This window comes from Shewanella fidelis ATCC BAA-318, assembly GCF_000518605.1.
In the GTDB taxonomy this organism is placed as follows: domain Bacteria; phylum Pseudomonadota; class Gammaproteobacteria; order Enterobacterales; family Shewanellaceae; genus Shewanella; species Shewanella fidelis.
This window is the reverse complement of record NZ_JADX01000011.1, coordinates 173,014-230,684: the sequence shown is the minus strand read 5'-3', so window position 1 is coordinate 230,684 and position 57,671 is coordinate 173,014. Positions and strand designations below refer to the sequence as shown.

The following is a 57,671-nucleotide window of genomic DNA, read 5'->3' as shown; positions in this document are numbered from 1 at the left end:
TTGTTTTAAATACAGCGCGACTTTTGGATCTAACGGCATACCACTTTCCTTCTCTATCATCGCCCCTACGCGGGGACAACTGCTTAATATTGCAATCATGAAGTGTGCCGCCTGAGGCGCTAATCGGTTTAAGCGTTATCGGGATCGCATTCCCCCTAAACCTCGAGCCCCTATGACTCGCTCAGGCGGCATTGATTAATTGAATTATGCAGGCAGAGCCTTAGGTTGCACTTCAGTCACCCCTTTCAGCCTTGGCCTATTGGCTTTTGACCTAGTTAACGGCGTGACCAATTGCATTGTTTTTGCTGAACGCTGGGCTAAAATTTGATACTCCAGCGTATTGAGTCCTTTCCAGTGCAAATCCTGTTCGGTCACCTCACGCACCACTTTTGCGGGCTGGCCCATTAGCAGCTGTTTAGCCCCGCCTTGAAAGCCTGCTTTGACAAAACTCATGGCGGCGACAATGCTATCTTCACCAATGACCGCACCATCCATGACGACGGCATTCATCCCCACTAAAGCGTTACGCTTAATCACGCAGCCATGCAAAATCGCCCCATGACCAATATGGCCATCAGCCTCGACGACCGTATCCATGTCGCAGTAACCGTGCATGATGCAACCATCTTGAAGGTTACTCCCCCGCTGCAAGATCAAGCGGCCATAGTCACCACGCAATGAAGCATTGGGACCTATATACACTCCAGCTTCAACAATGACATCACCAATCAGTACTGCAGTTGGATGCACATAAGCAGTTGGATCGACCACGGGTACTAATCCTTCAAATTCATAGCAGGGCATAAACTGTTTCACTCTTCATAAATTCACACGGCTCTCTACTTAGCTGTTAGGTCTCTAACATTAAGACCTAACTGCTAAATACTGATGTAGTTAAGCTCTACACCTTTTCTAGACAGGAGGCAAAAGCCCCCTATACAGGCTTACTTCCACTCAACGAGACCAAAGTTTAGGTAGAAGGTATCGGGCTCCTTGGCATCCGCGACTCTAAAATGGACACAATTGTCGCTCCATTTCCAGATCTGAGTTTTGACTCTGCAGCCCGGATACAAGGATTTAGTCAGCCTAGTCTTAAAATGGGTAAGACGTTCAGGCTCACCGGGAAACATCGCCTGAATAACATGACGACAAGCCACGCCAGCGGTACTGACTCCATGTAGGTTTGGCTTAGGATGGCCAAACTCCTGCGCATATTCCCAATCCACATGTTGCGGATGATCATCGCCAGACAAACGGTAGATAAGTGCTTGGTTTAATGGAATGTCTTGCTCGATTTCAAAGTCAGGTTCACGGTCAGGGATTTCGACAATGTCTTGAGGCGCCTTGGGGCCGCCAAAACCACCGTCATATAAGGCGCAATCCCAGCTTTCGTTGGTAAACAGCTTAGTGCCCGCTTCATCGAAGGTTTCACCTATGTGTTGAGCCAAACAGCCTCTTCCCTCACCGCGATCAAACAGCCCTTTCAGCAGTACCTTAGTGGTCAACTTCCCTGGGTTAATCGGCAGCGGCTGATGGATATGCAGATCGAAGCCCCAATGCAAAGAGCCGCCCCAATTAAAGCCATAATCTATCGTCTTAGTCACCTCCGCATCGACGATTTGGGTTGCAGCAAAGATTGGCAATACTTTTAATTGCTTTTCATACACATAATCGAGATCGGTTTTACCGTCGCTTCCCGCGCCACAGCCCAGTGCAAACAGCATCACATCTCTAGCAGTATACTCATTAACGAATGGGCCATAGGTTTGCCCTTGCATCTCTAATTTCAACGCCATCTGTAAATCCTTCCATTACCGACAAACAATTAAAATAAAACCCGATATCTCATAGAAACATCAGGCTTTATCGAGCGTAAACAGCTTGAAACCTATCTACCTTTCCACACCGGATCGCGCTTTTCAGAGAAGGCTAATGGGCCCTCTAATGCGTCTTCAGAATGCAGAACTGATGGGTAATTCTTCAGGTCACCAGCACGAATATGGCGATAGCCCTCTTCCACTGAAAGCTCACTCGTTTCACGGTAGATCTCTTTGATCGCTGCAATCGCTAGTGGCGCACCTTGGGCAATCTGTTGTGCCAATTCACGGGCGCTCTCCATTAATTGCTCACTTTCAACCACACGATTTACCACGCCCCAGCGCAGTGCTTCTTCAGCGCCCATACCACGACCAGTCATCATCAATTCATTGACGATTGCAGGTGGTAACAATTTAGGAAGACGCAACATACCGCCACTATCAGGTACGATACCTAGCTTGGCTTCTGGCAGCGCAAAGCTGGCATTTTCAGAACAGACAATCATGTCGGCCGATAACGCTAGCTCAAATCCACCACCAAATGCGTAACCATTTACAGCTGCAATCACTGGCTTATCAAGATCAAAAATTTCGGTTAAGCCTGCAAATCCGCCAGGACCGAAATCCGCATCAGGAGCTTCGCCTTCTGCAGCCGCTTTTAAGTCCCAGCCTGCAGAGAAGAAGCGCTCACCGGCCCCCGTGATAATAGCCACTCGTAACTCAGGATCTTCACGGAACGCTAAGAAAACCTCACCCATTTCAAAACTTGTTTTTGCGTCAATTGCATTGGCCTTTGGTCTATCAAGAGTAATTTCTAAAATAGCGCCATTGCGGGTAACGTGTAATGATTCACTCATGCTAATACTCCAATATAGAGCCACTTCAGACTCATTTATTTAAAAGCTAATTAAGTTAACTTCACATCAGAAGTTTTTTTTGTACTTTGCAGGTACAGGTTCTTGGAAAAGATTTTTTTATTTCGATAAAAGATGGAACTTTAAATTTCGCCATATTTTCAGCACAGTACTGCAAAATTTGCTCGACACTTAAAGACACACCCTCATTAAATATGACAAATGCTTTAACTGCCTCATCGCGAATTAAATCTGGCACGCCAATAACGGCAGCATCGAGAATATAAGGATGGGACATTAAAACTTTTTCAATTTCGGAGCTGGAAATATTTTCACCGGAGCGCTTTATCATGTTTGTCTTTCTATCAACAAAGTAAAATAAACCACTTTCATCGACATAGGCTTTGTCACCGGTATAGAGCCAACCATCGGCACTTAACACTTCTTCAGTCGATTTTTGGTCTTGATAGTAGCCCTTCATGATCGTGCGACCGGGTACACCTTTCACCCAAAGATCGCCCACCACATTTGCAGCCAGTTCTTGGCCATTTTCATCGACAATTTTCGCTTCATAACCTAGGCCGGGGCGGCCTATTGACGGCCAGTGACGTTCCTCTGCTGGGCTATCACCAATCAGCCCCACTAAGGTTTCTGTCATGCCATATGAGTTAAACAATTGCACATTAAAGCGGGTTTCAAAATCCAACTTCTCTTGATCTGAAATATGCAAAAAAAACAGCATGTCACGCAGACAATGATCACGCTCAGTTGCCACTTTAGGCTGCAGCATTAAGGTGCGAACTATCATAGGCATACTGTGAGTAATCGTCGCTTTGTAATCACAGATCTGTTGCCAGAACTTACGTGCGCTGTATTTCTCTAGCATCACCAACTTAGCGCCAACGGTAAATGCTGCCATGGCGGCATTACATTGAAAGTCGATGTGAAAACTTGGCATCATGCTTAAGTAGGTATCATCGCTTCTCAGGCAGGTTTGCCACGCCGTGTAATAGCCTGCAAACTGCAAATTACAATGGGTGATCTCCACACCTTTTGGCCGCGATGTTGTGCCTGAGGTAAATAATATTTCGGCCACATCGTCACTACTAACGGTGACCTGTTTGACTAACTCAGCCGCTTGCTGACTCACAAGAATATCGAAGTTCATCGATTCCGATATCTCAGGGTTAATCGTTCTTGTAACCAAAATATTATTTATTGAGTTACCTACTTGCTGTTTCATCCTGCTATAAATAGCGAGAAACTCTTCTTCAATAACGACGGCTTTAACATCACACTTATTTATAATGAATAGGCTCTCATCAAATAAGTATTGGTTATTAATAGGCACAATAACTGCACCTATTTTGGCTAAACCAAACCAACAGAAAATAAACTGCGGACTGTTATATAACTGCACCGCAACTTTATCGCCTTTATTTATACCTAGACTCAAAAATAAGTTAGCGGTTCTATTAATTTCGTCGTTCAGTTGACTATAGGTAAACTCTTGGACATCGCCGGCAGCATCCTCATAAACCAACGCTGTGTTATTATTAAATTTACGAGCACGCTCATCCCACATGCATCTTAATGTTTTGCTTCCAACGATATCCATTCTTCTTGCCTCACTTACACTCAGATACTTTTGCTAAGCCTTTCTCGCTTAAGCTCTGTATTTGTTCTGCCGTGTAACCGATATCTTCCAAGATTGCAGCTGTGTCCATGCCATGCTTTGGCATACCACGCCAGATCTTGCCTGGATTGTTCTTAAACTTAGGCATCACGTTTGGACCTCTGTAGGTCTTACCGTCAATGTTCTTCCATTCAGTAATCGACTCACGCGCAATATACTGAGGATTGCTATCAAGCTCTGGGATGGTTAACACTTTTGCACAAGCGACATTTAGCTCGGCAAACCTTGCCAACACATCTTCGATGCTCTTATGTGCTAGGTATTCATCTAAGGCATCTTCAACCTGATAGCCGAATGGACACTCAATACGGTGAATTAACTGTGTACCAGCAGGGATCTCTTCGCCACCATACAGATGCATAATATTCATATCCTTGAACATCTCTTCGATCTGCATACCACCCACAAGCTCCATTACGATATAACCATCTTCACACTTATATAGACCGCAACCTGCGTAGTAAGGATCTTTACCTTTAGTCATACGTGGGCAAATTTCGCCGCCATTGAAGTGATCCATCATGAAATATTGACCCATACGCAACATCACTTCATACATAGCCACGTCGATACTTTCACCAACTCCGGTTTCACGTACACGATATAGTGCTGCGAGTGCAGAAGTGGTTGCCGTCATACCTGAGAAGTAGTCTGCTGTGTATGGAAAGGCTGGCATTGGCTGATCGATGTCGCCATTCTGAATTAGGTAACCACTGAATGCTTGAGCAATCGTGTTGTAGGCAGGTAAGTTGGTGTATTCATCTGTGCCATACTGACCAAAGCCAGATAAGTGAGCGATGACTAACTTCTTATTACGTTCCCAAAGCACTTCATCAGTGATCCCGCGACGAGCGAATGCAGGCCCTTTACTCGCTTCGATAAAAATGTCAGTAGTTTCCATTAACTTAAGGAATGCATCACGACCTTCATCCTTAAAAATATTAAGTGACAATGCATGAAGATTACGACGTGATAACTCTGGGTAGTTTGGCTGTACACGGATGGTATCCGCATAAGCAACGTTTTCGATCCAAATCACCTCAGCGCCCCATTCCGCAAGCATTTGTGCTGCAAATGGACCAGCAATTTCAATACCAGAAAACACCACTCTCAAACCAGAAAGAGGACCAAACGTAGGTGTGGACAATTTATTTGACATGATACCCATCTCTCTAAATATTCGAACAAAAATTCATCACGACAACAGCGTCGAGAAGATAGTCATAATTGGGATTTACCAAGCACTACAGTGATTAACGGCAACCCGCTGGGATTTAAGAAGCAGTGTCGATCTGCTTAAAATTAAAAAGAGGCTCTCAAATCCCAAGCTAGGTGCCGGCCAGACTAAGTACTCACTTACTCAGTACCTAGCCTGTTACCTATGCAATGTTTAGCGGTAACGCTTTAACACTTCACGACCTAAGGTCAGGATCTGCATTTCATCAGAACCACCTGAGACACGGTCTACTCGGATATCACGCCACATACGGCTGATACGGTGCTCACCCGCAATCGCATAACCACCTAGCACTTGCATCGCAGAATCAATGACTTCAAAACCTGCATTCGCGCAGTAGAACTTACACATTGCAGAGTCACCTGAAGTCATTGTGCCGTTATCACACTTCCAAGCCGCCTCATAAACCATGTTCTTCATGCTGTTAAGCTTGATAGCCATGTGTGCGAACTTGTCTTGGATTAACTGGAAGCGACCAATCGTTTCACCAAACTGAACACGTTGGTTAGCGTACTTAGCCGCATCTTCAAATGCGCAATACGCTGCACCATAGTTAGTTAAGGCCACAAGGAAACGCTCAGAGTCAAACTCCTCTTTAACGCGCATGAAACCGTTACCTTCAATACCAAACATGTCTGACTCCTCTAGCTCAAACTCGTCAAACTGAAGCTCACAGCAGCTATCCATTTTCAAGCCTAGCTTTGGTAACTTGCTCATCTTGATGCCTGGCTTAGACATATCGACAAACCACTCAGTGAAGATTGGTTTTTCAGAGTCAGCATCTTTAGCCATAACCACGATGTAAGGTGCACCTGCAGCACTGGTGATAAAACACTTACTACCAGTCAAATACACTTTGCCATCACGGCGCTTATAAGTGGTTAGCAAGCTACCCACATCAGAACCCGCACTAGGCTCAGTGATCGCTGAGTTCCACATTTGCTTACCTGTACCACGAAGTGCCATGATCTTATCGATCTGCTCTGGGCTACCGTGTCTTAGCATCGTAGTGATACCTGGTAATTGATATAGCACGTATGTTGGTGCGCCTAAGCGACCTAACTCTTCCCAAATCACGGCTAGCGTCACCATGCCTTCGTTGAATCCACCGTGCTCTTCAGGCAATAACAAGCTGTCGATGCCCATCTCGGCTAGCTCTTTAACGAAGCGCTCTGGGTACTGGCTATTCTCATCACACTCTGCGAAATAGCTTTCCCAGTTTTCTTTAGCCATTAAGTCACGGATACCAGCTACAAAAAGCTCTTGTTCGTCGGTTAATTTAAAATCCATTATTTTTTCCTCTCAATTTCAACTGTGGATCCCAGATGTGGCTAAGCCTTTGCTGCTTCAGGTTTCCAGTTATTTTTACGAGCATCTTTTAAGAAAGAGACGATGATCATGATATTGACGATAATCAGTGGAGCACCACCGGCAATAATTGCCGTTTGCAGCGGCTTCAAACCTCCAAGTGATAACAAAACAATACCGATAACCCCCACAAGCACAGACCAGCCGACACGAACCCAAACTGGTGGCTCGTTATCAGCGTCAGCACCTTTACAGGTAGACATAGCTAAGGTGTATGAACAGGCATTAACTAAAGTTACAGTGGCAAGGAAACATAGAATGAAGAAGCCCCACATTGTGATCGTGCTGAAAGGTAAAGCGGCCCATGTTTCGATAATCGCTCTCGCCGCACCATACTGTTCGATCAGCTGTGGCATATTGACAAGATTTTCGTTCATCAAACTCATAGTGTTACTACCTAGAATGGTCCATAGGAACCAGGTAGAAGCGGTTAAACCAGCCACCATCGTCAAACAAAGTTCACGCACAGTGCGGCCACGGGAGATTTTAGCTAAGAAGATACACATTTGAATGCCGTACACTACCCACCAAGCCCAGTAGAACACGGTCCAATCTTGTGGGAAGCTTCCTTCACTTACTGATGCTGTATAGAACAGCATACGAGGAAGTAGCTCGAGCATTACACCAATAGAATCAGTAAAATAATTGATAGTGAAGCTAGTTGCGCCGATTAGGAATACCCAAACCAGCATGATGATGCTCAAGTAACTACGTAAGTCACTAGCAATTTTGACACCTTTAGTTAGACCAAAAGCAACACAGATAGCGTTAAAAATAATCCATGCAGAGATGATAATAGTATCAACTTCTGGGGTACGCGGAATGCCGAATAGCCATTGAATACACTCAGTGACTAACGGAGTAGCCAAACCTAAACTGGTACCCATAGCAAGAATTAGCGCAACGACATAAACATTATCGATAAAGATACCGATGAAACCTTTATGGTGCTTACCTAACACAGGCTCTAAGGTGCCGCTTGGGCGAACCACGTCCATCTTCTTAACGAAAAGGAAGTAACCAAGTGCCACAGTAAAGAAGCCATAACCCATCCAAGGAAGTGGCCCCCAGTGGAATAAACTATATGCAAGCCCTAACTCTTTAGCTTGTACAGATAAGGGGGCAAGATCGAATGGCGGGTAAGTCACGTAGTAATAAACTTCTAGAGATCCCCAAAACAATACTGCTGCCGAGGTACAAGAGGCAAACATCAAAAAGATCCAACTTCCTGTGCTAAACTCGGGCTTTTCCTGACCTAAACGGTTGTTAGAATATGGCCCCCATGTCAACCAAGCCCAACCTGCTCCCATGAAAATCATATACCATTCAAATGCCCATCCCCATGTATGGGTCAAGTAATGAAATACTTCTTGAATTGCAACATTCGCCGCATCTAAGTCTCTTACTGTAAAGTAAGAAAGCAATACAACGGCGATTAATGAAGGAAAAAAGATAATCGGGTCAATAGTGACCTTTTTCTTTCCTGCTTTGGCATCTACATCCATCGTTTTATTGTTCATATTAATACTTCTCCCTCTCTATTCGAAGAGGATAATAGTTAAAGTTTTAAACTGAGTATTTATCGAATTACTTTATTACCTAGAAATAAAAGTCAAAAACAAATATAACCAAGCATTTAAACCAATCACCAAACAACAATTTTAATTACTTACAAGAACTAGAAACTTATAAACAATTAATAAAATTAAATTAGCCCGTTGATTTGCGTAAGAATCATGCCAGCCAGAATTTAGCTATACAGTGATCGTTATCACGTTCACTTGAAATAGAAATTTAACCACTTAAAAACGACAAAAAGTGAGTAATAAAAATAGAATTTAACTTATGAATAAAACTTGAAAAAATCTTATCAACCGATGCTGATACGCCCCTTCCAAAAACAACAACGAAACAATTTAAACATTACAAAACAACAAGATACAACCAAAAGAGGTTAAATGCAAAAGGCTAAATTAGAGCGCTGCAAAACAACAAAAACGTTTCTGAACAAGCTAAAAAAAGACTAAAAACTATAATTCTAATAAGCATATTAGAATTACTTAACTAGTATATTTAAGCTCTACTAATGAGATTATTAGAACTAGTAAACACACCATTAGCATATCTAATACCCACATTAAAAAATCTAAAAAAACGATTTCAAAAAGTATATTAGTGAAACTAATAGAGTTGTTAGAAAGACTAACTTCGGTCCACCTATAAGTGTGACGAACATAACATTAGCTTATTAATTTATCGCCATATAATTGGCTCAACTTAGAATGGTTACCAAGAGGATTCTTTAATATCCCCTTATGAAAGCTTAATTTAATGCTTATAAGCATTGTTAATTAAAACCCATTTTAACAGAACCCAAACTAATAATTAGTTATGACATTAATATTCTTATATTAGGTTTTTAAATACTTCGTATTTTAACGGGAGAAATAATGAAAATTATTACGTGTTATAAGTTAGTACCTGAAGAGCAAGATATCTCAATCGCCGCTAATGGTAGCTTAGATACCAATAAAGCCTCACTTAAAATTAACCCATTCGATCTCTGTGCAGTAGAAGCAGGTGTCCAACTTAAAAGCCTTTTAGGTGACAGTAATATCACTGCGATGAGCATTGGCGGTAAGGCCTTAGAAAACCCTAAATCACGAAAGGATATTCTTTCCCGTGGTCCAGATGACTTAACCGTTGTAGTAGATGAAAAATTTGAGCATCTGCTACCACATCAAACAGCACGTGTATTGATGGCAGCTGCACAAAAAAGTGGTTTTGATTTAATAATCTGTGGTGATGGTTCTGGAGATTTATATGCTCAGCAGGTTGGCTTACAGTTAGGTGAACTACTAGGTATCGCCAATATTAATGCAGTTAGTAAAATTATCGCGGCAGAGCAAGACAAGATCACTGTTGAGCGCTCGTTAGATGATGAAGTAGAAGTATTAGAAATTTCACTACCAGCCGTAATTTCTGTATCTGCAGATATTAATGAACCCACAATCCCATCAATGAAAACAATTCTAGCTGCAGCCAAAAAACCAGTTACTAGCTTAGGTGCCACAGACTTAGAACTAACAGAGTTTCCAGCATTAGTTGAGCTCACCTCAGTTATCGCACCAAAACAAAAAGCTCGCCAAAATTTCATCATAGATGGCGATGATGAGCAGCAGTTAACCGAATTCGCAGAACACTTACGTAAAGCACTTAACTAATTAAGGATAAATGATGAGCAAACTATCTAATATTTGGGTATTTAGCGATATCGCTTCCCGTTTACCTGAAATGATCGCAGCAGGTGCTGCACTAGGTGAAAAAGTATCTGCCTTTATCATTGGCACAGAATCAGAAATTACAGCCGCTTACACACTAGGCGCAACCAACGTGTATTACTTAGGTGAAAAAGACAGTCAAAAAATTACTGAAGACTATAGCCACACAATAGCACAAGTTATTGCAGCAAATAGCGAAAATAGTTTAGTTCTATTAGCTCCAACCAAACGTGGTAAAGCCCTTGCCAGTAAACTAGGTGTGCAATTACAAGCTGGTGTTGTTAACGATGTTACCGAAATCAACGTCGAAAACGGTGTACATGCTAAGCATATGGCCTACGGCGGGTTAGCTATAGCTGAAGAAAAAATCAACAGCCAAATAGCAATTATGACGTTGAGCAGTGGCCTATATGAAGCATTACCTGTTGATCCTAGCAGCACAGGTGAAGCAGTTAATGTCACCTTTGTAGAGCCAACAACAAGCATTACATGTGTTGAGCGCCGAGCTAAACAAGGTGAAAGTGTTGACTTAGGCAAAGCTAAGCGCGTTATCGGTGTAGGTAGTGGTATTGGTAGTCAAGAAAATCTTCAAGTCGCTAATGAGTTAGCTGCACTAATGGGGGCAGAGTTAGGTTGCTCTCGTCCAATAGCTGAAACTGAAAAGTGGATGGAACGCGAGCGCTACATCGGTGTATCGGGTGTAATGTTAAAGCCAGAAGTTTACTTAGCATTGGGTATTTCAGGTCAAATCCAACATATGGTTGGTGCCCTAGGTTCTCAGACAATTTTAGCCGTTAACAAAGATAAGAATGCGCCAATCTTCCAATATGCGGATTACGGTATTGTTGGTGATATCAACAAAGTCATGCCAGCGCTTATTAGCGCTTTAAAAGCTTAACTGAAAACTATTTATATCGTTATTTCAATCGCCTCCCTTTTCAAATAAGAGAGAGGCGACTAGCCAAATATATGTAGAGAGTGACGAGTATGTCAGAAGAATCATTTGACGCGATCATCGTAGGAGCTGGGCTTGCAGGCAGTGTTGCTGCATATGTTCTTGCGAAAGAAGGCGCAGACGTTCTAGTTATTGAACGTGGCAACTATGCTGGTAGCAAGAATATGACTGGAGGCCGTTTATATAGCCACAGTTTAGAAAGAATCATCCCTGGTTTTGCTAAAGAAGCGCCAATAGAAAGAAAGGTAACTAAAGAAAAAGTTACTTTTCTAACCGACGATACAGGCGTCACTCTCGACTACCACAACGGTCGAGAACAAACTGCAATTGAAGAGTCTTACACCCTATTAAGAGGCGACTTTGATCAATGGTTAATGGGCAAAGCTGAAGAAGTAGGCGCTCAATTTATCAGTGGCATTCGGGTTGATGAAATTTTAGTTCAAGACGGCAAAGTCATCGGCGTAAAAGCTGATGGTGATGAGCTAACAGCAAAGTCAGTGATTTTAGCTGAAGGCGTTAATCCGGTTCTTGGAGAACAACTAGGAATGGTAAAACGTGTTAAATCTGATGCTATGGCAGTTGGAGCAAAAGAGTTAATCGAACTACCAGAACAAGTTATTCGAGATCGTTTTAATCTTAATGAAGATGAAGGTTGTGCTTGGCTATTTGCAGGCTCTCCCGCCAACGGCTTAATGGGAGGAGGCTTCATTTATACTAACAAAAGCTCAGTTTCATTAGGTATCGTCTGTGGTTTACATGACATTGGCAGTTCAAATAAAACTGTACCGCAAATGCTTGAAGACTTTAAAAACCACGCCATGATCAAACCCCTTATCGAAGGTGGCAAGTTAATTGAATATTCAGGTCATGTAGTACCAGAAGCCGGTATTCATATGGTGCCGAAACTGGTTGATGATGGCGTATTAATTACTGGGGATGCTGCAGGTTTTTGTTTGAATATCGGTTACACCGTCCGCGGTATGGATCTAGCTATCGCCTCGGGTGAAGCAGCAGCAAAAGCTGTACTAGCTGCTCGCGACAAAAATGATTTCAGTGCCCAAGGTTTATCTTCCTATCAAACATTATTAGAAGATAGCTTCATCATGAAAGATCTCAATTTGTACAAAGAATTGCCTAAATTCATGGAAAACCCACGTATTTTTAATCAATACCCTAAGATGGTTGCTGACATCATGCAAAGTATGTTCACCGTGGACGGAAGTCCATCTCAGCCTATTAGAAAAACACTCATGAAGCACTGTAAAGAAGTCGGCTACATGAATCTAATTAAAGATGGATTTAAAGGAGTCACTTCAATATGAATAAAGTAGTTAATGTCGATGTAAAACTTGGAGCCAATAAGTTTCATGTGGATGAGGGGCATGCGCACATTATTCTAAAAGATAATCCAGATCTAAATGAATATCGAAAGCTTGTTAATGCATGTCCTGCTGGGCTTTATAAATTAGAAGATGATGGAACGATAAGGTTCGATTCAGCCGGATGTTTAGAATGTGGAACATGTAAATTTCTCTGCGGTGAAACCATTTTAGAAAAATGGGAGTATCCTAGAGGCACATTCGGTGTGGAATATCGATACGGATAAAAAACGTAATTAAAAAAATATACTCCAGGGTTGGAAAAATATTTTCACAACCCTTTTAGTCGTATTTTAAAATAATATTATTGTTGCCACTTCACAAATACAAAACCTTTATTAGAAAATATAAAAAAACACCATCCAAGTCACCTTTTTAATAATTTTACCGAGTACTATTTAATTCTAGATTACAAAATATACAAAACGGAGTTAACACCTCCCAATAATAAATAATAAATATTTAATAATATATTTGGTGGTAATTATCATGAAACCAAGAACCAACTTCGATGATATGGAGTTTACTCCGTTACACAAGAAAATAATGCTTTGGGGTAGTGGTGGACCTTTTTTAGATGGTTATGTATTAGTAATAATTGGACTAGCACTTCAACAATTAACCCCTGCCCTTGAGTTAGATGCACAATGGATCGGATTAGTTGGAGCCGCTACGCTAGCCGGACTCTTTATCGGCACAGCACTATTCGGTTATGTAGCAGATATATTCGGCAGAAAATTGATGTTCATGATAGATATCATTGCTATCGCAGTGCTCTCTTTTGCAACCATGTTCATCTCTTCACCAATTGAACTTGTCGTTATGCGTTTTTTAATCGGTATTGTCATTGGTGCGGATTATCCAATTGCAACATCAATGGTTGCCGAATTCTCGCCAACTAAAAAACGGGCCTATACAATGGGCTTTATTGCTGCAATGTGGTACGTCGGAGCTACAGCAGCAAACATGGTTGGCTACCTATTATATGATGTAGAAGATGGCTGGCGCTGGATGTTTGGCAGTGCATTAATTCCTTGTCTAGTCATCCTTCTTGGCAGGTTTCACCTTCCTGAATCACCAAGGTGGTTGCTCAAGAAAGGCCGAATAAAAGAATGCAAAGACACAATGGAAAAGTACTTTGGTCCTAATGTTGATATAGCGCATGAATCGGCAGAACAAACTAAATATAGCAAGCTTTTTGAGCCCGTTTATTTAAAACGAATTCTGTTCATTGGCTTTATTTGGACTTGCCAAGTTATTCCAATGTTTGCCATCTATACCTTTGGGCCGCAAATTATCGAGCTCTTAGGTTTTACTGACGGCAAGGATGCAGCCCTTGGCAATATAGTGATCAGTCTATTCTTCATGGCTGGCTGTATTCCAGCTATGTACTGGCTCAATTCTATTGGCCGCAGGCCCCTGCTCATTGGCAGTTTTGGCATCATGACTGCGTCTCTAGCACTCCTAGGGATAGTACCAGAGCCTAGCATTTGGTTAATTATTGGCGCTTTTGCTACATATGCCTTCTTTTCTGGCGGCCCAGGAATATTGCAATGGTTATATCCAAATGAACTATTTCCAACAGAGATCCGAGCATCAGCTGTCGGTGCAGTAATGTCATTCAGTCGAATTGGCACCATTATTTCAACCTATGCATTACCGATTTTCATGGCTAACTATGGTATTTCTCCAACATTATTAGTCGGTGCTGCGATTTCATTATTTGGTTTAGTTATCTCCGTATTTATGGCTCCAGAAACTAAAGGTTTAACTTTAGAGACAACAAGCTCAGCAGCCTTCAAAAGTAAAGGTATTGCAACGAACAACTAATAAATATTAAAAGGGGGGGGGTCAACCTCCCCCAAAAGCCAACTCCAAACTATTTATTAATTTTTATCTAAAGATCATCTTTAAAATTTAAGGAGTTAATATTTGAGCAAGCTAGTTTCAAATCCATGAAGTATTTTTAAAAAATAAAATATAAATAACTTACCTATATAAAAACGGGGATAAAATCATGAACACAAATAAAAAGTTCTACCTTTCATTAGTTGCAAGTGCACTAACATTAAGCACTTTTAATACCCTTGCTGCGGAGCAAGAGGATGGTATTAATATCCACGGTGGTGTACGTGTAAATTATGCGTATAAAGATTATAGCGAAAGCTCAAAAGATAAAGCTGGAGATTTTACCTTTGATATGGCGTCTTTGAGATTTGATGCAAAGCACGGAAATTGGGGATTAAAGTCTGACTACCGTTTTACAGCTGATACTAACTATATCAAATTTGGTTATGGTTATTACAACTTCAATCCAGATTGGCAGTTACAATTTGGTATAAACAAGGTGCCATTTGGCAACCTAGGATATATTTCAAATAGTTATTGGTTTGGATTGCCGTACTACTTAGGTTTCGAAGATGATCACGATATAGGTATAAAAGCTGTTTACGAACACAATGGCTGGCAAACTGATATGGCATTCTATAAAGGTGCTGAATATGGTCCTACAGAAAACAAACGTTATGCTGCAGACCTATACAGCGGAACAATTAACGGAACTGAATACCATAACGAAGAGACAAATCAAGTTAACTTGCGCCAAACCTATAAAATGGAACATCAGGGTGGCTCAACCACCTTTGGTGCTTCTATTGAAGCGGGACAGATTTACAACTCAAAAACTGGTAACAACGGCGACAGATATGCCTTTGCTGCACATTTAGATAGTACTTTCAATGGATGGAACCTACAGTTACAAGCAATGCAATATGAGTTCGATGCAGCCGATAGCGCAGATAGCAATAAAATTGGCGTGTCTGTGGTCAGCTGGCAATTTGAAGTGGCATCTAAAGGTCAAGTGTATAGTGCAAACATAGCCAAGACCCTTCCTACAGATTGGGGCAGTATCAAGTTTTATAATGACTTTGGCTTAATGACTCCTGATGTAGATGATGATAGCTACGATAATAGTATGCAAAATGTTTTAGGCGCAGCGATCAGTGCTGGTCCTACATACACACAAATTGACTTTATCATGGGTAAGAATATGACTTTCTCAACGGCTAACAACGACCATATAGGTCTACCGGAAGTTGGCGACGATTGGGATAAACGCTTCAATGTTAGCGTAGCTTATTATTTTTAATAACACCTCACCAATTTGTGGCGCTCATACTCCTACATGTCACCCATAAGAAGTTGATTTAGCAACGTAACTACAGCCTTCACCTAGTGAAGGCTTTTTTACCTATTTCAACCAGCACTATAATGTTGGCACTTTCAAGCTTATGACAGTTTTGTAAACTCAAAAAGACTTCCTTTCTGATTACGCTAAACAAGTACAATTCATTAGATTTCTCTAATTATATACCTAGGCATCGCTTAACTAAACATAAAGCTTTTAGAAAAATTAATTGATATAAAAATATCTGTTAGGTAAGCATATATAGTCAACGAAAGCCGTGTTTGTCTTCAAAATACAAAACACCCGATGAAGCTCATCGAGCATTTTAAACAGAAAAAAGTGCCAACCAATTTCAGGACTTGTCAAGGCTAACCAGATTTACAGTGACACAAGAATCGCTTCAGCAGTGCTCACTTCAAATGATTTTGGCGCTTCAATATTCAAAGTTGTCACGACACCATCATCCACGACCATTGCATAGCGTTGTGAACGCACGCCACCAAATGCTGCGGTATCCATCTCCAATCCTAACGCTTTGGTAAAGCTAGCATCACCATCAGCAAGCATCATCAATTCAGAAGCATTTTGCGCTTCACCCCATGCCTTCATTACAAATGCGTCATTCACTGACACACAAGCAATAAAATCAACACCTTTGGCTTTTAGCTGATCAGCAAATACCACGAAGCCGGGTAAGTGCGATTCAGAGCAAGTCGGAGTAAACGCACCCGGTACAGCGAATAAAACGCCTTTCTTTCCAGCAAATAACTCTGCGACATCATGGTTAACCATACCGTCTTTAGTCAATTGAGCGAGTGAGCCCTCAGGTAGTTTTTGGCCTTGCTTTATCATGAGCGTAATTCCTTTAGTTATAACTAGCATTTAACTCATCCTAGTTGAATTTATAGCAAACAAACACTGATAAAAAGCAAGGTTATATGTTGATATAGTATCGATGACTTATAAATAGCAGCACGAATGCTATTGCTATTTATTATCTATTATTTGGCTATCTAACTATATTATTAATATCAGGCAGGACTACTTGTTATATTTATATATTATCACCAACCTCTTTATTACCAGCGACTACATTACCAATGATTGAAACGACATCATCTCTTTGATATTGACAGTTAACATATTCAGTAAAAGATTTGAAAATGAACTCAATTAAGTAATTAGTCTCCTGAGAACCATAACGTGTCTTACTAATATATAAACGATAATTACACTCTATTTCATCGATTTCAGCAGGGCCTTTTAGAAGCGTTAACCCTGATAAGTCTTTTGGTAAAGAAACAGCTGAAGTATAAGTAATTGCATTACTATTGTGTAATGCACTAAAAATACTACTCACATATCCCATTCTGCCGACAAAATTCGGTTGCAGGTTATGCTGTTTAAGCACGCGTTCAATAAGTGAATTACCATTGTTATTCCAGCCAGCAAGATCATTCAAAATAACCGGATACATGGCGAGATCTTCTAAAGTAACCTTACCCTGAGCACATAATGGGTGCCCTTCTCTAACAACACATAATCTATGGCAAGGAGCAACTTCGACATCATATATCCCCTTGGTACCATTAGGCATAATATGAATACCAAAGTGAATTGCGCCTTTATCAAGATCTTTCATCGCATTTAAATACCAAGGTCTGGCACACAATGCCACCTTAGGTAAGGTTTTTTGCAGATCATTAAATAACTTAGCAAACCAACCACAGGCTGTATCATCAGCAACTAATGACAACTCTCGCTCAATCTGAGAAGGGGCAAAATCATTACCATGGATCAGTTCTTCTTCTACGCGATTGATAAGATCTCGAGCAAAGTGCCCTACTTGTAAACATCGCTCTGTTGGTTTTAACCCCTTTCCAGTACGCACAAACATATCATCTGCAAATATGCTGCGTAACCGCCGTAAGTGGTAACTTATCGTTGACTGGCTCATACCGAGTTCATCAGAAGCAACACATGCGTTACCGTGCTTAATTAGACTTACAATTAATTGCAAGTGAGCGATAGAAAGATCCTTTACACTTTCATTGCTATTCATCTAACTTCCTTGAGAACACATTAAGACAATTAATATTAATCGTTAGCATACAAGCGCAGAACCTTGGCTTGCGTTATCTCATAAGTTGTTCACATATATTGGAAAACTGGGATATAGAAAGAAGCTAACCTAGTTTTCTATATCCCATGATGTTAAAAGTTATAACCCGCTTCAAAAAGCAATTCGCCACCGCCGTTTAATGCTCCACCCCAACTTTTACGGTGTTTGTATAAAGTGCTGACAAAGAATTGAGAGTTAAAACGATAGTCGATACCAATAATTGCTTGATGGCCGTAAGAATCAAAACCAAATACCTCACGGTGCTCATCGCTTCTATCAAACTGCGCTTCATAATAGGCCTTGGCGAACCATTCAGAAGTCAAAGGATAGCCAAGCATAATCGTTGTCGCGCCACCAGATGCGCCATTAAAGGACTTACCTGTTGGTGAAAAACTGCCATATGCATACTGCATGCCTAACCCAATCGTCCCTTTTAGCTTCCCAAGCGAGACATCATAAGAACCACCTAAGTAAAAGTTTTGTTCCATCCAAGGTTTATTGGCACAAGTAAATGATTGCCCCCAAATATTGAATGGAGAGTCACCAAGGTTATAGTCCAGTTTTAACCAAGCTTTTGTCGTTGCACCGGCATCTACTCCCTGCTGATTTTCGGCGCTATCCAGTGGGTTCTCAAAACGTAGCCATCCTGTCATGCTGCCCCAATCAGCTATAGTGGTATGGCCCAAAATTAAATGGGCTTGGTCGTATAAATTTGGATTCTTATCCTCGGCATCGAGTAGGTACTCGTAACCAACAATAATATTATTCTGCTGAAAAAGTACTTCTGCATTGGCGGAGCCAATACTAGCGCTACCTAACATCACTAACGCCGCAATTGTTGAAAGTTTCATTGCTATTCCCCTAAAAATAGCGGGCCCATAAGGGCCCGAAATGTTTTCTATTACTGACCAAACTGGCTAGTTGGGTTAACAATAATTGCGCGGTAATGTGGTGAGTTTGGTTTATCTGACAGAACGTCAATCTCAACCTTCACTTTTTTATCGTCGTAACCAATTTCATTGATTCGACCAATCGTGCGCTCACCTGGCGTGTATAGGTGCACAGAGCCACCAAAACCAAACATAGTATTTTTATCTTCCATGTACTCTACGTTTGAAGTAATTGGGCTATACCAGTCATAGCCACGGTCTTTACCGTATTCCCATGTCTGCTGCACCGTCATATTTTTATCGTCGATCTTATACTCTACAAAGCGACTGTATTTCATTGATGGTAACGCTGGCTGCTCATGGCCACGTCCGTCACCATTATCTAAAACAGTTAAGTTACCAGTAGTGTTGTTTAGCCATGCAGTATGTTGGGTGTAAGTGAAATCAAAATCACCTTCACAGACGCCTTTTTCTGTACACTTAATTGCCTTACCATTTTTATCTACTGGCTTTAATAACTTCTTAGCTAATTGTTCATTCCAACCTTCAGATGGTGCAAGGATCCATTTAACTTCTTTATCTCGAGTAACCTTAACTACACCCTGATGACGTAGCGACAGAATAATAGAATCATCTTTTGGATCATATTCGATCGAGTTGATATGCGCCCAGTTTCGACCCGCTGCAATACCTGGAATGTCGCCATAAGGTGCGTTAATTTCCATTTCAGCAGTTTGTCCCATCTGGTCAATATCGACGTTCAAACATACTGCGCCCATGTCTAGGGCTTCTAGTAATGCATCACGATATGGATCTAGAATTTCGTTAAGATTCCATACATCAACCAAGTTACCTTGCTGGTCAATCTGTAGAATGTGGTCACGCACTGTATGTACGATATCACCTTGAGGGTTTTTATAGTTGGCCTTAGCGGCACGAACTAAGGAGTGACCATTAGGCATAATATTGTGCTCATGTGACGCATCAATATAGCCACGTGGTAAACGGCGCTGCTCAAAGTTGCCTAATAAATCAAACGTACCGTACTGTTGACCTTGAACGAAAGTGATCCGTCCTTCGCCATTATCATGTAGGCCCATTAAATAGCCGCGCTTGTTAGCATCAATACCCACGCCATCATAGACCGCGTCTTGATCTAACCACCAACGGATATCACCATTAGTATCTACAACGTAAGTCATAGGCGCGTTGTCAAAAGTAATTGACCCCATAGCAGGCGTTGACTCAAAAATACCTGCATCTTTACCCTTTTGCCCAGACCAATGTAAATCTGAACCTTGCTGGTTATAAGTATGGCTATTAACTAAATAAAGGCGGTTTTCAAAACCTTTGGCGACCTTTTTAACTTGTACCTCTTGCATAACGGTAACGTTACGGTTATCCATATATTCGTTGGTTATCGGGCCAGTTAAAACCTTATAGTCTTCTTTAATATTTTTGCCGTCTAATTTATATTTAACCGTCACTTCGTTGTTATAGTCAGCATATAAACCAAATAAAGGAATACCATCATGGGTATTTACTGTTTGCTGGCCAACAGGGTAACTAATATCGATGCCCTTTTTTCCCTTACCATGTACTGTAACCGTCACATCTGTTGGACGTTTACTGCCTAAATCCAATACTGCTGTTAATGGTGAATTACCATATGGGTTAACTAGAACAGCCCCTAATTGACCAGCCGCTGGAGCCGGTTTAAAGCCTGCAGCTTGTGAGTCAAACGCAACTGTTGATTGAAATAACGCAGCCATTACTGCAGCAGCTAAAATATGACGTTTCATCGCATCTCCAAATATATTTTATTTATTAAATTAATTAACGGGAACGAAAAAACAATAAACAACCAAAACCAATTTAATTGAGAATAAAATCACACTATTTATTTCAAATAACTATTCAATTAAAACAACGCAAACTAAAACATGAAAAACAAACCTTTTTGCAAAAAGTAAAAATCAGATATTTGATTATTAAAACACACACAACAAATTAAAAAGCATGATTTAGATATTTTAAATAACACCAATCTGAATATTTAAAATCGACAGAATAAACACAACCAACTTAAAAGTATCAAAACCATAATCAACGCCTAAAAATAAAGTGAGACAATGATCACGACTTCATTTTGATTTTTATAAATAGAATGCGCCATCAAAACAAAACACCCATTGGCATAAATCAATTACAAATAAATTATTTAGTCATCATTTAAAAATACTTATATTTTGGAGTTATCATGAAGAAGTCACTTATTGCTATCGCTGCTAGTTTATTTCTATCTTTTGGTGCAAATGCCGCTACAGAAGGAGTGGAATATCAAGTATTACCAGAAGCTGCACAATTTAACGCGCCAAACCAAGTGGTAAAGATCTACTCGATCAACTGCCCATTCTGCTACAAGTATGAAAAAGCGGGGATCCCAAACGAAAAACTATTACCTGCCGGTAGTTCGATAGACCAATACCACATCACCAGCAAACCACCGTTTGGTGTTGAAAAATCAACAGCATTAGCTATCGCCAAAGAAATCAAAGGCGACAAAGTTTTTAAGCAATTAAAAGACAAATACTACGACCAGTACCATGTTAAAAAAGTAAAGTTTAAAGACGCTGATTCGACTATCGCCTTCACGTTAGACACCTTAGGCATGAGCCGTGCTGAATTTGACAAATATGCTCAAGATCCAAAAGTAAAACAGCTTATGACCAAGTGGGATCAGGGTGTTGAAATTGCAAAAATTCAAGGTGTTCCAGCTATTACTGTTAACGGTAAATACCTAATCAACACTAAGTCAATCCGCTCTATGGATATGCTTAAAGAACTGATTGCTGAATTATCAGCTAAGTAAGGGATAATTATGTCAATTAAAAACTATTGGAGTCAGTTTAAAGCCGCTCCCGCTGACAACTTGATGACCATGCAGAATCAACGACCGATTTGGGTCGTTATGGTGGGAGCTGCTGCATTCCTTATTTTATCGGCAATTCTCTACTTCCAACTATTTCTGGCAATGGATCCTTGTGAGCTTTGTGTCTACATTCGATTCAGCCAATGCTGTATCGTTATTGCGGGTTTAATTATCTTAATCGATCCCAAAAATAACATACTTAAGTTCTTAGGCATCTTATTGGCATGGTACGCAATAATCCAAGGTTGGATGTGGTCATATGAATTAATGAAAATCCACGATGCGGCACACATGGTTGTAGATGAAACAATGGACTTCTTTGCTGCAGCTGGTGACGCAGCTGGCTCAGCTTGCTCAACAGACCCACGTTTCCCGCTAAATTTACCACTTGATGAATGGCTACCTTTTGAATTTGCTCCAACAGGTGGTTGTGGTGAAGACGACTGGACGCTGCTAGGTATGAATATGGCACACTACTGCATGATCGCTTACACCGTATTCATGGTCTGCTTAGCACCACTCACTTTTGGCTGGGTACGTTCATTAATCAAAAAGTAATGACTGTTTACTAAGTCGATATTGAAACAGGAAGTTAACTGCAACAGCTTAACTTCCTGTTTGTTTCTCACTCCACATCCACCTCACTGACTCTCACCGACTCAGCTCACATACTGCCTACCATAGTAAGTGCACAAAATGCTATTATTGGCATTAGCTAAACTTTATCGTTAACTCAACAAAACCCATTGCGAGTTAACGATTTAATCAATATAGTTGCGCACTTTTTAAGTCTCAGTTTAAGGTCGGATAATCATGTCATTGCCAAAAGATGAACTCCCTATCGATAACAGCCAACATCTAAGCGATTCAGAATATGAAGCGCCTGAGTTAGCCATGGTCGAAGTGAGCCAATCGGTTGAGCAGTTGACAAATGCTGAGGGTGAGGAACAGGCTGAACTATTCGACGAGATGCTCGAAGAAGCAGAGCCTGGCACCGTCGCGCTATTACTTGAATCTTTACCATTAGACGAGCGTTACGAACGCTGGTCGCAAGTTGATATCGATGAGCGAATTGCGGTACTAGATTTAATGCGCGCCGACCCGCGTAACGGCATTCTAAACGAGATGCCGGAAGCGGAACTTGATCAACTATTCTCGCAAATTTCGCCAGAAGACTTAATTGAGTGGAGTGACACTTTACCTGAAGCGATGACAGATCGTGCGCTGTCACAAATGGGTGAACGTCAACGTCAGCACTATGATCGTTACGATCAATACTCTGAAAATGAGATTGGCCGTTATGCCGAGCATCAATTTTTAGCACTGAATCTAAACTCTAGCGTATCGCAAGCCCAACGTTTCTTCCGTCGAATCAAGCTCGACTGTAATGATCATGTGTTTTTACTTGATGATGACGACAAGTACATAGGCAGCGTGCGTCGCCACGATGTGTTTCGTGCCGCACCAGAAAGCACCTTAGAAAGTTTGCTATGGGAAGACAGTCGTTCAATTTTAGCCGATGCAAGCCTAATCGAAGCCGCAGAGGCGATTGAACACAGTAATGAATTAGAAATTGCTGTTGTCGATGCTAACGGCATTATGATTGGCCGTATGACCCTACGTACTGCCACAGCCTTGGTACGGGAACACTACGAGTCACAATTAATGGCAACTGCAGGTATGGACGAGGACGACGATTTGTTCGCACCTATTACCGTAGGTGCTCGTCGCCGCGCAGTATGGCTAGGGATTAACTTACTGACAGCCTTTTTAGCCTCTGCAACCATAGGTTTGTTTGAAAACGTACTAGAAAAGGTGGTCGCACTGGCGGTATTAATGCCAATCGTTGCCTCAATGGGTGGCATTGCCGGTAGTCAGTCATTAACCTTGATGATCCGCGGTATGGCCATGGGACAGATCTCATCGGGTAACGTAATATCCTTACTTAAAAACGAGCTAGGCATAGGTATATTAAATGGCGTGCTGTGGGCTATCGTAATTGGTTTGATTGCTGGATGGTGGTTTAGCGATCCGATTATCGGCACAGTTATCGGCGCAGCTATTTTGATTAATATGGCTGTTGCGGCAATAGCCGGGGTGATGGTGCCGATGATTTTACAAAAAATGAATCAAGACGCAGCGCTATCAGGCTCAGTCATTCTTACCACTGTTACTGATGTTGTCGGCTTCTTCTGCTTCTTGGGCCTAGCCTCAATTTTGTATTTATACTAACAGTTGTATTTTCCGAGCATAAAAACCACAAAGCCTAGCTAAAAAGCCAGGCTTTTTAATTACTTACGCAAGCTAGGCTTGCAGCGCCTTCTCAATCAAAAGATCCACATAAGCTTTATGCGCTTTCGTCTGCTCATTCGCTTCCCAAGGTGTACTGCGTTCAACAATAGCTTGAAGTTGATATAAAGCAGCAGACTTATGAATATGCGAGTACGCCGACTCAAGCCCTATACCTGCAATATTTATTAATCTGTTCACATACTCAATCTGCAGATTTTGGCTCGTTGACTTAAGCGCTTGTGAATCGACGAAAATAGTAGAAGTCAGCTCGCTCAAATAAGTATTAAGGTCATATTTATTGCCATATAACTCGGTATCTGAGATACGTTGTAATACATTCTTATGAAGTAAATGATTCAATACTGACGATTGCATATTTAGCACCATTTGATGCGCTTTTGGGTCTTCATTTATTCCGCTGCTATCCCAGCCTCGACGTTGATGCTGCATATAACCATAAAGTGGCTCTATAGACATAAGAGCCTGCTCAGAGAACACATACTTAGCAAGTGCATTCATTGCTTGTTGCTGTTTTTCAACTGTGACAGGTGTATAAGGTGCACGAGTATTATCGCCAACAAAACTACGTTCCACATTCACCCCGCCGATTTGGCGTGAGATAATCACAGCCTGCTTTTTATAGTCACCGTAAAGGGCATTAACTGAAGTTAATAGCTGTTGATGGGACTCACCTTTGACTAATGCAGTTTTCTTGAGCTCTCCTAGGTTATGATTAATCAATGCCATTCGCTCCACTGCATAGGCAACCGGGTTAGAAGTCATATCTCCAGTCATACTCATTGGATCAATATGCGTTCCTGAACGCCTCATATCATCAGCATCATTGGCAAATGCTAATCCCTTGTCTCCGGATCGACTCAGTATTTTATCTAGTCGCTTTCTTTCTGCAGATTTATCTTTCAATCCTACTGAATAGCCATATTCAATTGCCCAGAAATCATAAGGGCCAAGTTCCGTCTGAAAATAATCTCCCTGTTCAACGCCAATAGGAGCTAAGTTGATCGGCGCATATTCCATGATTGAGCCCGTAAGTACACCTTGAGTAATTGATTTATTATGCACTTCCCGTTCATCCCATAGGCTTGATGCTTTCATGTTATGACTTAAGCCCAATGTATGCCCGATTTCATGCATAACCAGCATTTGCAATCCTTGTTCCAGCACTGCCTCTTGGGTCATATCTTCTAACGCAATAGACTGGGCTAATAGCTGTCCAAGCTGTAATTGATGTCCCAAACTACAGTTAAGATTAGACTGCTGTGCGCTTAAATCATTTGCATCATCTTGTAGGCTGTTAGCCCCTCCTTGACTATACATTTGCTGCTGCGCCCACGTGTTTCGCATAAATCGATATTCTAAAATCAGATCAGCTCCTAATATTTCGCCAGTAAAAGGATTTGATACAGCATCACCATAACCGTTGCTTAATGGTTCAGGAGATGACACCCAGCGTAATACATTGTAATTAATATCTCCTGCATCCCAATTTGCATCATCAGGCTGGACCCTCACTTGAATAGCATTTTTAAAACCGATTTTTTCAAACGCTTTATTCCAAGTTAATACTCCGTGTTTAATCGTATCGCGCCACTCATGGGGAGTCGTATTCTCAATCCACCACGTTATAGGCACTACCGGTTCAGATAGCGTCGCTGATGGATCTTTTTTCTGTAGATCCCAACGTACAATTACATCCTCATAGGGCGCCCAATCAGCCGAAGTTTTATTGTCGAATTGATGTTGAAAATATCCCACTCGAGCATCATCAAGGCGTGGTTCAAAATCAGTATTTGGCAGCTCAAAAAATGAATGTTGTATTGTTATCGAAGCAACTCGAGGATCTGTCAGAGCTTTTGAGCCTACCCCCCAAGGGTTATCATTATTAAAGGCATACTCAACAGTCACATCAATATTGTTATCGTAACCACGATTATTAACGATACGGGATTTTGTAATATCTAATTGCCCAAGCTTAAACTGCTTTGTATTTTCTTGAGCATCGGCAATAGGCCACGGTGATACTCGATGTAACGACTCACTTAAAAACAAATCATCAGCATTGACCAATAACTTGCCACTTTGCTCGCTTTGAATTTTCAAACTCGCAATCACTGGCTCACTAAGATTAGCCTCGCTAGAGCGCCGTAATGGACTACTTTCATCAAACACAAATCGGGAAGATTTAGCTATGATGTCGATACGATCGAAATAGCGTCTAAATTCAAGTAACTTTTCATCTCGCTTAAGACCTCTAAATTGCCAAATATCAGCTAAACCATCAATGGTATGAGCCGTATACAAAATAGGCTTATTCAATTGAGACTCTTTAACTAGCATAAATGTCTCACCTGTTTTTCTATCTTGATAGAAGTCAAAAAAGCCTTTGGACTCAGACTTATCAGCTAAGATCTGTTGCAAACTTTGCTGGCTCTCATCAACTTCAGCTATTGCTGAATAAACACATGTCATTGATAACACTACAGCTAAAGAAAGGCTGGATATTTTCATTTTCGTTCCTTTTTATTGATTATCATTATTTTTAATAAATATTATTTTCCCCTAAATTCAGGGTGCACAAGGTCCCTCTCCTTGAAGAAGAGTTTGAAATTTTTATAAAGTTAGATTTTTATTAATTAGCAGAAAGTGCTAATTATTGGCGACAGAAAACGATGCACTAAGCTAATAAACAAAAGCCAATATGTAACCTCAATGATTCATCTGTTAAAACAATTCGAACCACAAGTTGTACATTCGTTCCATTACATGACAAAAAATGAGAGCTATCGCACTTTATTGCTAAAGGGAGCTGACTGGGAAAATAAAATATAGAAGGTGAATAAGGGGATAACTGAATTAAACATTAGCGAAAAGCGATAAGGAGAAATGCCTAAACTTCATCAGCTATGACAATAACTTCTATGATGTGAGATTTAATTCACCTAGAACACCAACTGTTTGTCCATAACAGTCATTACGCAACTGATGGCTGACACTCCTGCGCTACCAATCTCAGCGGTACCCCCAGTTTAACTAGATGATTGAGGATATACCTGCCGCTCCAAGCACAACCACTTAGTGAAATGAGATTATTATCCACGCCAATCAGCTTTATATCACCATCAATGTATAAAACTGGAGGGCCAACATCGTCCTCTCCAGCCTGAACATCAGCGTGACTAATATAAGCAATTTCGGCGCATGATATGTTTCTTGAATCATGACCATTTATGCCGGGAGTTAATAACCAAAGCTGCTTTTTGGTAACACAAACCGCCTTAAACGTGCCAAATCTTACTTCGCTACAAAAAGTAAAAATGAACGCCAAACATGGCATTGCTAAAAAAACAAACATAATACACATCATAAAAACCACACCAAAGTCAGACATACCTTCAGTGCGAATCACAATATCACCAAATTTATTGCGATAACGGCCTACGGGAAACATAAATTTAAATAGATCAGGCAGCCAAAAAACGTATGCATATAAACCTGCGAGGCTCAATGGAAATACCTTTAATCCATCACGCCACGATTTTTTAGTCAGCGTGTAGCCAGGCGTTATGGATAGATACTGACTTAGCTGTTCAACCACAGCCTTTGCATCATCACCTTCGAATGGGTCCTCTTCAAGAGATATAGTGCCAACAAACTCAAGTTGCCGTTGTTTAACGTCGCTTTGTGCCAGATCCTCATCAACTGGCTGGGATATTATTTCAGCAGACGGATTAAGCAGATAAATATCAAACCTTTTTAGTAACAGACAGTTAGACTGCTTATTTTCGAGCAGTAAATACTGCTCAGCTAAGGGTAAAACAAGCTCATCTTGGCGCTGCAAGCGTTTGTACACCAACACAGATAAGCCAACTTGATAAGCCACAATTACCAGCATTAACGTGCTGATATTTGCCAAAGCATAGATATTGCTAGCTGCAGCGAGCAAGACGAAACAAGCAAATACCCATTTATCAAAGCCAGATATTTGCGCAGACTTTGATATCCGTAGCGCATCATCTTTAAGATAAATCTGTTGGCGTAACTTAGGCTTAAAAACAAAACTGATCGTGACATAAATCGTTGCTATAGCGGTTAGTACCAGTGAAATAGCCTGAGCATCATAAAAACACGCACCGAGTAACAAGATTAAACCAATCACTAACGAAGCTTTCTGGAACATGCTTCGCGTAAAGGGGGTGAGGACTTTGTCTTGAATACTGGTTGCTGGGTTCACTGTCTCTCCAATACTTATGCTATTGGCACTATGGTATCGATTAACCGACTCAAAAAGGCAGGTTCATCTTGGAAAAAGCTATTTTTCTTATGCTCTATCAGTGTCACCTGCGGCAATTTGGCGGTTAAAATCAGATTCATCAATTCTCGTTCTGGCGGATATTGATAAAAAAGCTTGCCCGTTACATAAGCATTATCTCGCTGCCATTCAGCGAACGATGTTGAAAATCCAGCCCCTGTTGGCACTCGAATTTGTGCAAATACCTCAGGGTCGACATAGCGAGCAAAGTTATAAAGGCCGTGTAATTCAAGTGCAAAACATTTTTCAAGTGCGCCATATACTCGGCTGCGGGCAAAGCCAAGACTAGCTTGCTGCAATGCCTCACTCGCCCGATTACTGTCACCTTGCATCAGCGCCACGAGAAAATTGATAACCGCAGCATCCAACACTGGCAGCTTCTTTTTCAAAAACTTTGCCGCTAAAGCTAATGCTTCTGTTTGCTTAGCACTATCTTGATAATACAGTGAAGTAATGAGGTTCAGCGCCGGGGCGTTGTAGTAGGGATACTTGCAAAATGGTAAGTCTGCTGGTGCAAATGACTGAATAATTTTGAAATCATTACAAGCAAAGGCCGCCACTATATCGTCATAAAAACTGCTGTGATCTGTGCCACCAGCAGTGATGGCACTCGATAATAGTCTTTGCCTTGTGGACTGAAAGATAACGTCATTGAGCATCTGACAATCCTGAGTGTTGAACGCTTGATAAAAACCAAATAATTCAACGGATGGCCCTTCTATACGTAAACATGTAGACAAAGCCTTTGGCAAAGTAGACTTATCTGACAAGCGCTTAGCTGAGTAATCTTGTTTACATTCGCTAGTATGGCTTTGCTGCAACTCCTCCCATGAACGGATGTAAGGATAAGTCTCAGAAAAACGTTGCAGGCGCTCTTCGGCGAGTTTGTTATAAAGAGTTAGATACTTTTGGGCGTTATCCATAATGATCTCAAGCAAGCAGAAACTTATGTGGATGCTGTGGCAAAATCAGCAGGGATAAAAGCGATGCCGCTAATACCGGCTCGTTCTAGAGCGAGTTTGACTCGCTCATTGACATAATAAACCAATTTGTAATTCGACAGAGTGAAGCAGTCATGAGTGATTGCGCTACGTGAAAACTTGTGTTTATCAAGCTTCTCAGCCGACACCTTAGCATAGCCACCAATCACCTCTTTAAAACGTTTGGCATTAGATGCCACAGGGTCAAGTAGATCATAATCTGCTATGCAATTCATAAATGCAAAACTGTGGTCAACCGTGTCTGCGTGCACCTCAACAGGCACAAACTGTAAACCACTAAACTGATTTTCTAAGAAGATTTGTTGCACTTGTTCGCTAGCCAACAAACCAATACCCAATTTTAAAAAATCAGACATTGCTCGGCCGGTATAAAAAGTATCAAGGCCAACAATTGGCGGCGTCTCAAATGATTTAGGCTCGGTGTGATAAAAATTAAGCTGCTGAGGCTGTTGTTCTGTGAAGCTCGCTTCGTCGGGTTCAAATACTGCGGATAGCAAATAATAATTCATAGACAGATATACTCAGCAACAACTACTGAACGAATGGTCTCTGATAATATTATATAAATCAATAGCATTTACTCAGAAAGCTGACAGTAGATTTACCATGGCAATACTGTTCTAAAACGACAAATTTTAAATAACAAAAAGCCACTTAATTTAATAAGTGGCTTATCAACAATAATGCGTACTTGTTTTATTAAGCTGTCATCGCAGCTTTTACGTAAACATCGAAACGGTTTTTCTTAGTGGCAATCACCATGCTTGGTTTAACTCCATCTAAGTCATCAGCATAATCAGGGCGCTTAACCACAACCCGCTTAGTGGCTAAAGCCATTGCAGGTGCGAGTAGACCATCAGCATCAAGATCTGCGCCTACTAACGATTGGAATACCCGCATCTCTTTTTTCACTAATGCAGACTTTTCACGGTGAGGATACATAGGATCTAAATACACCACATCCACTGCGATATTAGATGCTGCTGCGGCATCGGCCAACGAGTCAATGCTTGAGCCATGGAACAAGCTCATACGCTCGCGCATCCAACCACCAATTTCTGCATCTTCATAAGCACGGCGCAAGCCATCTTCTAATAGTGCAGCCACAATAGGATGACGTTCAACCATCAATACCTTACAACCAAGACTTGCCAGTACAAACGCATCACGGCCAAGCCCTGCCGTACCATCAACCACAGTCGGGCTTACGCCCTGTTTCAAACCGACAGCTTTAGCAATTGATTGACCTCGGCCACCACCAAATTTACGCCTATGAGCAACGGCACCGCTAACAAAGTCAACCGAAATACCTTTTAGCTTAGGTTCATCACGCTTGATAAGCGTCAGTACATTGTCTTCAAATATTAATTCAAATTCTGCATTGGTATCATAAACAAGCCCCCAGCGTTCGCAGGCGGATTCGATTGTTGGGTAATGACGGTTATAGAAAATGCTGGTCACAATTAAGCTCTAGTTAGAAATACTGACACGCAGATGATACCACTGCACATGGCGAAACCCTATCTACCACTTTAGCCTCAAACGAAGATTTCAGGGCTATTTTGCTTAAAATTGCACCTCAAAAATCCTCAAAAGCGCTCAAATCAACTGAAAATCACCTAAAAACCTTCAAGATAACTATAAATAGGTAGCTGTTCACATCCTAGCCGATCGGCTTAAGGCACACTTTTTGCGCCGTTGATAAATCAACAGGCTCTAAAAAGAATTAAGCAGGATAAAATGATGATGAACCCACAAACCTTTAATAAGAATCTGTGCTATGCCACGCTACTTGCTGCATGCTCAATCGGTATGACAGCCTGTTCCGGCGATGATGGTAAAGACGGTGAAGATGGCAAGCCTGGTGGAAACACCACTACCCAAGCCGAAGTACTCACGCTAACGCTGACCGACACTTCAATCACAGACAACATTCTGAGTATCGACTTTACCGCTGAAAACGAACTGGCGATCCCTGTAATCAAGATCGCCGCAATCAAAGTCAATGCTGCACAATTGCTGCCACAAATTGAAGGCGAGCGCTCACAATGGCAAAAACTGGCGAGTGAAACCTGTTCGCCAGCCAAGGGCTGCGCCGGCACTTTAGTTGATAATATGGATGGTAGTTACCGCTACACCATGCATGCGCCGTTAACCATGGGCGATATCAGCCACAATAGCGACTTCACTCAACGCGTGCTGTTTAGCGTATTAGCAACAGACAACCTACCAGCCACAGAAGTGATCACTGACTTCAACGTTGATGGTAGTGAAGTCACCGACAATCGCAGCATCATTGATGGTAGCTCATGCTTAAGCTGTCACGACGATATTGCGTCTATTAAGCATGGTGGTGCTAACATTGAAAACTGTGCTAGTTGCCACACTAGCAATAACATGGACAACCCAGAGATGGTTTGGCCGGTACTCGCTCACACCGCTCATATTGGTATTACGCCGCAAGCTTTGGGTAACTGTACTAGCTGTCACTCAAAAGAAGTGAGTGAAACTGAGCTACAAGCCAGCAACTGGAACTTAGTGCCAACACGTGAGACCTGTTCAAGCTGTCACGATATGACGACTAACCCAGTTTATGATCATAGCACTCAACCAGATAACGGTAACTGCTTAACCTGTCACTCGCCTGAAAACACTTATGATGTACACATGAGTAAATCAGAAAAAGCGGTTGAGGAAGATCAGCGTAATATCGTTAATATCAGCCTTGAAGAGGCCAAGTTAGTAGAACAAAATGGCCAACATTTCGCAGAGATCAGCTTTGCACTACTTGACCGTCAAGGTGAGCGTATTAGCGTTGCCAATAACAACCCTGCCGATGCTGACTGGATTAAAAACCTACAGTTATACGTAAACTGGGGAACCTCGGTCGACTTCACCACGAGCCGTGGTTACAGCATCTTTGTTAAGAGTAATAAGAAAGACATTACTCAAGACGGCAGTGGTAACACACCTGCAGGTGAGCGTGAACGTACACCGCTACATAGCTCACAAGACAATGTATTTACTTATCTAATGGGCCCTATCGTCACTCAAGATGCCATTTCTGGTGACTTAATTGATGACGCAGGCTTTATCACTAACCGCTTTATTTACTGTTTTGATGACGCACAAAATCTAGTGAGCTGTGATCAAGCAGGCCACACTAAGAACGCAGAAGCCAACAAGCGCTGGTTCTTCGATAAACATGGCCTCACTGATGCACCAGAAGCTAAGCGTCCAGTGATTGTCAGCAATAAAACCTGTGGTACTTGTCATGGTTATGATGAGTTTAACGATAACTCAGAGTTAGCTTGTCGCAACTGTCATAGCCGCAACACTGAGATCAACAAAGAGCTAGCTGATACGACTTGTTTCTCAGGCCATGATCATGACGAGCTAGGCGAACATATTCGTCCGTTCGCAGAGCGCGCCATGGTAGCTAAAGGTAAGCCAGGCTTCTTAAGCTCTACAGCCGATATCGTTGATCCTTGTTTGGCATGTCACAACCCGAACACACCGCCGACTCAGGCCATTCGTGAAATGCACACAAAACCAAGTGATTGGGATTATGTTGAGCAGTTAACAGTAAGCCACCCAGACCATAAAGTTTGGATGCACTCACTGCATACGAATCAACGTGCGACTCAAGATCGTGCCAATGGCGTACGTAACATTGAGTTCCCAGCAGATAAAGCTAACTGTTACCGCTGCCACGAGGGCGATACCTTTGGTGTTGACCGTCTAACAGCTGTGGGACGCCCATTAGCACTTGATTTGGACTACAACCCAGACTCACGTGCCCACCCTGCTACTGATATCACAGTTGACGCTTACACCTCACCGGTTTCAGCAACCTGCTACGCATGTCATGCTAAGCAAGAAGACGCTAACGGTAAGATGGTGATTAACAAAGCCGTACGTGCCCATATGGAGCAAAATGGTGGTCGTTTTGGTGTGTCAGCAAATGAGCTACAGGTTGAAGCTTGCGGCGTTTGTCACTCTATCGACAACCTAAAAGAGGTGCATAACCTATAAGGTTAAAGCCTAAAACAATTGATGTCCCTGCAAAAGATATCAAGCAGCCCAATGCTTAGCATTGGGCTGCAGCTTTTGTGGTTTTCACAGACTTATATGCATTAATTGATTTTCTCAATCAACTACAGGCTTGCGCTAGCTGGCAAGCAAGCGGCAAATCCTGAACTGGATCAAACTTTGTAGGCAAAAATTTCCTCAGCAATAAGCCTAAGAATATACTCAATTAGATATCTGTTTTATTAGAGAATAACCGTGCAACTAACGTCAACGCTAAGCTTAAACGTGGTTCAGCAACACCTTTTTGATGCTGAAGACTCGTCACGTATCGAACTCAGCTTCGCCGAGACCGCCGTGCTGCAATTGATGCTCAAGCACCAAGGTACGCTTATTACTCGAGAAGCCTTACTAGAGGCTGGCTGGCACGACCGAGTCGTATCAGCATCATCCTTACAACAGTGCATCAGCGTACTGCGCAAAAAACTGGCCAATTATCCTGAGGTAGAACTCAAAACCATTCCTCGCCACGGTTATGTGCTGCATCTAGAAAGCAAACACAATCAACCTAATTACTTTAAAAAACCAAAGGCCGCCTTGTTATTTACATTGGCAGTTATCGCATCGCTGCTCTTGCTGAGTTTCGCCTATATTAACCATAATCAAGCACCCTATAACGAAAGCTTAGTCACAAGCAGCCTTAGTAATGTTAGCGGCAATATTCGAGTGTTTACCCCAGCTGCTCAAGCTGAGCTTAGCACCGCTACCAATAAGCGCCTTAAAAACCAAATTAGTGATGAGCCAAACTGGCAAGCCCCATTCTCCAGCTTTAGCAGCTTTGCATTACTAACCGACAAGATGGACAGCTTTGCTATTTGCCCCAACTACCAACAAGGACAGTGCAGCGGCAAACAGCTAATTAATATCACTAGCGAAACCCAACATGGCAGTCAATTAGCGTTATCTGACTTTCTCACCACCAAAATCAGGATGGAGCAGAAAACCTATAACAAGCTAGATTTACCAGAACTAAAAGCGCATCAAGGCGACTTAAAAGAGCAGATTTATCATGGCGATCTGTACTTTGCGATTGATGATCACCGCCTCGTTCGCAGTGATATGCGAATTTCATTGGTTGATCTTGCACCTGATAACGGTATTTTCTACTTCGCCGCCTGTATTACCGATGAAGACTGTTACACCACACCTATTCGCTATGAAATCCGCGGTCAGTTCAAACGCACCACAGAAAAGTGGCAACAACGCACTGTAGAGCGCTTTGACGTCGAGGTGAGTAAAACCACTCTATCATCACCTAATGCCCTATCTGATACCGCGCAAATTATCTACCTTGCGCTGAGAAAGCAGCATTTAACCCAAGAACAGCTGAGTTTCTATCGAGTCTATCAAGACGATGGTACCGCTATTTGGCAACTGCCACTGGTTAACGACAACATAATGTGGATGCAGCGACAAACCCTAAAACTATAAGTTGGACAGCTAACCCCATATTTGGCGCTGCAATCTAAGCCATTTTAGCTGCAACGCTGCACTTCAACAGCGTTTGGGTATATAATCAGCGTTCTTCCCATCTTTGGTTTTAAACGCAATGTTAAGTTATCGTCACGGCTACCACGCTGGCAATTATGCCGACGTCCTCAAGCACGCAGTTTTACTACAAGTGCTTAAACTCATGCACAAAAAAGATAAGCCAATGGCTTATATCGACACCCATGCCGGTGCTGGCGGTTATGCATTAACTGATGAGTTTTCTAAAAAAACCGGTGAATACTTAGATGGTGTGGCGAAGCTGTGGGACAGAACCGATCTTCCTGAATCACTCGTGCAGTACATTGAAGATGTAAAACACTTCAACCAAGGCAAACAAGAGCTTGAGTTTTATCCGGGTTCACCTGCCTTTGTGGATATGAACATGCGTGAAAAAGACCGCATGGTATTGCATGAGTTACACGGCACTGATTATTTAACCCTTGAAGAACAATACACAGGCGATCGCTCTGTGCGTGTAATCAAAGGTGATGGTCTAAAAGGCTTAATTGCTGCCGTGCCTCCACTTGAGCGTCGTGGGGTGATTTTGATCGACCCAAGTTACGAGATAAAAACCGACTACCAAGATGTCGCCAAAGCCATAATCAAAGCCCACAAGCGTTTTGCTACTGGCGTATACATGCTGTGGTATCCGGTGGTTGACCGTGAGCAAACCGAAGGCATGCTTAAGCTGCTTGCTGAAAGTGGCATTAAAAACCAATTACGTATCGAGCAAGCTATCAAGCCGGATAGTAATGAATTTGGTATGACGGCAGCGGGTTTATGGATCATTAACCCACCTTGGCAACTAGACACTAGCGCCAAAGAGATGCTGGATTATTTAGAGCGTCGCCTAGGCCAAAGTGGTGGCAAAACGGTAGTTAAACAGGAAGTGCCGGAGTAAAAGATAGGTCCTAGGAAAGCAAAGAAAGGTCCTAGGTTCTAGGTTCTAGGGAAAGCAAAAGATGTAGAGCCGTTATCTTTACGCTTTTCCTAGCAGCCAACTTGTTGGCGACCTAGTAGGTGCGTAGCACCGTCCTATCAGTGAGCCTGCGAACGTCCTAGAAACGAGCTTGCGAGTGCCCTATCTCTTAGCTTTGCCTAGCAGCCAACTTGTTGGCGACCTAGTAGGTGCGTAGCACCGTCCTAGTAGTGAACCTGTGAACGTCCTAGAAACGAGCCTGCGAGTGCCCTATCTTTTAGCTTTTCCTAGCAGCCAACTTGTTGGCGACCTAGTAGGTGCGTAGCACCGTCCTAGCAGTGAGCCTGCGAACGTCCTAGAAACGAGCTTGCGAGTGCCCTGTCTTTTAGCTTTTCCTAGCAGCCAACTTGTTGGCGACCTAGTAGGTGCGTAGCACCGTCCTAGCAGTGAGCCTGCGAACGTCCTAGAAACGAGCTTGCGAGTGCCCTGTCTTTGCCCTATTGCAACACAGAATGTAGCTCATCAAATAACCAGTGCATCACTGGGCCGATTTGATTATCACGGCGGTTTACTACGCCCATTTCCACCAACAGCGGCTCAGTAATATATTCCGTCGATAGCACACAAAGATCGTCAATATACCAATCTGATTTAGCCACATGTTCAGGTACTAATGCCCAACCCACGCCTTGGAGTACGAGAGCAACTATGTAGTAATAACTATCTATATACCAATAGTTTGCCGACAAAGGTGGCGTTTGTGACTGGCCAGTAATATCGCAAATGGCTAACTGCCGATATTGCATCAACTGCTCTAAGGTCGGCGCAGGTGTTGCCGCCAGCGCATGGCTAGGCGCAACCACTAAGCTCTGCTTAAATTGCCCAATCGACATAAAGTCGAGCGAGTCAGGTAACGTATTAGCGGTGTGGAACATAATGCCAATATCAGCTCGTCCAGCATCAACCCAAGCTGCAATGTCTTCTTGTGAGCCATTAATAATCGTCAGTTTTAATAAAGGGAATTGCACTGAGCAACGCTGAAATAACGCCTCAAATGCGGTAACCGGAACCGCTTCATCCATGGCGACAGTCAGACTAATTTCCTCGCCAGCGGTCACGCTCATTGCTCGAGCGTTTAAGCGCTGGCACTGGGTAATAACCGACTGTGCCTCAATAAACATCTCTTCCCCCAGTTTGGTCAAAACCGGTAATTTTGCACTGCGATCAAATAGTTCAAAGCCTAAGTCCGCTTCTAAATTACTCACTGCAGTACTGATCCGCGACTGCGCCTTGCCCATCTTACGTGCCGCAGCAGAAAACGAACCTAGCTTAACCGAATAAACAAAGGCGTTTAACTCATCTAGTGTCCAGCTCATTATCAGTTTCTTGCTCCAGCAACCTATATTAAAAACAGATAGTAACTAACTTTATTCAATCTCAAATACAGAGTAACTTGGCAAACTTTATTGTTCAACCTTGATATACCTATGCTAGATCCAAACATCGAAACCACTCAAAATCAGTCAATCAGCCGCACATTCTGGCGTTATACCTTGCCAGCAATTGCAGCCATGCTAGTTAACGGCCTATACCAAATCGTTGACGGGATTTTTATTGGTCATTACATAGGTTTTGAGGGACTAGCAGCAATCAATATGGCTTGGCCAGTGATCTACTTCATGGTGGGTTTTGGCATCATGGTCGGCATGGGTAGCGGCAGCTTGTTGTCGATCCAGCGCGGCAAAGGTGACACCCGCGCAGCAGCAACTATTTTAACCAGTAGCTTAGTGTTAATGCTGCTATTAGCTGTAATTTCTACCACGATTTTGTCGCTATTTAGCAGCGACTTTCTCATGGCGCAAGGCGGAGCTGGCGCCACCTTAGTGATGGCACAAGATTATATTGGCGTATTTACATGGGGAGCCGCCATTACGGTTATAGCCTCGGCCGTTCCGTTACTGATCAGAAATGACGAAAGCCCTAATATGGCCACTGGTTTAATGGTACTAGGCGCATTGATTAATATTCTGCTCGACTACTTACTGATTGGCGTTTTTGAATTTGGTTTACTCGGCGCAGCCATTGCCACTATTAGCGCCCAAGCTGTTGTTTGTATTCTTGGTTTTACTTACTTCTGCTCTAAGTTAAGCAGCATTAATTGGTCGGCAAAATTCAGCTGGTTTAATGGCAGTTTTGCTAAGCAAATAATCCTACTTGGCTCATCTAGCTTGTTTATGTATCTATATACTAGCTTTGTATTCGCGCTACATAATCGCCTTTTCACTGAATACGGTACGCCACTTACGGTAGGCGCCTTTGCGATTGTCGGCTATTTAATGGTGCTGTATTACCTCGTTGCTGAAGGTATCGCCGAAGGTATGCAGCCGCCTGTGAGCTACTACTATGGCGCGGAACAGCATGAAAACATCAATAAAATGCTTAAGCTATCAGTTAAAGTCACCTTAATTGCTGGCACTAGCTGGGTATTACTGCTGAACCTATTACCTGAAACTATGGTGGGCTTATTTAACAATGATGACCCATTGTTAATCGCTACCGCCATCGAAGGCATTAAAATGCACTTATTTGCCATGCCGTTAGATGGATTTATTGCACTTTCATCTATCTATTTTATGGCCACCAACCAAGGTGTAAAAGCCTTAGTTATAGCTTGCGGCAACATGCTTATCCAACTGCCATTCTTAATGATTTTACCTAAGTTTTTAGGCGTGAATGGCGTATGGATGGCTATGCCACTTTCGAATATTGCACTTTGTTTAGTTGTGGTGCCTATGGTGTGGTTTGATATTCGATCACGCGCCAAAAAAGCAAATCAAACGCAAGCTGAATCGAACAAGCTGCGAGTTAAACAAACTGCTATCCCCGCATAAACCAAACTGAACTGTTAAGCGCTTAGCTACTGCGATAGCGCTTTAACAGGATCTGCACTCGCTCAACATAAGCCTGAGTTTCAGAGAAAGGTGGTACTCCCTTATATTGCTCGACTCTCGACGCCCCAGCATTGTAGGCCGCACATGCCAAGGCAATATCACCATCAAAACGTTTCAATAACTGTGCTAAATAACGACTACCTGCGGAAATGTTTTGTTGCGGGTGAAACACATCATTCACTCCTAGCTCTTTTGCCGTTTCAGGCATTAATTGCATCAACCCTTGAGCGCCCGCCTTAGATACTGCAGCGACTTTAAACGCTGACTCAGCATGAATGACTGCACGAATAAGCGCGGGTTCAAGCTGGTAGGTACTCGCAGCTAAGGCTATTTGTTCTTTATATAGTGAGGTAAACAACGGAATAGATTGCCAGTTAATCGTAGATTCTGGTTGGCAGGCGTAGCAGTCAAACAATAACACCTGATAATGACCTTGCTGCGGCGCATAATCGCTAAACACTAAACTGCCAGCTTGGTTGCGATAGTGGTATACCTTTTCGCCTTGCTCTTTAGGGGGCTTATCACTGGAAACTGCTGACTGAGAACGCACAACCGAACGCTGCAATTCTCCTTTATCAGCAGGCTTCGCCGCAAAATGAGGCTTACTCGTCTGACTCGCTACATTAGTAGATATAAGCAGTAAACTGAGTAACAAGTAATGCTTAATCATAAGCCAGTTGACTGCTCAAGTTGCAAGATATCGACAATAGCAAACAGCTGTTTCATCTCTTTATTTATCTGGCTAAACTCATATTCAAAGGTTGCTGCTTTAAATATTGATGCCATTTCAAAACGATCCTCTTTAGTGCCAAGCATGATCAGCAACTTATTACGATAAAATGCACACTGAATTTTATTGCCAAAGCTGGCAGACAACTCCTGTAAACGCTCCATAAAGCTCACGGTAAGCAAGTAACGCGCCTCTATTTGGTCAGTGGTAAACACATCAAACTGCTTTTCAAAAATAGGATCTTCCAGCTTTACTCTATCTAACCCCTTAAATGAATCCGATAGAAAATTCACTAAGCCACCTCGAGTTTTTACCACCACAGTATGACCTCGAAACGCTTTGTGACTACTTAACTCTATGATTAACCCTTTAAAAACACTAACAGTATCGGTCGACTTATCGCGCCTTACTTGCTTGGTCAGATGCAGTTCATTTAAGGCGATATCAACACCGTTATAGCTGCCCTGTACATAATCAGAAAAGCTTGCATCTTCATAGTAAGGCAACAATTTAGATGCCTTTAGCATCGACAAGCTCATTTTATGATCTGCGCTAAAAATAAAATCATCACCAAAATATTTAAAAATTAGCGGATAAATTTTTAGTTTTACATCTTGTTTGTAGCGCTTAACGGGATTGTATAACCACCATAAAAAAGGCAGTGCCAAAACCACAAGCCCTATTAAATAAACCATCAGAGGCTCAGATAGCCGTAAGTAAGGCATAAACATAAAAGCCAAACCTACAGTCGCAATATAAATAATACTACTGAGATACAAACGTTGACGGCAAGCCTTTAAGCTTGCGACTCTCGCGTTTTCAAACTTACTGGTTAGCGGTTGTAGGTGCTGTTGATAATATTGCTTAAATTGCGCGATTTCATTAGGGGCAGCCACAAGGTTATGACTATGACGAATAGCTTTAATTGGTGCACCAAACAAAAACGTTATCAGATTCATCCTGTGCCTGATCCCAAATAAGTAAGACTAAAACCCAGTGATATAAACTACCTGCTATTACTTTAGGTAATCAGCCGCATCGATTGAGGCTTTTGCGGTTTCATCTGCCTCATAAAATGGCATCACTTTAACTTTGGCCATTGATGCGATAATCGAACCTGGGAAGATCTCCACAGCAGTATTTAACTCAGACACTGCCGAGTTATAAAAACGACGCGCTGCAGATAGCTGGGCTTCAACCTCGTTATACGTTTGCATCGCCTGCAACATAGTGTTGTCTGACTTGAGCTCTGGATAGTTTTCAACGCTAACCATAAGTTGTGACATTTTTTGATTAAGCTTTTCAGAAACGTGCAGATGTTGCTTAACTGACTCGGGATCAACGTCATCGTAGCCTTTAGTTGCTAACGTTCTAAGCTCGGTAATTTCGCTAAGTAAAGCTTGCTCATGATCCATATATTTCTGAGCAATCTTAAGAATATTAGGTACAAGGTTTGAACGTTTTTTTAGTTGAACATCAATACCAGACAAGGCTTCGCGGCCAGTGTTACGTTTTTTAATTAAGCTCACATACCAAAGGTAGCCAATAATCGCTACTAAGGCTAATGTCAAAAATATCCCTTCCATTTACGCGTCCTATTATTGTTTTTGTCATGAAAAGCGTATCATTTTTGCCAGCAAAACCGCCGCAATGCAGAAATCAATTTCATTGTTGTTGCCATACTGTTACCTATTTACGTAACTAAATCCAGTTTATGTAATGGTTTCACCTTCAAACAAACACGTCATTTTTTAAGCACGCTTACAAAAAAGAATGGTCAAACAGGCTCTAAGACGATGTTCAAACGCACTTAATCCTCTCTTTTAAGCATTTTTTTAATTTAGCTAAACGAAAATAGAGAGCAATGCGTAAAATTTAACTTACAAATACAGTAATTTATTGAAAAATATAGATTATAGATAAAAACAAAACAGTGTTTTTTTGAGCAACTATTTAGTCATCATAGGCATTTATAGTCCATAACCATCATTTAAATGTAAATTTTCATCTACTTTAAATTAACTTTGACTTTACTTGGTTATTTATCTCTATTTCGCATTATTTTTAACATAAGCCTAAGAGTAATGAGGCTACATAGGATCGTGAGTTTATTCAGTATCAGTACAGCTTGAGTTAGCTATAGTTATCCCACTCCTAACGGACAAGCTATCCATTATCCCCTTCGGACTCATTCATGTGAGTCCTTTTTTTTATCTTAAATATAAGCAACTTATTATATTTAACCCCCAAGGAAACCAAACAAGCCCTGCGCTGCTTTTCCTCAACTAATCATTCAGCCTGAGTACAGCTTGCACTAGTTATAGTAATTGCAATCCCAACGGAAATTGTTAATCAATCCCCTTTAGACTCATCCTATATGAGTCTTTTTTTTGCCCCCTGTTTTACCTCGAAAATACCCGATGAATCGCCGCAAAACCTTACCCTACCTAACTGGCTATGCTTTTGTTATCCCTATACTAAATAACAGATTTTAAGGTTTAATTAATTTTATTTATCCATCATGCCACATTGGTGCAACAATAAATGCTCATTAGTAGCTACTCGTGCTACACATCAGTAGAATAATAAAAATAATAATTAATATTGAAGGAAGACCCTATGAGCTCCAATAATGGCGATAGCTTACCTTTGCCTAATGATGTCCCCTCGGACCCAAATAACCAACCTAGTGGTTGGTTTGTACGCTTCCTAAACGTCGTTGAAAGACTCGGAAATTTACTGCCTCACCCTATTACGCTATTTGCGATGTTTTGTGCCGCTGTTGTCGTTATCAGCGGTATTGCCGGTTATTTTGAATTAACTGTGGTCGACCCTCGCCCTGAAGGTGCTTCGGGCCGCAGCGCTGATGGCTTAATCCATGTAGTTAGCCTGATGAATGCTGAAGGTCTGCGAATGATTGTCTCCAACTTGGTGACTAACTTTACCGGCTTTACCCCATTAGGCACTGTGCTCGTTGCTCTTTTAGGTGTCGGTATCGCCGACCGCTCAGGGCTTTTATCCGCAGCAATGCGCTTGCTGGTTATGGGCGCTTCTAAGCGTTTAGTTACCTTAACCTTAGTGTTTGCCGGTATTGTCTCCAATACTGCATCAGAATTAGGTTATGTGGTACTTATCCCAATGGCTGCGATGATATTCCACTCTTTAGGCCGACACCCGCTTGCTGGCCTTGCAGCCGCTTTTGCCGGTGTATCTGGTGGATACAGTGCAAACTTGCTCTTAGGCACAGTCGATCCACTGCTATCAGGGATCACCGAAGCCGCAGCACAGATGATTGATCCTGATTACATCGTTGGCCCAGAAGTAAACTGGTACTTCATGTTTGTTTCTACGTTCTTGATTACTTTTTTAGGCGCCTTTGTCACTGAGAAAATTGTTGAGCCTAAGCTAGGAAAATATGACAGCAGTGAAGCTGCAATTGATCTTAGCGAACAAAAAATGGATACGGTTACAGCGCTAGAAAAGAAAGGCTTAAAGATTGCCGGTCTAGCTGTACTAGTGATGTCAGCCATACTGGCTCTCACTATTATTCCTGAAGGCGCACCACTTAGAAACCAAGAAACTGGCTTAGTGGCTGGCTCACCTTTCTTAAAAGGTATCGTAGCCTTTATCTTTATCTGCTTTGCGATCCCCGGCTTAGTTTATGGCCGCGTTGTTGGCACAATGAAGCGCGATATCGATGTAATTAATGCGATGTCTAGCAGTATGAGCAGCATGGGCATGTATATCGTACTGGTGTTCTTTGCCTCGCAGTTTGTCGCTTTCTTTAAATGGACTAACTTAGGTGCGGTATTGGCAGTGTCTGGTGCCGACGCACTCAATGCGGTTGGCTTAACTGGGCCGTTGGTATTCGTGCTGTTTATTATGATGTGTGGCTTTATCAACTTAATGTTAGGCAGTGCTTCTGCCCAGTGGGCCGTAACAGCGCCTATCTTTGTGCCTATGTTGATGCTAGTTGGTTACGCACCAGAAACTATTCAGGCGGCTTACCGAATTGGTGACTCAGTGACTAACCTGATCACCCCAATGATGAGCTACTTCGGACTCATTTTAGCGGTGGCATCGCAATATAAGAAGAATCTCGGTATCGGTACGCTAGTTGCCACTATGCTGCCATATTCAATCGTATTCTTTATCGGTTGGACCTGCTTCTTCTTCATCTGGGTATTTGTTTTTGGTTTACCTGTAGGCCCAGGGGCGGCAACCTACTACACGCCATAACCATTCGACTTTACTCAACTCAATATCGGAGACCTAGCTATTCGTAGCTAGGTCTTTTTTATCCCTCTCATACCTGTATCACCAAAGCGTGCTACCGATCACTATTGCGATTTAATAGGCGATCCTATTAAGGTTCAATTAATTTTACTTATCCATGATGCCTGCAGCTTCGAATAACTCGAAGTCGCATCTTAGCGCCAATCAAACGCTATTCCTGCCGTAGATATACCCAAAGCAATACCAAAATAATTAAAAAATAATAACAACATCTTGTAAGGAAAAACCATGAGCAGTAATAACGGAGATCACCTGCCGCAGTCAGGTGGTGCCTCTCTCGATCCTCAAGTCAGCGGTTGGTTTGTTCGTTTCCTCAATATCGTAGAAAAATTAGGAAACTTGCTGCCACATCCCATTACTCTTTTTGCCATTTTTTGTGCTGCTGTTGTCGTCATCAGCGGTATTGCCGGATATTTTGAATTAAGCGTCGTTGACCCTAGACCAGAGGGCGCAGCTGGACGTAGTAGCGATGGTATGATCCATGTCGTCAGCCTAATGAATGCTGAAGGTTTACGGATGATTGTCTCTAACTTAGTGACTAACTTTACCGGCTTTACCCCATTAGGCACTGTGCTTGTAGCCTTGCTAGGTGTTGGGATTGCTGAACGTTCAGGGCTATTATCAGCTGCAATGCGCTCACTGGTCATGGGTACATCAAAGCGTTTAGTAACGCTTACTATCGTATTCGCAGGTATCGTTTCCAATACCGCAGCGGAGCTTGGTTACGTAGTACTGATCCCAATGGCGGCGATGATTTTCCACTCACTAGGGCGACATCCTTTGGCGGGCTTAGCCGCTGCGTTTGCCGGGGTATCTGGTGGTTACAGTGCAAACCTGTTGTTAGGAACCGTCGATCCATTACTTTCAGGTATCACCGAAGCTGCTGCGCGCATGATAGATCCAGAGTATACCGTTGGTCCTGAGGCCAACTGGTACTTTATGTTTGCTTCTACTTTCATCATTACTTTTTTAGGTGCTTTTGTTACCGAAAAAATCGTTGAACCTAAGCTCGGGCAATATGATCCGAGTCAGGCAGCCAATGATCTCGGCGAAGCCAAAATGGAGCAAGTTAGCGCTATTGAAAAACGTGGCCTAAAAGCAGCGGGGATCGCCATAGTAATCATGTCGCTGTTGTTGGCATTGACTGTGGTACCTGAAGGTGCACCGCTCAGAGATCCAAAAACCGGATTAGTGTCTGGTTCACCGTTTTTAAAGGGCATTGTCGCCTTTATCTTTATCTGCTTCGCGATTCCGGGCTTAGTCTATGGCCGAATTGTTGGCACCATGAAACGTGATATCGACGTGATCAATGCTATGTCTCACAGTATGAGTAGCATGGGTATGTATATCGTGTTGGTATTTTTTGCCTCACAATTTGTGGCTTTCTTTACTTGGACTAACTTAGGCTCAGTATTTGCGGTTGCCGGCGCTGATGCACTACAAGCTATCGGCCTTACAGGCCCTCTTGTATTTGTCGTCTTTATTGCCATGTGTGGCTTTATTAACTTAATGCTAGGCAGTGCTTCTGCCCAGTGGGCAGTGACGGCACCGGTATTTGTCCCGATGTTAATGTTAGTGGGTTATGCACCTGAAACTATTCAGGCTGCATACCGAATTGGTGACTCGGTAACTAACCTTATCACCCCAATGATGAGTTACTTCGGCTTAATTTTAGCGGTAGCATCGCAATACAATAAAAACCTAGGTATTGGCACCTTAATCGCCACCATGTTGCCATACACGATTGTGTTCTTTATTGGTTGGACTAGCTTCTTCTTTATCTGGGTGTTTGGCTTTGGCTTACCTGTTGGCCCTGGTGCAGCAACCTATTACACGCCTTAACTCTTTTATTTACCAACAAAAGGCTTAGTAAATTGCTAAGCCTTTTTCCTGAATGCTTTTAGCCATACCTCACACTCATCCTAGGCGTTAGGGTCTATAATGAGCCAATCCTTATCGAATAAGATAATAGCTATAAAGCCATTATCTGTAGAGAAAGACCTCGCTATGAAACTATTTATCGCTTCCGATCTGCACGGCTCTGTTACAGCCACCCAAGCCATGTTAGCTCGCTTTGAAGCATCTAACGCTGATCACCTTATTCTGCTGGGCGACTTACTCAACCACGGCCCACGCAATGCCATTCCTGACGGTTATAACCCTGTCGAGACAGCTGAAGCCCTTAACGCTTATAGCAAGCAGATTATTGCAGTGCGTGGTAACTGCGATAGCGAAGTAGACCAAACACTGCTGCAGTTTCCTATTACTGCTAGTTACGCCCATGTATTGCTGCCACAGATGCGGTTATTTCTAACCCATGGTCATATTTATAACCCACAACAACTGCCACCACTACAAAGCAGCGATGCTCTGGTATTTGGTCACAGCCATATTCCTGTTGCTGAATATCGTGACGATATTTTGCTGTTTAACCCCGGCTCAACCACTATTCCACGTAATAATGGTCGCGCTTCATATGGCTTAATCACAGCAATTGAATGTCAGGTACGCGCATTAGACAATGATGAGCTATTACTCAGTTGCTCGATACGCCATACGATATAGGTTTAGGAAAGTTTAAAAATAGAGGCTAGGTTTTAGGTCCTAGGTCCTAGATCCTAGGACCTAGGTTCTAGTAGTTACGAGGCACCGTCCTATCCTTTAACAACAAAAAGCCCAGCATTTGCTGGGCTTTTTAATGTTTAGCACATTAGCGACTAAATTACTTATTCGCTTTTGCAGCTTTGGCTTCTGCCTTTGCAGCTTTCGCTGCATCTCGTTCGCGTTTACTGAACATACGTTCAACGATGACGAAGAAGATTGGGATAAAGAAGATCCCCATAAAGGTCGAGCTCATCATGCCACCAAGTACCGCAGTACCGATAGCGTTCTGGCTACCCGAACCTACACCACTACTGATAGCAAGTGGAACCACACCTAGACCGAATGCTAATGACGTCATAAGAATTGGACGTAAACGCACTCGAACCGCGTGTAGAGTTGCTTCAACAAGACCAGCCCCTTTCTCATAGAACTCTTTAGCGAATTCCACAATCAAGATAGCGTTCTTAGTCGCCAGACCCACTGTGGTTAGTAGACCTACTTGGAAGAACACGTCGTTTGGTAAACCACGACCATTCATCGCAATAAGTGCACCAATGATACCTAGCGGTACCACTAAGATAACCGCAAATGGCACTGACCAGCTCTCATAAAGCGCTGCTAGAACCAAGAATACCACTACGATTGACAAGGCATACAGCATAGGTGCTTGGTTACCAGATAGACGTTCTTCATAAGAAAGACCGTTCCACTCGATACCAAACCCTGGTGGTAATTTCTTAACCATAGCTTCGATGTCTTCCATCGCCGCACCGGTACTGTATCCAGGCGCAGTACCACCTTGAATATTCATTGCTGGTAATCCGCCGAAACGTTCTAGACGTGGCGAACCGTATTCCCAACTACCAGTAGCAAAGGCTGAGAATGGCACCATTTCGCCTTTGTCGTTACGCACATACCAAGAATCAAGATCTTCTGGTTGCATACGGTATTCAGCTTCACCTTGTACATAAACTTTCTTCACACGACCACGGTCGATAAAGTCGTTTACATAGCTGCCACCCCAAGCCGTACCAAGTACGCTATTAACTGCTTCAATATCAATGCCTAAGGCACGTAGTTTCGCGTGGTCGATATGAACTTGATACATTGGCGCATCTTCCTGACCATTAGGGCGTACGCCCACAAGGTTTGGATTTTGTGCAGCCATACCCAGTAACATGTTGCGCGCTTCAACTAGCTTGTCATGACCTTGGCCATTTTTATCCTGCAAGTAGAAGTCGAAACCGTTAGCTGTACCTAATTCGATAACAGCTGGCGGAACGAAAGCAAACACGAACGCTTCTTTCATTTGCATAAACATGCCCATGGCACGATTAGCAACTGACTGTACGTCTTGGCCAGGTTCGCTTCGTTCAGCCCAGTCTTTTAGACCAACGAAAGCAATACCCATGTTTTGACCATTACCCGCGAAACTAAAGCCCGATACGCTAAATACTGACTTAACGTTAGCAGCTTCATCGTTTAGGTAAAAATCAGTCACACGCTCAAGTACTTGTTTAGTTTCTTGCTGCGTCGAGTTAACCGGCAAAATAGCCTGAGTAAACAAGATACCTTGGTCTTCGTCTGGTAAGAATGCCGTTGGCATACGCATGAAGATCCAACCCACAGCAACCGTAATCGCTAGGTACACCATCATAGTGCGACCAGTACGCTTAATCATTGCTGCCACGCTAGCTTCGTAACGTGATGTTAGAGCGTCAAACTTACGGTTAAACCAACCAAAGAAACCGGTTTTTGCATGACTTTCGCCTTTTGCAATCGGCTTTAACATGGTCGCACAAAGTGCTGGTGTTAGAATAATCGCCACCATTACAGATAGCGCCATCGCTGACACAATCGTAATCGAGAACTGACGGTAAATAACACCGGTTGAACCAGACATAAATGCCATAGGAACAAATACCGCAGAAAGCGTTAAACCAATACCTACTAGCGCACCAGTGATTTGGTCCATCGACTTCTTGGTTGCCTCAACAGGGCTGAGGCCTTCCTCTTGCATAACACGTTCAACGTTCTCTACTACAACAATCGCGTCATCCACCAGAAGACCAATTGCCAGTACCATAGCAAACATGGTTAGCGTGTTAATTGAGAAGCCAGCTGCGGCCAAAATAGCAAATGTACCCAATAGCACCACAGGCACGGCAATCGTTGGAATTAACGTTGCGCGGAAGTTCTGTAAGAACAGGTACATGATCAAGAATACGAGAACAACAGCTTCAAGCAGTGTATGCACAACACCTTCAATTGATTTCTCAACGAACGGAGTAGTGTCGTATGGATAAACGACTTTCATGCCATCAGGGAAAAACGGCATTAGCTCTTCAATTTTAGCGCGTACGCCTTCAGCCGTAGCCAAAGCGTTTGCACCTGTCGCTAATTGAATACCAATACCCGCTGCAGGTTTGCCGTTGTAGAACGACTCAACTGCGTAGCTTTCAGCACCTAGCTGCACTCGAGCAACATCTTCTAGGAAAACTTTTGCACCAGAAGTGTCGGCTTTAATGATGATCTTTTTAAATTGTTCAGCTGTTTGTAGTCGGCTTTGTGCCGATACCGTTGCGTTTAGCTCTTGGCCTGCAAGCGATGGAGCACCACCTAACTGACCCGCCGACACCTGCGCATTTTGCTCACGAATCGAAGCAATAATGTCTTGGGTTGTCAGGTTATATTGTGTCAGTTTTAATGGATCTAGCCATATACGCATCGCATATTGCGCACCAAACAACTCAATAGTACCCACGCCAGGAACACGACTTAACGGATCCTGAATATTAGAGCCTACGTAATCGGCAATATCGTTTTTATCAAGTGAGCCATCTTCAGATACGAAGCCAGCAACCATCAAGAAACCTGCACTCGACTTACTAACGTTAACACCTTGCGCCTGAACTTCTTGCGGTAACAGTGGCATTGCAAGCTGTAACTTGTTCTGCACCTGTACCTGTGCGATGTCCGGGTCGGCTTCAGCATTAAAAGTTAAGGTAATTTGTGCATTACCAAAGCTATCACTGGTCGATGAAATGTAACGTAAGTGGTCAAGACCTGTCATACGTTGCTCAATAACCTGGGTTACTGAGTCTTCCATCGTCTTAGCCGAAGCACCAGGATAAACAGCACTGATCACCACAGAAGGCGGTGCAATACTTGGGTATTGAGATACTGGTAAGCCCACAATTGAGAGCACACCGGCCAGCATCACAATAATAGCGATCACCCATGCAAAAATAGGGCGATCGATAAAGAAACGTGCCATAACTCTGCCCTATTTCTGTTGTGTTTCTGGTTTCTTGTCAGCGACCAAAGGACCCGCCTTTACTGGTGCGCCTGGACGAATTTTTTGTAGGCCTTCAACAATTAGCTGATCGCCAACTTTTAAGCCATCAATAATGCGCCATTGGTTATCAATCACTTCTGCGGTTGTCACAATACGCGCTGCAACCTTGCCATCTTCAATCACCATAGCTACCGCTTCACCTTTAGTGTTACGAGTAATGGCTTTTTGTGGCACTAAAATCGCTTGTGGGTCAGTACCAGTATTGAGTACAGCACGTACGTACATACCAGGCAGTAACGTGCCATCAGGGTTAGGGAATTCTGCACGAATAATCACCGAACCTGTATTTTCATTTACTGTCACTTCAGCAAATTGCAGCACACCTGTATGACCATATGGCGTACCATCTTCAAGGATCAATTCAACATTAGCGTTATCAGCCGCTTCTAGTTGACCACGCTTAAGTTGCGTCTTAAGACGTAACATTTGCGCACTTGATTGAGCGATATCGATATTGATTGGATCTAGCTGTTGAATTGTCGCTAATGTTTGGCTTTGATTAGCAGTAACCAATGCGCCCGGAGTGACATCAGACTTACCAATACGGCCAGAGATAGGCGCAGTAACTTTAGTGTACTCAAGGTTGATTGATGCAGTGTTGATTGCCGCTTTTGCAACTGTCACGCGCGCCATTGCTTCTTTGTAAGCAGCATCAGCTTCATCATAATCTTGTTGACTAATAGAGTTCAGTTTTACTAGTTTGGCAAAACGTAACGCTTTGGCTTTCGCTGATACCAAGGCTGCTTCAGCACTGGTTAAATCAGCTTTAGCACTAACAAGTGCTGCTTCGTAAGTTGAAGGTTCAATCTGATAAAGCGACTGACCTTGCTCAACATTGCCACCTTCTGTAAAGCCACGAGTCATGATGATACCGCTAACCTGTGGGCGTACTTCGGCTTCTAGATATGCCTTACTACGACCTGGTAGCTCTACCAAAATTGACTGTGGTTTAGCAGCAATCGTTATCGCGCCAACTTCCATTGGTCCACGTTGCTGTGGTGCCTGTTCAGCTTTCTGCTCACAGCCACTTATCCATAACGCCACACTTAAAACAGAGGCAATTTTCACTATTTGCCGCATGAGAACTCCTAATAAAAGCCATCTACTCGGTAATCTTTTTTTTGAAAGCAGAAAGTGCCGTCAAACCCACCTTTGGAAGCATATTTTTTTGTCGAATATTTAACGCACCTTTATCTCACAATGGGCGCACGCCAACAAGAAAAATGCCTGTAAAAATTGTAAGCTAATGAAAATTTACGCACAAAATCAGTTATATATGTTTAAAAAATGTTAACACAGCCGGTTTCATTCAAAACATGTTAGCCTTGAGTTTATGCGCAACCTATTAAGATATAGCCTATTAACATTGACTTAGCATTACTTTAAAACCCGCTAAAAATGTTAATTACTATGGGGAGAAGCCATCTACCCCATGGGTTAAATCCTGTTATCACCCACACTACAAGCAAGTATTCGACTGATATCCGCAAGACTCCGGCCTGACTCTTGTTGCCAGTGATTAAACACATCTTGCACTTGCTGCAAACCTGCTTTCGAACTAAAACCATAATCAACGAGACCGTGCGCTTTGAGATAACCTTGCACGTCATTGGTTAATAAAAAGGTGTCTTTACCCATCGAACGTAAAAAGTAAGGGCCTGTATTACCACCAAGTCGGGTACCTTTACGTTTGAGTTCACCCCATAGTCCAGTGATATTGGCACTTGGCCAGTCGGCAATAAACTTAGCTAGACTGCCATGTTCACCAGCAATGTCATTTACCATATGGGCGTTATCATAAATCGCCATGGTTTTTTTCATATGGCGGATAAGCTTTGGATCACTGGCGCGATCCTGTAGCTGCTCAGGCGACAGCATCAGCACTTTGAATGGCTCGAAGCCAAAAAATGCCTTTTCATATTCAGGCCATTTCGCTTCAACAATCCGCCAAACAAAGCCGCTTTGAAAAACCTTTTTACTGATCTCTGAAAGTAATTGCGCATCGGTATACTGCAACAACTCTTTATCTGTTAGTCCCGTCGGTAGCAGGCTCTCTAATCCTTCAACTCCACCTTTACGTTGCGCCGCTCTAGCGTAAATCGCGTTAAATTTTTCAATTTGATTCATTGTATGTCTCGTTATTTAAACCATCTTTATTAGCGCTAAGCGATTGAAGCTAAGACTGATTACCCATTTAAATAATGTAAAGCCTCTAACACCGACAGTTGCTGGCATTGAGAGACCTCATGTTAGCGACTAGAGTTAGTATTAACTAATCAATTTACGAACCGATGTAAACTATGGATCTGTATTACCAACCACTGCTGCGGCAATCGCAAAAAGCCTTAATTGCTCTATACGAAAAGCAAGCAAGCTTCTACCCCCATGAGATAGATCTCAGCAACGCATTTAATCGACGCAACTTACAGCAGATCTCCAAGTCACTGCGTTTACCGTTATTACAAATACAAACCGGTGAATCGTTTGATGATGCCACGATTATTATTGAGTACTTAGATAGCTATATTAGTTCGGGCACGCAACTCATCCCTATCGACAAAACTCAAGCCTTGTATGTCAGGATATACGATAGACTCAGCGATAACGTATTAGATAAAGCGATTGACGCTTGGCTAGCATCGCAGTCCCAAGCAAATCAGTTACAAACAAAGCAACTGGAAAAAAACCTAGTTAACATTTTGACCGAGTTTGACCAGCGCTTGGCTGATAATCATTGGCTATGCGGTGACAGCTTTACCCTAGCTGACTGCGCCTTTATCCCCTGCCTCAAAGCACTGGAAAATAAACTGCATTTATTGGACTACCAGCACATTGGCCGCTACTGGATCCAATCGAAATTGAGAGGCTCGGTCAGCCAAGTCCTAGAAGAAATAGAGCTGACCTTAGTCACCAGCCAAAGCGAGCAACTCGCAATAACCTGAGTTAACTTGCAGATCTTAACGTCACCGGCTCGTTTGTTGATGGCGGCATATTTTGCTGTTTCTTCAATTGTAAAAACGCTTTCCACTTCACCACTTCTGCAGGTAATTCGGGGGCGGCTTGCTCAAAGCCCACCTCAGCTAGCATAGTCGGTATAGGGACTTGTTTGCGCTTACACACAAATACTCCTCGCACATGGGCAATACAGTGCAGACCACGGTCACTCACAAAGCGCTGCTCAATATAAAAATACTTTTCGTCCCAGCCCACCAACTTAGTTTCAATATCAAACTTAGCAAATGGCTTAATATCGCGAATATAAGTAAATTCAGCAGCATTGACGATAGGCATCCAACCTAGCTTAATAAAACGTTTCAAAAAGCCCATTTCCGCCATCATATAGGTACGGGCAAGATCCATAAAAGCTGGGTAGCGCGAGTTCGTTAAATGAAAGTTGATATCGCAATCACTAGGCAATGCACGATAGGTAATTTTACTTGTACCTAAAAAATCAATCTTATTGCAGTGACGAATACGCCACAGAAACAGCCACACCAACCTAAAGTACAGATTCATTGATAATACTACCTAGCGTCCTTGAAGAGATGCGAAAGGCTAACAAAGGTCATACCAGATCACAAGTGAGAAACAGATCCACCACAAAAGCCCTCTATTAGCTAAATAAAAAAGGCGCCTAAAGCGCCTTTTCAATATGGACTAACAGCATGTGTTAACCGGTAATGCCACTGTGTCGCAGTAGCGCATCAGTTTGCGGTTCACGACCACGGAAACGTTTGAACAGCTCCATCGGCTCTTCACTGCCACCCATTTCTAAGATGTTTTCTAAGAAACGCTGACCGGTTTCACGATTGAAAATGCCTTGCTCTTCAAACAGTGAGAACGCATCTGCAGATAATACCTCTGCCCACTTATAGCTGTAGTAGCCCGCAGCGTAGCCACCAGCAAAAATATGCGCAAAGCTGTGTTGGAAGCGATTAAAGTCAGCAGCTTTAATTACCGCAACTTGTGCTCGTACTTCATCTAGTTTTTGCTGAATTTCAGCGCCTTTAGCTGGGTCGTACTCTAAATGCATTCTGAAGTCGAATAGCGAAAACTCAAGTTGGCGCAGCATCATCATGCCTGACTGGAAGTTTTTCGCGGCTAGCATTTTATCTAGCATAGCTTTTGGTAACGGCTCGCCTGTTTCGTAATGACCAGAGATCTCCGCTAGTGCTTCTTCTTCGTAACACCAATTTTCCATAAACTGACTTGGTAACTCTACCGCATCCCATGGCACACCACTGATACCTGATACGCCGCCCACATCAATTTTAGTCAGCATGTGATGAATACCATGGCCAAACTCATGGAACAGAGTCGTCACTTCATCGTGAGTAAACAGTGCAGGCTTACCCGCTACTGGTGCGTTAAAGTTGCAAGTGAGATAAGCAACTGGATCTTGCATACCGTTTGCTGTCATCCGACGTGCACGGCAATCATCCATCCATGCGCCGCCGCGCTTACCTTCGCGCGCATATAAATCTAAGTAGAAACTCCCACGGTGCTCATTGTTGGCATCAGTGATATCAAAGAAGCGGACATCTTTGTGGTAAGTATCGAAGTCTTTGCGCTCAGTGACTGTTAAACCAAATAAGCGAGATACGGTATAAAATAGCCCTGATAACACTTTGTCTTCAGGGAAGTACGGACGCAAAATCTCTTGTGAGATCTCATATCTGTGATGCTTTAGTTTTTCGGCATAAAAACTCAAGTCCCAAGCCTCAAGTTCAGTCACACCACACTCTTTGGCTGCAAACTCAGTTAGCTCAGCAAGCTCAGTTTCACCTTGTGACTTAGAACGTGCTGCCAGCTCATTTAAGAAATCAAGTACTTGTGCTGGAGACTCGGCCATTTTAGTAGCCAATGATTTATCAGCATAGCTAGCAAACCCAAGCAGATTAGCCAACTCGTGGCGCACCGCAAGGATCTCATCCATTAATGGACCATTATCAAATTCACCAGCATTTGGACCTTGGTCTGATGCACGAGTAACGAATGCACGGTAACACTCCTCTCGCAGCTGGCGGTTTTCACTGTACGTCATCACAGGTAAATATGATGGGAAATCCAGTGTAAATAGCCATCCCTCTAGCTCTTTAGCCTCTGCCATCGCTTTGGCTGCCGCTACCGCAGACTCAGGCAAGCCCGCGAGCTCTGCCTCATCAGTAATTAATTTGGTCCACGCCTGCGTAGCGTCTAATAGCTGATTTGAAAAGTTACTGGTTAGCTCTGACATGCGCTTAACTAACTCGCCATAGCGTAGTTTGTCACTGTCACTTAACCCAATACCAGACAACTCAAAATCACGCAGACTATTTTCAATCAATTTTTTCTTGGCTTGAGAGTAGTTGGCGAACTCTGCAGACTCAGCAAGCGATTTATAGGCCTGATACAAGCCTTGGTGCTGACCAACAAACGTGCCGTATTCAGATAGCAGCGGTAAACACGCATCATGAGCTTGGCGCCACTCTTCGCTGCTAACGACTGAGTTCATGTGAGAAATTGGCGACCAGATCTTACCGAGCGCATCATCAACTTCTTCTAATGGTGCAACGAGGTTGTCCCAAGTAAATTCACCTTGATGCTTAAGCACCTCTTCGATTTTGGCGCGACAATTAGCGATACCTTGCTCAACAGCAGGCTGAATGTGTTCAGGTTGAATACTTGAAAAAGGGGGAAGCTTGTTGCTGTTTAACAAAGGATTGCTCATCGATGGTTCCTTAACATTCTATGTTGTTAGATAAAGAGATAGGGGCTAATTCGGCTTTATTCAATACGCGAGTGTAAATTCTTTACAATCAAAGCCCAGTTAGCAGCTCAAGCGCACCATTTCTATGATGGTAATCAAACTTTTTTAGTACAAACTTTATACAGCACGAGTATTGCAAAGCGTGTCGCAAACAAGAGTCGTTCTTATTTACATTTCTTTACTAAAAACTAGTATTACAAATGTAAATTTCCTTTCGCCAAAATCTCGAGCTAAACATGAATCACACTAGCCAATGTAGCGCCCTCATCGCGTTACTCTTAAGCACCTCAGCTTTTGCTGATGATGTGCCAAATATCGATGATTCTCATAACACTAAAGTTATTGAATCGCTCCCCGCAGACAATCACGATCAGTTGCAAACCCTTGTCGATCTGGGATGGGACTCTAAATATATTTCAGAAGGCCGTAATAACTTAGATAAAGGCGGCATCTATTGGGCTACCGCAGCCATCCAAAAGAATAATGTTAACCTGTATGCCACTGTGGGGCGTGGCGACAGTCAACATTATACTGAGTGGAACTTCGGTATCGAGTACGGTTTTAATCTAACGGAAAATCTAAGCGGCAGCGTGGGTTATCAGCGCCTTGAGTTTTATGGCGATGATCGCGCTCATGATAACGAACTATTTAGCAGCTTAGAGTACAGCGCAGTTGATTGGCTAGTGCCATCACTGAGTTACACATACTCTACTGAAGCCAATGGCTACTTTGTTGAGGTCAGTGTACACAGTAACTGGGAGCTAAACTCAGGCTTAACAGTTAGTCCTTATATTACGCAAGCATTTGACTTTAAATACGCCACAGAAGAACACGATGGCGCTAATCACTTTCAATTTGGTGTTGAAGCAGAGTATTTGTTGCCAAATAACTTAGTGTTGTCAGGCCACATAAGCCACACCATCGCCCAAGAAGATATCAAACTTGAAGCCCGCAACAACGGCGTTACCGACAATCTAGACCAAACATTTGCCGGTATTCACCTTAGCTGGAGCTTTTAATCGACTATAATTAATGGTCGACTACGGTGATCTTAAGCTAACGCTGATGAAAATATGAAGTAGTATCAAATACAACAGATAACACGGATTGTTATCTGCCACAGGAGGAACAAGGAATGTTGCATCCTAATTTTTGCCTAACCATCTGTCTCGCTCTCGTTTTAACCAGTCCTTATGGTTTTAGCAAAGAGCCACCCCAAGATACGTTACCGCTAGGTAGCATACTCGACGATAAAGGCCAGCCCTTAAGCCACAGTAACAAACCACATACCGATCTGCAGTTTTCATCCCCAAAAACCACGCGCTATCGCTCGTCAACTCAATTAAAAAGCAACAGTAAAAAACTGAAAGCTAAAAGCCGCAAGCAACAGCTTGCCAGCCGCAGCAGTGTTGCTAATAACCCCAGTTGCCGCTGGCTGCACAACCGTATGACCTCGTTAGAGCGCCAATTGCAGCAAGGTGTGAATGTGCGCAACTTGCACTATCAACAAGAACTAACAGTAAGACAAGGTGAATGGGAGTGCATGAAATGTGGCGCTGAAGGGCCAGCCCAAGCAGACCATGCAAATTGCCAATATCGACGTTAATGCTATCTGTGGTGCAAATTCCGCTATGCAGCATAAAGTGGCTTTATTAACTGCTAACCTGCATATCAGGGTTGAAGCTTGGTGATTTTATCCCCATCTATAAAACAGTGTTATCAAGCGCGATAGCCCGAAAAATACTCATTATTGATTGGGCTGGATGGATGAAAAAATTCCCTCTACAATGGCTTGTTCTTGAACTGGCTAAAGCCAAAACGTTATTTCGCCTTGGGCTGTTCGTCTTTTTACAGCAACCAACGTCTTAACCATAATTATCGCAATAAAGGCAGCCTTACTTTCAGCCTTGTTGCACAGTTCGTAACTTATTGGAGATACACATGGCTCAACATTTTGATTATATCTGTCTTGGCGCGGGTAGCGGCGGTATTGCATCAGCTAACAGAGCTGCCATGCGTGGTGCAAAAGTGTTACTCATTGAAGCAAAAGAGCTAGGTGGAACATGTGTCAACGTTGGCTGTGTGCCAAAAAAGGTCATGTGGTATGGCGCACAAGTCGCTGAAGCCATGCACCTATATGCCA

46 protein-coding genes (2 of these 46 only partly in view) are annotated in these 57,671 nt (G+C 42.6%); 20 read left to right on the top strand and 26 right to left on the bottom strand.

Annotated elements, in window-relative coordinates; translation table 11 throughout:
- The 8 genes from L884_RS0107010 to caiT form a co-directional block, all read right to left on the bottom strand.
- On the bottom strand, window positions 1-99 hold the start of the coding sequence (locus L884_RS0107010) for an alpha/beta hydrolase (RefSeq protein WP_245603084.1). It extends 903 nt beyond the left edge of the window; the window shows 99 of its 1,002 coding nt (coding positions 1-99); it begins with the start codon at window positions 97-99; its stop codon lies off the left edge, out of view.
- A gap of 105 nt (window positions 100-204) precedes the next feature.
- Entirely contained in the window at window positions 205-804 is a 600-nt protein-coding gene (gene caiE / locus L884_RS0107005) for a carnitine operon protein CaiE (protein ID WP_028766824.1), read from the bottom strand.
- Window positions 805-944: 140 nt separating this feature from the next.
- Window positions 945-1,796, bottom strand: coding sequence for a MaoC/PaaZ C-terminal domain-containing protein (locus L884_RS0107000; protein ID WP_028766823.1), 852 nt, complete (start codon window positions 1,794-1,796; stop codon window positions 945-947).
- A 92-nt stretch (window positions 1,797-1,888) separates the two neighbouring features.
- Window positions 1,889-2,674 carry a crotonobetainyl-CoA hydratase gene (caiD, locus tag L884_RS0106995; protein WP_028766822.1) on the bottom strand — a complete coding sequence of 262 codons (786 nt, stop codon included), beginning with the start codon at window positions 2,672-2,674 and terminating at the stop codon, window positions 1,889-1,891.
- Between the two features lie 61 nt (window positions 2,675-2,735).
- Window positions 2,736-4,289, bottom strand: coding sequence for a crotonobetaine/carnitine-CoA ligase (gene caiC / locus L884_RS0106990; protein ID WP_028766821.1), 1,554 nt, complete (start codon window positions 4,287-4,289; stop codon window positions 2,736-2,738).
- A 10-nt stretch (window positions 4,290-4,299) separates the two neighbouring features.
- Entirely contained in the window at window positions 4,300-5,526 is a 1,227-nt protein-coding gene (gene caiB / locus L884_RS0106985) for an L-carnitine CoA-transferase (RefSeq protein ID WP_037410533.1), read from the bottom strand.
- Between the two features lie 231 nt (window positions 5,527-5,757).
- Window positions 5,758-6,894: a crotonobetainyl-CoA dehydrogenase gene (gene caiA / locus L884_RS0106980; protein WP_028766819.1), complete on the bottom strand. Its 1,137-nt coding sequence runs from the start codon at window positions 6,892-6,894 to the stop codon at window positions 5,758-5,760.
- Between the two features lie 41 nt (window positions 6,895-6,935).
- Entirely contained in the window at window positions 6,936-8,492 is a 1,557-nt protein-coding gene (gene caiT / locus L884_RS0106975) for an L-carnitine/gamma-butyrobetaine antiporter (RefSeq protein WP_051435562.1), read from the bottom strand.
- Window positions 8,493-9,422: 930 nt separating this feature from the next.
- Here caiT and L884_RS0106970 point away from each other — a divergent pair.
- The 6 genes from L884_RS0106970 (at window position 9,423) to L884_RS0106945 (ending at window position 15,735) form a co-directional block, all read left to right on the top strand.
- Window positions 9,423-10,196 carry an electron transfer flavoprotein FixA gene (locus tag L884_RS0106970; RefSeq protein WP_028766817.1) on the top strand — a complete coding sequence of 258 codons (774 nt, stop codon included), beginning with the start codon at window positions 9,423-9,425 and terminating at the stop codon, window positions 10,194-10,196.
- A gap of 13 nt (window positions 10,197-10,209) precedes the next feature.
- A complete protein-coding gene (locus L884_RS0106965) occupies window positions 10,210-11,151 on the top strand; it encodes an FAD-binding protein (RefSeq protein ID WP_028766816.1) in 942 nt (313 codons plus the stop codon).
- 89 nt (window positions 11,152-11,240) lie between these two features.
- Complete coding sequence (fixC, locus tag L884_RS0106960) at window positions 11,241-12,530, top strand: FAD-dependent oxidoreductase FixC (RefSeq protein WP_028766815.1); 1,290 nt, start codon at window positions 11,241-11,243, stop codon at window positions 12,528-12,530.
- Complete coding sequence (locus tag L884_RS0106955; protein WP_028766814.1) at window positions 12,527-12,814, top strand: ferredoxin family protein; 288 nt, start codon at window positions 12,527-12,529, stop codon at window positions 12,812-12,814. Before fixC ends, L884_RS0106955 begins: the two co-directional genes overlap by 4 nt.
- 262 nt (window positions 12,815-13,076) lie before the next feature.
- The gene (locus L884_RS0106950) at window positions 13,077-14,417 is read left to right on the top strand and encodes an MFS transporter (RefSeq protein WP_028766813.1); all 1,341 of its coding nucleotides are present in this window, start codon (window positions 13,077-13,079) and stop codon (window positions 14,415-14,417) included.
- 184 nt (window positions 14,418-14,601) lie between these two features.
- A complete protein-coding gene (locus L884_RS0106945; protein WP_028766812.1) occupies window positions 14,602-15,735 on the top strand; it encodes a hypothetical protein in 1,134 nt (377 codons plus the stop codon).
- Window positions 15,736-16,152: 417 nt separating this feature from the next.
- On the opposite strand, the gene L884_RS0106940 is transcribed toward L884_RS0106945, so the two are convergent.
- The 4 genes from L884_RS0106940 to L884_RS0106925 form a co-directional block, all read right to left on the bottom strand.
- Window positions 16,153-16,626 (bottom strand): peroxiredoxin, encoded by a 474-nt coding sequence (locus L884_RS0106940; protein WP_028766811.1) that lies wholly within the window; start codon window positions 16,624-16,626, stop codon window positions 16,153-16,155.
- A gap of 202 nt (window positions 16,627-16,828) precedes the next feature.
- On the bottom strand, window positions 16,829-17,836 hold the full coding sequence (locus L884_RS21840; protein ID WP_051435561.1) for a LysR family transcriptional regulator: 1,008 nt from the start codon (window positions 17,834-17,836) through the stop codon (window positions 16,829-16,831).
- 152 nt (window positions 17,837-17,988) lie between these two features.
- Window positions 17,989-18,747 carry an outer membrane protein OmpK gene (locus tag L884_RS0106930; protein ID WP_028766810.1) on the bottom strand — a complete coding sequence of 253 codons (759 nt, stop codon included), beginning with the start codon at window positions 18,745-18,747 and terminating at the stop codon, window positions 17,989-17,991.
- Window positions 18,748-18,797: 50 nt separating this feature from the next.
- On the bottom strand, window positions 18,798-20,588 hold the full coding sequence (locus L884_RS0106925) for an aryl-sulfate sulfotransferase (RefSeq protein WP_028766809.1): 1,791 nt from the start codon (window positions 20,586-20,588) through the stop codon (window positions 18,798-18,800).
- A gap of 458 nt (window positions 20,589-21,046) precedes the next feature.
- Between L884_RS0106925 and L884_RS0106920 the strand changes: the two genes are divergently transcribed.
- From L884_RS0106920 to L884_RS0106910, 3 genes are all read left to right on the top strand, one after another.
- Window positions 21,047-21,658 carry a thiol:disulfide interchange protein DsbA/DsbL gene (locus tag L884_RS0106920; protein WP_028766808.1) on the top strand — a complete coding sequence of 204 codons (612 nt, stop codon included), beginning with the start codon at window positions 21,047-21,049 and terminating at the stop codon, window positions 21,656-21,658.
- A 9-nt stretch (window positions 21,659-21,667) separates the two neighbouring features.
- The gene (locus L884_RS0106915; protein ID WP_028766807.1) at window positions 21,668-22,276 is read left to right on the top strand and encodes a disulfide bond formation protein B; all 609 of its coding nucleotides are present in this window, start codon (window positions 21,668-21,670) and stop codon (window positions 22,274-22,276) included.
- Between the two features lie 255 nt (window positions 22,277-22,531).
- A complete protein-coding gene (locus L884_RS0106910) occupies window positions 22,532-23,950 on the top strand; it encodes a magnesium transporter (RefSeq protein WP_037410508.1) in 1,419 nt (472 codons plus the stop codon).
- 72 nt (window positions 23,951-24,022) lie between these two features.
- On the opposite strand, the gene L884_RS0106905 is transcribed toward L884_RS0106910, so the two are convergent.
- The 5 genes from L884_RS0106905 to L884_RS0106885 form a co-directional block, all read right to left on the bottom strand.
- Complete coding sequence (locus tag L884_RS0106905) at window positions 24,023-26,539, bottom strand: zinc-dependent metalloprotease (protein WP_028766805.1); 2,517 nt, start codon at window positions 26,537-26,539, stop codon at window positions 24,023-24,025.
- Window positions 26,540-27,002: 463 nt separating this feature from the next.
- A complete protein-coding gene (locus tag L884_RS0106900; RefSeq protein WP_028766804.1) occupies window positions 27,003-28,262 on the bottom strand; it encodes a hypothetical protein in 1,260 nt (419 codons plus the stop codon).
- 14 nt (window positions 28,263-28,276) lie between these two features.
- Entirely contained in the window at window positions 28,277-29,263 is a 987-nt protein-coding gene (locus L884_RS0106895; RefSeq protein WP_028766803.1) for a hypothetical protein, read from the bottom strand.
- 23 nt (window positions 29,264-29,286) lie between these two features.
- Entirely contained in the window at window positions 29,287-29,850 is a 564-nt protein-coding gene (locus L884_RS0106890) for a hypothetical protein (protein WP_028766802.1), read from the bottom strand.
- Window positions 29,851-30,040: 190 nt separating this feature from the next.
- Window positions 30,041-30,802 carry a class I SAM-dependent methyltransferase gene (locus L884_RS0106885; protein ID WP_028766801.1) on the bottom strand — a complete coding sequence of 254 codons (762 nt, stop codon included), beginning with the start codon at window positions 30,800-30,802 and terminating at the stop codon, window positions 30,041-30,043.
- Window positions 30,803-31,081: 279 nt separating this feature from the next.
- Here L884_RS0106885 and L884_RS0106880 point away from each other — a divergent pair, with 279 nt between their 5' ends.
- The 3 genes from L884_RS0106880 (at window position 31,082) to L884_RS0106870 (ending at window position 35,822) form a co-directional block, all read left to right on the top strand.
- A complete protein-coding gene (locus tag L884_RS0106880; RefSeq protein ID WP_028766800.1) occupies window positions 31,082-33,376 on the top strand; it encodes an OmcA/MtrC family decaheme c-type cytochrome in 2,295 nt (764 codons plus the stop codon).
- Between the two features lie 252 nt (window positions 33,377-33,628).
- On the top strand, window positions 33,629-34,861 hold the full coding sequence (locus L884_RS0106875; protein WP_245603083.1) for a winged helix-turn-helix domain-containing protein: 1,233 nt from the start codon (window positions 33,629-33,631) through the stop codon (window positions 34,859-34,861).
- A 118-nt stretch (window positions 34,862-34,979) separates the two neighbouring features.
- Window positions 34,980-35,822 carry a 23S rRNA (adenine(2030)-N(6))-methyltransferase RlmJ gene (locus L884_RS0106870; protein WP_028766798.1) on the top strand — a complete coding sequence of 281 codons (843 nt, stop codon included), beginning with the start codon at window positions 34,980-34,982 and terminating at the stop codon, window positions 35,820-35,822.
- Between the two features lie 515 nt (window positions 35,823-36,337).
- Here L884_RS0106870 and L884_RS0106865 read toward each other — a convergent pair.
- Entirely contained in the window at window positions 36,338-37,216 is an 879-nt protein-coding gene (locus L884_RS0106865; protein WP_028766797.1) for a LysR family transcriptional regulator, read from the bottom strand.
- 111 nt (window positions 37,217-37,327) lie between these two features.
- On the opposite strand from L884_RS0106865, the gene L884_RS0106860 reads away from it, so the two are divergent.
- On the top strand, window positions 37,328-38,731 hold the full coding sequence (locus tag L884_RS0106860) for an MATE family efflux transporter (protein WP_028766796.1): 1,404 nt from the start codon (window positions 37,328-37,330) through the stop codon (window positions 38,729-38,731).
- 22 nt (window positions 38,732-38,753) lie between these two features.
- On the opposite strand, the gene L884_RS0106855 is transcribed toward L884_RS0106860, so the two are convergent.
- Genes L884_RS0106855 through L884_RS0106845 form a run of 3 tightly spaced genes read right to left on the bottom strand, consistent with a single transcriptional unit; the run spans window position 38,754 to window position 41,107 of the window.
- Window positions 38,754-39,461, bottom strand: coding sequence for a lytic transglycosylase domain-containing protein (locus tag L884_RS0106855; protein ID WP_028766795.1), 708 nt, complete (start codon window positions 39,459-39,461; stop codon window positions 38,754-38,756).
- Window positions 39,458-40,480: a DUF3137 domain-containing protein gene (locus L884_RS0106850; protein WP_028766794.1), complete on the bottom strand. Its 1,023-nt coding sequence runs from the start codon at window positions 40,478-40,480 to the stop codon at window positions 39,458-39,460. The genes L884_RS0106855 and L884_RS0106850 overlap by 4 nt, the downstream gene beginning before the upstream one ends.
- Window positions 40,481-40,537: 57 nt before the next feature.
- Window positions 40,538-41,107 carry a LemA family protein gene (locus tag L884_RS0106845; RefSeq protein WP_028766793.1) on the bottom strand — a complete coding sequence of 190 codons (570 nt, stop codon included), beginning with the start codon at window positions 41,105-41,107 and terminating at the stop codon, window positions 40,538-40,540.
- A gap of 1,033 nt (window positions 41,108-42,140) precedes the next feature.
- On the opposite strand from L884_RS0106845, the gene L884_RS0106840 reads away from it, so the two are divergent.
- The 3 genes from L884_RS0106840 (at window position 42,141) to yfcE (ending at window position 46,382) form a co-directional block, all read left to right on the top strand.
- Window positions 42,141-43,760: an AbgT family transporter gene (locus L884_RS0106840; protein WP_028766792.1), complete on the top strand. Its 1,620-nt coding sequence runs from the start codon at window positions 42,141-42,143 to the stop codon at window positions 43,758-43,760.
- A gap of 285 nt (window positions 43,761-44,045) precedes the next feature.
- Window positions 44,046-45,659, top strand: coding sequence for an AbgT family transporter (locus L884_RS0106835; protein WP_028766791.1), 1,614 nt, complete (start codon window positions 44,046-44,048; stop codon window positions 45,657-45,659).
- A gap of 165 nt (window positions 45,660-45,824) precedes the next feature.
- Window positions 45,825-46,382 (top strand): phosphodiesterase, encoded by a 558-nt coding sequence (gene yfcE, locus L884_RS0106830; RefSeq protein ID WP_028766790.1) that lies wholly within the window; start codon window positions 45,825-45,827, stop codon window positions 46,380-46,382.
- A 157-nt stretch (window positions 46,383-46,539) separates the two neighbouring features.
- On the opposite strand, the gene L884_RS0106825 is transcribed toward yfcE, so the two are convergent.
- From L884_RS0106825 to L884_RS0106815, 3 genes are all read right to left on the bottom strand, one after another.
- Window positions 46,540-49,698 (bottom strand): efflux RND transporter permease subunit, encoded by a 3,159-nt coding sequence (locus L884_RS0106825; RefSeq protein ID WP_028766789.1) that lies wholly within the window; start codon window positions 49,696-49,698, stop codon window positions 46,540-46,542.
- A 9-nt stretch (window positions 49,699-49,707) separates the two neighbouring features.
- Window positions 49,708-50,859, bottom strand: a complete 1,152-nt coding sequence (locus tag L884_RS0106820; RefSeq protein ID WP_028766788.1) for an efflux RND transporter periplasmic adaptor subunit — start codon at window positions 50,857-50,859, stop codon at window positions 49,708-49,710.
- Between the two features lie 357 nt (window positions 50,860-51,216).
- Entirely contained in the window at window positions 51,217-51,906 is a 690-nt protein-coding gene (locus L884_RS0106815; RefSeq protein WP_028766787.1) for a DNA-3-methyladenine glycosylase I, read from the bottom strand.
- Window positions 51,907-52,079: 173 nt separating this feature from the next.
- Here L884_RS0106815 and L884_RS0106810 point away from each other — a divergent pair, with 173 nt between their 5' ends.
- On the top strand, window positions 52,080-52,721 hold the full coding sequence (locus L884_RS0106810) for a glutathione S-transferase family protein (protein ID WP_028766786.1): 642 nt from the start codon (window positions 52,080-52,082) through the stop codon (window positions 52,719-52,721).
- Window position 52,722: 1 nt separating this feature from the next.
- On the opposite strand, the gene L884_RS0106805 is transcribed toward L884_RS0106810, so the two are convergent.
- Together L884_RS0106805 and prlC are read right to left on the bottom strand one after the other, a co-directional pair.
- Window positions 52,723-53,295 (bottom strand): thioesterase family protein, encoded by a 573-nt coding sequence (locus L884_RS0106805; protein ID WP_028766785.1) that lies wholly within the window; start codon window positions 53,293-53,295, stop codon window positions 52,723-52,725.
- 154 nt (window positions 53,296-53,449) lie between these two features.
- A complete protein-coding gene (gene prlC / locus L884_RS0106800) occupies window positions 53,450-55,489 on the bottom strand; it encodes an oligopeptidase A (protein WP_028766784.1) in 2,040 nt (679 codons plus the stop codon).
- 275 nt (window positions 55,490-55,764) lie between these two features.
- Between prlC and L884_RS0106795 the strand changes: the two genes are divergently transcribed.
- From L884_RS0106795 to gorA, 3 genes are all read left to right on the top strand, one after another.
- The gene (locus tag L884_RS0106795) at window positions 55,765-56,547 is read left to right on the top strand and encodes a hypothetical protein (RefSeq protein ID WP_028766783.1); all 783 of its coding nucleotides are present in this window, start codon (window positions 55,765-55,767) and stop codon (window positions 56,545-56,547) included.
- 116 nt (window positions 56,548-56,663) lie between these two features.
- Window positions 56,664-57,134 (top strand): hypothetical protein, encoded by a 471-nt coding sequence (locus tag L884_RS0106790; RefSeq protein WP_028766782.1) that lies wholly within the window; start codon window positions 56,664-56,666, stop codon window positions 57,132-57,134.
- A 335-nt stretch (window positions 57,135-57,469) separates the two neighbouring features.
- A protein-coding gene (gene gorA, locus L884_RS0106775) for a glutathione-disulfide reductase (RefSeq protein WP_028766780.1) crosses the window boundary here: on the top strand, window positions 57,470-57,671 show its 5' end (the start). The gene runs 1,154 nt beyond the window's last position; the window shows 202 of its 1,356 coding nt (coding positions 1-202); the start codon lies at window positions 57,470-57,472; its stop codon lies beyond the right edge, outside the window.

What these genes read in the sequence shown, in the direction of transcription:
- caiA (WP_028766819.1), bottom strand. Translation starts at nt 6,894, where the DNA reads ATGGATTTTAAATTAACCGACGAACAAGAGCTTTTTGTAGCTGGTATC.
- caiC (WP_028766821.1), bottom strand. Translation starts at nt 4,289, where the DNA reads ATGGATATCGTTGGAAGCAAAACATTAAGATGCATGTGGGATGAGCGT.
- L884_RS0106805 (WP_028766785.1), bottom strand. Translation starts at nt 53,295, where the DNA reads ATGAATCTGTACTTTAGGTTGGTGTGGCTGTTTCTGTGGCGTATTCGT.
- caiD (WP_028766822.1), bottom strand. Translation starts at nt 2,674, where the DNA reads ATGAGTGAATCATTACACGTTACCCGCAATGGCGCTATTTTAGAAATT.
- L884_RS0106820 (WP_028766788.1), bottom strand. Translation starts at nt 50,859, where the DNA reads ATGCGGCAAATAGTGAAAATTGCCTCTGTTTTAAGTGTGGCGTTATGG.
- L884_RS0106795 (WP_028766783.1), top strand. Translation starts at nt 55,765, where the DNA reads ATGAATCACACTAGCCAATGTAGCGCCCTCATCGCGTTACTCTTAAGC.
- L884_RS0106915 (WP_028766807.1), top strand. Translation starts at nt 21,668, where the DNA reads ATGTCAATTAAAAACTATTGGAGTCAGTTTAAAGCCGCTCCCGCTGAC.
- L884_RS0106880 (WP_028766800.1), top strand. Translation starts at nt 31,082, where the DNA reads ATGATGATGAACCCACAAACCTTTAATAAGAATCTGTGCTATGCCACG.
- L884_RS0106845 (WP_028766793.1), bottom strand. Translation starts at nt 41,107, where the DNA reads ATGGAAGGGATATTTTTGACATTAGCCTTAGTAGCGATTATTGGCTAC.
- L884_RS0106965 (WP_028766816.1), top strand. Translation starts at nt 10,210, where the DNA reads ATGAGCAAACTATCTAATATTTGGGTATTTAGCGATATCGCTTCCCGT.
- L884_RS0106970 (WP_028766817.1), top strand. Translation starts at nt 9,423, where the DNA reads ATGAAAATTATTACGTGTTATAAGTTAGTACCTGAAGAGCAAGATATC.
- L884_RS0106895 (WP_028766803.1), bottom strand. Translation starts at nt 29,263, where the DNA reads ATGGATAACGCCCAAAAGTATCTAACTCTTTATAACAAACTCGCCGAA.
- L884_RS0106825 (WP_028766789.1), bottom strand. Translation starts at nt 49,698, where the DNA reads ATGGCACGTTTCTTTATCGATCGCCCTATTTTTGCATGGGTGATCGCT.
- L884_RS0106790 (WP_028766782.1), top strand. Translation starts at nt 56,664, where the DNA reads ATGTTGCATCCTAATTTTTGCCTAACCATCTGTCTCGCTCTCGTTTTA.
- caiE (WP_028766824.1), bottom strand. Translation starts at nt 804, where the DNA reads ATGCCCTGCTATGAATTTGAAGGATTAGTACCCGTGGTCGATCCAACT.
- L884_RS0106870 (WP_028766798.1), top strand. Translation starts at nt 34,980, where the DNA reads ATGTTAAGTTATCGTCACGGCTACCACGCTGGCAATTATGCCGACGTC.
- L884_RS0106910 (WP_037410508.1), top strand. Translation starts at nt 22,532, where the DNA reads ATGTCATTGCCAAAAGATGAACTCCCTATCGATAACAGCCAACATCTA.
- L884_RS0106835 (WP_028766791.1), top strand. Translation starts at nt 44,046, where the DNA reads ATGAGCAGTAATAACGGAGATCACCTGCCGCAGTCAGGTGGTGCCTCT.
- L884_RS0106865 (WP_028766797.1), bottom strand. Translation starts at nt 37,216, where the DNA reads ATGAGCTGGACACTAGATGAGTTAAACGCCTTTGTTTATTCGGTTAAG.
- L884_RS0106905 (WP_028766805.1), bottom strand. Translation starts at nt 26,539, where the DNA reads ATGAAAATATCCAGCCTTTCTTTAGCTGTAGTGTTATCAATGACATGT.
- L884_RS0106950 (WP_028766813.1), top strand. Translation starts at nt 13,077, where the DNA reads ATGAAACCAAGAACCAACTTCGATGATATGGAGTTTACTCCGTTACAC.
- yfcE (WP_028766790.1), top strand. Translation starts at nt 45,825, where the DNA reads ATGAAACTATTTATCGCTTCCGATCTGCACGGCTCTGTTACAGCCACC.
- L884_RS0106920 (WP_028766808.1), top strand. Translation starts at nt 21,047, where the DNA reads ATGAAGAAGTCACTTATTGCTATCGCTGCTAGTTTATTTCTATCTTTT.
- fixC (WP_028766815.1), top strand. Translation starts at nt 11,241, where the DNA reads ATGTCAGAAGAATCATTTGACGCGATCATCGTAGGAGCTGGGCTTGCA.
- L884_RS0106855 (WP_028766795.1), bottom strand. Translation starts at nt 39,461, where the DNA reads ATGATTAAGCATTACTTGTTACTCAGTTTACTGCTTATATCTACTAAT.
- L884_RS21840 (WP_051435561.1), bottom strand. Translation starts at nt 17,836, where the DNA reads ATGAATAGCAATGAAAGTGTAAAGGATCTTTCTATCGCTCACTTGCAA.
- L884_RS0106850 (WP_028766794.1), bottom strand. Translation starts at nt 40,480, where the DNA reads ATGAATCTGATAACGTTTTTGTTTGGTGCACCAATTAAAGCTATTCGT.
- prlC (WP_028766784.1), bottom strand. Translation starts at nt 55,489, where the DNA reads ATGAGCAATCCTTTGTTAAACAGCAACAAGCTTCCCCCTTTTTCAAGT.
- L884_RS0106860 (WP_028766796.1), top strand. Translation starts at nt 37,328, where the DNA reads ATGCTAGATCCAAACATCGAAACCACTCAAAATCAGTCAATCAGCCGC.
- L884_RS0106930 (WP_028766810.1), bottom strand. Translation starts at nt 18,747, where the DNA reads ATGAAACTTTCAACAATTGCGGCGTTAGTGATGTTAGGTAGCGCTAGT.
- caiT (WP_051435562.1), bottom strand. Translation starts at nt 8,492, where the DNA reads ATGAACAATAAAACGATGGATGTAGATGCCAAAGCAGGAAAGAAAAAG.
- L884_RS0106840 (WP_028766792.1), top strand. Translation starts at nt 42,141, where the DNA reads ATGAGCTCCAATAATGGCGATAGCTTACCTTTGCCTAATGATGTCCCC.
- L884_RS0106955 (WP_028766814.1), top strand. Translation starts at nt 12,527, where the DNA reads ATGAATAAAGTAGTTAATGTCGATGTAAAACTTGGAGCCAATAAGTTT.
- L884_RS0106810 (WP_028766786.1), top strand. Translation starts at nt 52,080, where the DNA reads ATGGATCTGTATTACCAACCACTGCTGCGGCAATCGCAAAAAGCCTTA.
- L884_RS0106925 (WP_028766809.1), bottom strand. Translation starts at nt 20,588, where the DNA reads ATGAAACGTCATATTTTAGCTGCTGCAGTAATGGCTGCGTTATTTCAA.
- caiB (WP_037410533.1), bottom strand. Translation starts at nt 5,526, where the DNA reads ATGTCAAATAAATTGTCCACACCTACGTTTGGTCCTCTTTCTGGTTTG.
- L884_RS0107000 (WP_028766823.1), bottom strand. Translation starts at nt 1,796, where the DNA reads ATGGCGTTGAAATTAGAGATGCAAGGGCAAACCTATGGCCCATTCGTT.
- L884_RS0106815 (WP_028766787.1), bottom strand. Translation starts at nt 51,906, where the DNA reads ATGAATCAAATTGAAAAATTTAACGCGATTTACGCTAGAGCGGCGCAA.
- L884_RS0106940 (WP_028766811.1), bottom strand. Translation starts at nt 16,626, where the DNA reads ATGATAAAGCAAGGCCAAAAACTACCTGAGGGCTCACTCGCTCAATTG.
- L884_RS0106890 (WP_028766802.1), bottom strand. Translation starts at nt 29,850, where the DNA reads ATGAATTATTATTTGCTATCCGCAGTATTTGAACCCGACGAAGCGAGC.